60 protein-coding genes (2 of these 60 cut by a window edge) are annotated in these 56867 nt (G+C 51.0%); 39 read left to right on the top strand and 21 right to left on the bottom strand.

Translation table 11 applies throughout. From position 1 onward, the window contains the following. A protein-coding gene (locus WFK81_RS02520; RefSeq protein ID WP_336784874.1) for an AraC family transcriptional regulator crosses the window boundary here: on the bottom strand, positions 1-77 show its 5' portion. It extends 775 nt beyond the left edge of the window; the window shows 77 of its 852 coding nt (coding positions 1-77); it begins with the start codon at positions 75-77; its stop codon lies off the left edge, out of view. Positions 78-243: 166 nt separating this feature from the next. Here WFK81_RS02520 and WFK81_RS02515 point away from each other — a divergent pair, with 166 nt between their 5' ends. The 4 genes from WFK81_RS02515 to WFK81_RS02500 all read left to right on the top strand — a co-directional run bounded on the left by WFK81_RS02515 (position 244) and on the right by WFK81_RS02500 (position 4186). Further along, on the top strand, positions 244-1524 hold the full coding sequence (locus tag WFK81_RS02515) for a glucuronate isomerase (protein ID WP_336784873.1): 1281 nt from the start codon (positions 244-246) through the stop codon (positions 1522-1524). A 154-nt stretch (positions 1525-1678) separates the two neighbouring features. Next, the gene (locus WFK81_RS02510; RefSeq protein ID WP_336784872.1) at positions 1679-2020 is read left to right on the top strand and encodes a hypothetical protein; all 342 of its coding nucleotides are present in this window, start codon (positions 1679-1681) and stop codon (positions 2018-2020) included. Between the two features lie 179 nt (positions 2021-2199). Then, complete coding sequence (locus WFK81_RS02505; protein ID WP_336784871.1) at positions 2200-3408, top strand: MFS transporter; 1209 nt, start codon at positions 2200-2202, stop codon at positions 3406-3408. 106 nt (positions 3409-3514) lie between these two features. Further along, entirely contained in the window at positions 3515-4186 is a 672-nt protein-coding gene (locus WFK81_RS02500; RefSeq protein ID WP_336784870.1) for a hypothetical protein, read from the top strand. A 119-nt stretch (positions 4187-4305) separates the two neighbouring features. Here the strand turns inward: WFK81_RS02500 and WFK81_RS02495 are convergent, their stop codons facing one another. After that, a complete protein-coding gene (locus WFK81_RS02495; RefSeq protein WP_091185155.1) occupies positions 4306-4533 on the bottom strand; it encodes a 3-dehydroquinate dehydratase in 228 nt (75 codons plus the stop codon). 353 nt (positions 4534-4886) lie between these two features. On the opposite strand from WFK81_RS02495, the gene WFK81_RS02490 reads away from it, so the two are divergent. The 4 genes from WFK81_RS02490 (at position 4887) to WFK81_RS02475 (ending at position 8708) form a co-directional block, all read left to right on the top strand. After that, on the top strand, positions 4887-5657 hold the full coding sequence (locus tag WFK81_RS02490) for a sugar phosphate isomerase/epimerase family protein (protein WP_201007957.1): 771 nt from the start codon (positions 4887-4889) through the stop codon (positions 5655-5657). A gap of 38 nt (positions 5658-5695) precedes the next feature. Continuing rightward, positions 5696-6715, top strand: a complete 1020-nt coding sequence (locus WFK81_RS02485) for a Gfo/Idh/MocA family protein (RefSeq protein ID WP_336784869.1) — start codon at positions 5696-5698, stop codon at positions 6713-6715. A 390-nt stretch (positions 6716-7105) separates the two neighbouring features. Continuing rightward, complete coding sequence (locus tag WFK81_RS02480; RefSeq protein WP_336784868.1) at positions 7106-7918, top strand: CAP domain-containing protein; 813 nt, start codon at positions 7106-7108, stop codon at positions 7916-7918. A 136-nt stretch (positions 7919-8054) separates the two neighbouring features. Beyond that, positions 8055-8708 carry a 3D domain-containing protein gene (locus tag WFK81_RS02475; RefSeq protein WP_336784867.1) on the top strand — a complete coding sequence of 218 codons (654 nt, stop codon included), beginning with the start codon at positions 8055-8057 and terminating at the stop codon, positions 8706-8708. Positions 8709-8738: 30 nt separating this feature from the next. Here WFK81_RS02475 and WFK81_RS02470 read toward each other — a convergent pair whose 3' ends face one another. Then, positions 8739-9542 (bottom strand): polysaccharide deacetylase family protein, encoded by an 804-nt coding sequence (locus WFK81_RS02470; protein WP_336784866.1) that lies wholly within the window; start codon positions 9540-9542, stop codon positions 8739-8741. Between the two features lie 122 nt (positions 9543-9664). Then, positions 9665-10930, bottom strand: coding sequence for a methyl-accepting chemotaxis protein (locus tag WFK81_RS02465; protein ID WP_336784865.1), 1266 nt, complete (start codon positions 10928-10930; stop codon positions 9665-9667). 239 nt (positions 10931-11169) lie between these two features. On the opposite strand from WFK81_RS02465, the gene WFK81_RS02460 reads away from it, so the two are divergent. Further along, positions 11170-11604: an O-methyltransferase gene (locus tag WFK81_RS02460; protein WP_336784864.1), complete on the top strand. Its 435-nt coding sequence runs from the start codon at positions 11170-11172 to the stop codon at positions 11602-11604. A gap of 62 nt (positions 11605-11666) precedes the next feature. Here WFK81_RS02460 and WFK81_RS02455 read toward each other — a convergent pair whose 3' ends face one another. Continuing rightward, entirely contained in the window at positions 11667-12071 is a 405-nt protein-coding gene (locus WFK81_RS02455; protein ID WP_336784863.1) for a DUF1980 domain-containing protein, read from the bottom strand. Then, entirely contained in the window at positions 12068-13117 is a 1050-nt protein-coding gene (locus WFK81_RS02450) for a permease (protein ID WP_336784862.1), read from the bottom strand. Before WFK81_RS02450 ends, WFK81_RS02455 begins: the two co-directional genes overlap by 4 nt. A gap of 466 nt (positions 13118-13583) precedes the next feature. Here WFK81_RS02450 and trpS point away from each other — a divergent pair, with 466 nt between their 5' ends. Next, on the top strand, positions 13584-14573 hold the full coding sequence (gene trpS / locus WFK81_RS02445) for a tryptophan--tRNA ligase (protein ID WP_336784861.1): 990 nt from the start codon (positions 13584-13586) through the stop codon (positions 14571-14573). A gap of 30 nt (positions 14574-14603) precedes the next feature. Here the strand turns inward: trpS and WFK81_RS02440 are convergent, their stop codons facing one another. Next, on the bottom strand, positions 14604-14786 hold the full coding sequence (locus WFK81_RS02440; protein WP_336784860.1) for a DUF5325 family protein: 183 nt from the start codon (positions 14784-14786) through the stop codon (positions 14604-14606). Between the two features lie 128 nt (positions 14787-14914). On the opposite strand from WFK81_RS02440, the gene WFK81_RS02435 reads away from it, so the two are divergent. Next, positions 14915-15136 (top strand): alpha/beta-type small acid-soluble spore protein, encoded by a 222-nt coding sequence (locus WFK81_RS02435; protein WP_336784859.1) that lies wholly within the window; start codon positions 14915-14917, stop codon positions 15134-15136. Between the two features lie 152 nt (positions 15137-15288). Here WFK81_RS02435 and WFK81_RS02430 read toward each other — a convergent pair whose 3' ends face one another. Then, positions 15289-16275, bottom strand: a complete 987-nt coding sequence (locus WFK81_RS02430) for a metal-dependent hydrolase (protein WP_336784858.1) — start codon at positions 16273-16275, stop codon at positions 15289-15291. Positions 16276-16378: 103 nt separating this feature from the next. On the opposite strand from WFK81_RS02430, the gene WFK81_RS02425 reads away from it, so the two are divergent. Further along, complete coding sequence (locus WFK81_RS02425) at positions 16379-16681, top strand: hypothetical protein (protein WP_336784857.1); 303 nt, start codon at positions 16379-16381, stop codon at positions 16679-16681. A 3-nt stretch (positions 16682-16684) separates the two neighbouring features. Here the strand turns inward: WFK81_RS02425 and gerQ are convergent, their stop codons facing one another. Further along, positions 16685-17242, bottom strand: coding sequence for a spore coat protein GerQ (gene gerQ, locus WFK81_RS02420; RefSeq protein WP_336784856.1), 558 nt, complete (start codon positions 17240-17242; stop codon positions 16685-16687). A 326-nt stretch (positions 17243-17568) separates the two neighbouring features. On the opposite strand from gerQ, the gene cyoE reads away from it, so the two are divergent. Genes cyoE through WFK81_RS02405 form a run of 3 tightly spaced genes read left to right on the top strand, consistent with a single transcriptional unit; the run spans position 17569 to position 20068 of the window. Beyond that, positions 17569-18444, top strand: coding sequence for a heme o synthase (gene cyoE / locus WFK81_RS02415; protein ID WP_336785466.1), 876 nt, complete (start codon positions 17569-17571; stop codon positions 18442-18444). Positions 18445-18496: 52 nt separating this feature from the next. Continuing rightward, complete coding sequence (locus tag WFK81_RS02410) at positions 18497-19126, top strand: SCO family protein (protein ID WP_336784855.1); 630 nt, start codon at positions 18497-18499, stop codon at positions 19124-19126. Between the two features lie 3 nt (positions 19127-19129). Then, entirely contained in the window at positions 19130-20068 is a 939-nt protein-coding gene (locus WFK81_RS02405) for an AEC family transporter (RefSeq protein ID WP_336784854.1), read from the top strand. Here WFK81_RS02405 and WFK81_RS02400 read toward each other — a convergent pair. From WFK81_RS02400 to WFK81_RS02390, 3 genes are all read right to left on the bottom strand, one after another. After that, the gene (locus WFK81_RS02400; protein WP_336784853.1) at positions 20046-20399 is read right to left on the bottom strand and encodes a toprim domain-containing protein; all 354 of its coding nucleotides are present in this window, start codon (positions 20397-20399) and stop codon (positions 20046-20048) included. The two genes, WFK81_RS02405 and WFK81_RS02400, sit on opposite strands and share 23 nt — an antisense overlap. Before the next feature lie 147 nt (positions 20400-20546). Then, positions 20547-20681, bottom strand: a complete 135-nt coding sequence (locus WFK81_RS02395) for a sporulation protein YjcZ (RefSeq protein WP_336784852.1) — start codon at positions 20679-20681, stop codon at positions 20547-20549. Between the two features lie 129 nt (positions 20682-20810). Then, complete coding sequence (locus tag WFK81_RS02390) at positions 20811-21971, bottom strand: MFS transporter (protein ID WP_336784851.1); 1161 nt, start codon at positions 21969-21971, stop codon at positions 20811-20813. Between the two features lie 238 nt (positions 21972-22209). On the opposite strand from WFK81_RS02390, the gene WFK81_RS02385 reads away from it, so the two are divergent. The 17 genes from WFK81_RS02385 (at position 22210) to WFK81_RS02305 (ending at position 40348) form a co-directional block, all read left to right on the top strand. Beyond that, the gene (locus WFK81_RS02385; protein ID WP_336784850.1) at positions 22210-22668 is read left to right on the top strand and encodes a hypothetical protein; all 459 of its coding nucleotides are present in this window, start codon (positions 22210-22212) and stop codon (positions 22666-22668) included. Positions 22669-22715: 47 nt separating this feature from the next. Continuing rightward, positions 22716-23873 (top strand): transglutaminase domain-containing protein, encoded by a 1158-nt coding sequence (locus tag WFK81_RS02380; protein WP_336784849.1) that lies wholly within the window; start codon positions 22716-22718, stop codon positions 23871-23873. Positions 23874-23899: 26 nt separating this feature from the next. Then, the gene (locus WFK81_RS02375) at positions 23900-25963 is read left to right on the top strand and encodes a peptidoglycan D,D-transpeptidase FtsI family protein (protein WP_336785465.1); all 2064 of its coding nucleotides are present in this window, start codon (positions 23900-23902) and stop codon (positions 25961-25963) included. 200 nt (positions 25964-26163) lie between these two features. After that, positions 26164-27129, top strand: coding sequence for a metal ABC transporter solute-binding protein, Zn/Mn family (locus WFK81_RS02370; RefSeq protein WP_336784848.1), 966 nt, complete (start codon positions 26164-26166; stop codon positions 27127-27129). A 24-nt stretch (positions 27130-27153) separates the two neighbouring features. After that, complete coding sequence (locus WFK81_RS02365; RefSeq protein ID WP_336784847.1) at positions 27154-27984, top strand: metal ABC transporter ATP-binding protein; 831 nt, start codon at positions 27154-27156, stop codon at positions 27982-27984. Next, complete coding sequence (locus WFK81_RS02360) at positions 27981-28937, top strand: metal ABC transporter permease (RefSeq protein WP_336784846.1); 957 nt, start codon at positions 27981-27983, stop codon at positions 28935-28937. Before WFK81_RS02365 ends, WFK81_RS02360 begins: the two co-directional genes overlap by 4 nt. Next, entirely contained in the window at positions 28934-29806 is an 873-nt protein-coding gene (locus WFK81_RS02355) for a metal ABC transporter permease (protein ID WP_336784845.1), read from the top strand. The genes WFK81_RS02360 and WFK81_RS02355 overlap by 4 nt, the downstream gene beginning before the upstream one ends. Positions 29807-30206: 400 nt before the next feature. Next, positions 30207-30959, top strand: a complete 753-nt coding sequence (locus WFK81_RS02350) for a Cof-type HAD-IIB family hydrolase (protein ID WP_336784844.1) — start codon at positions 30207-30209, stop codon at positions 30957-30959. A 7-nt stretch (positions 30960-30966) separates the two neighbouring features. Further along, positions 30967-31452, top strand: a complete 486-nt coding sequence (locus WFK81_RS02345; RefSeq protein ID WP_127495576.1) for a DUF456 domain-containing protein — start codon at positions 30967-30969, stop codon at positions 31450-31452. 13 nt (positions 31453-31465) lie between these two features. Beyond that, on the top strand, positions 31466-32191 hold the full coding sequence (locus WFK81_RS02340; protein ID WP_336784843.1) for a ThuA domain-containing protein: 726 nt from the start codon (positions 31466-31468) through the stop codon (positions 32189-32191). A 40-nt stretch (positions 32192-32231) separates the two neighbouring features. Further along, positions 32232-33869 carry a putative polysaccharide biosynthesis protein gene (locus WFK81_RS02335; protein ID WP_336784842.1) on the top strand — a complete coding sequence of 546 codons (1638 nt, stop codon included), beginning with the start codon at positions 32232-32234 and terminating at the stop codon, positions 33867-33869. A gap of 115 nt (positions 33870-33984) precedes the next feature. Further along, positions 33985-35562 carry a copper amine oxidase N-terminal domain-containing protein gene (locus WFK81_RS02330; RefSeq protein WP_336784841.1) on the top strand — a complete coding sequence of 526 codons (1578 nt, stop codon included), beginning with the start codon at positions 33985-33987 and terminating at the stop codon, positions 35560-35562. A gap of 31 nt (positions 35563-35593) precedes the next feature. Next, the gene (locus WFK81_RS02325; RefSeq protein ID WP_336784840.1) at positions 35594-35941 is read left to right on the top strand and encodes a thioredoxin family protein; all 348 of its coding nucleotides are present in this window, start codon (positions 35594-35596) and stop codon (positions 35939-35941) included. Between the two features lie 174 nt (positions 35942-36115). Further along, on the top strand, positions 36116-37048 hold the full coding sequence (locus WFK81_RS02320) for a COX15/CtaA family protein (RefSeq protein WP_336784839.1): 933 nt from the start codon (positions 36116-36118) through the stop codon (positions 37046-37048). Continuing rightward, entirely contained in the window at positions 37045-38811 is a 1767-nt protein-coding gene (locus tag WFK81_RS02315; protein WP_336784838.1) for a UbiD family decarboxylase, read from the top strand. The genes WFK81_RS02320 and WFK81_RS02315 overlap by 4 nt, the downstream gene beginning before the upstream one ends. 26 nt (positions 38812-38837) lie before the next feature. Further along, the gene (locus WFK81_RS02310; RefSeq protein ID WP_336784837.1) at positions 38838-39545 is read left to right on the top strand and encodes a Cthe_2314 family HEPN domain-containing protein; all 708 of its coding nucleotides are present in this window, start codon (positions 38838-38840) and stop codon (positions 39543-39545) included. Positions 39546-39571: 26 nt separating this feature from the next. Beyond that, positions 39572-40348, top strand: a complete 777-nt coding sequence (locus WFK81_RS02305; RefSeq protein WP_336784836.1) for an SDR family oxidoreductase — start codon at positions 39572-39574, stop codon at positions 40346-40348. A 54-nt stretch (positions 40349-40402) separates the two neighbouring features. Here WFK81_RS02305 and WFK81_RS02300 read toward each other — a convergent pair whose 3' ends face one another. Continuing rightward, complete coding sequence (locus WFK81_RS02300) at positions 40403-40645, bottom strand: NifU family protein (RefSeq protein WP_015846404.1); 243 nt, start codon at positions 40643-40645, stop codon at positions 40403-40405. Positions 40646-40732: 87 nt separating this feature from the next. Here WFK81_RS02300 and WFK81_RS02295 point away from each other — a divergent pair, with 87 nt between their 5' ends. Then, the gene (locus WFK81_RS02295; RefSeq protein ID WP_336784835.1) at positions 40733-40969 is read left to right on the top strand and encodes a YuzB family protein; all 237 of its coding nucleotides are present in this window, start codon (positions 40733-40735) and stop codon (positions 40967-40969) included. Here the strand turns inward: WFK81_RS02295 and WFK81_RS02290 are convergent. Next, positions 40966-42033: an NAD(P)/FAD-dependent oxidoreductase gene (locus WFK81_RS02290; RefSeq protein WP_336784834.1), complete on the bottom strand. Its 1068-nt coding sequence runs from the start codon at positions 42031-42033 to the stop codon at positions 40966-40968. The genes WFK81_RS02295 and WFK81_RS02290 overlap by 4 nt on opposite strands. Before the next feature lie 72 nt (positions 42034-42105). Continuing rightward, positions 42106-43209, bottom strand: coding sequence for an aminofutalosine synthase MqnE (gene mqnE / locus WFK81_RS02285; RefSeq protein WP_167200400.1), 1104 nt, complete (start codon positions 43207-43209; stop codon positions 42106-42108). Between the two features lie 297 nt (positions 43210-43506). Here mqnE and erpA point away from each other — a divergent pair, with 297 nt between their 5' ends. Further along, positions 43507-43863 carry an iron-sulfur cluster insertion protein ErpA gene (gene erpA / locus WFK81_RS02280; RefSeq protein WP_127495565.1) on the top strand — a complete coding sequence of 119 codons (357 nt, stop codon included), beginning with the start codon at positions 43507-43509 and terminating at the stop codon, positions 43861-43863. 502 nt (positions 43864-44365) lie between these two features. On the opposite strand, the gene pstA is transcribed toward erpA, so the two are convergent. The 4 genes from pstA to WFK81_RS02260 all read right to left on the bottom strand — a co-directional run bounded on the left by pstA (position 44366) and on the right by WFK81_RS02260 (position 48544). Then, positions 44366-45271 carry a phosphate ABC transporter permease PstA gene (gene pstA / locus WFK81_RS02275; RefSeq protein WP_336784833.1) on the bottom strand — a complete coding sequence of 302 codons (906 nt, stop codon included), beginning with the start codon at positions 45269-45271 and terminating at the stop codon, positions 44366-44368. After that, entirely contained in the window at positions 45268-46221 is a 954-nt protein-coding gene (gene pstC / locus WFK81_RS02270; protein WP_336784832.1) for a phosphate ABC transporter permease subunit PstC, read from the bottom strand. Before pstC ends, pstA begins: the two co-directional genes overlap by 4 nt. A gap of 86 nt (positions 46222-46307) precedes the next feature. Then, the gene (locus WFK81_RS02265) at positions 46308-47174 is read right to left on the bottom strand and encodes a phosphate ABC transporter substrate-binding protein (RefSeq protein WP_336784831.1); all 867 of its coding nucleotides are present in this window, start codon (positions 47172-47174) and stop codon (positions 46308-46310) included. Between the two features lie 38 nt (positions 47175-47212). Next, positions 47213-48544, bottom strand: coding sequence for a hypothetical protein (locus tag WFK81_RS02260; protein ID WP_336784830.1), 1332 nt, complete (start codon positions 48542-48544; stop codon positions 47213-47215). A 248-nt stretch (positions 48545-48792) separates the two neighbouring features. On the opposite strand from WFK81_RS02260, the gene WFK81_RS02255 reads away from it, so the two are divergent. The 4 genes from WFK81_RS02255 (at position 48793) to WFK81_RS02240 (ending at position 53394) form a co-directional block, all read left to right on the top strand. After that, on the top strand, positions 48793-49515 hold the full coding sequence (locus WFK81_RS02255) for a response regulator transcription factor (RefSeq protein WP_336784829.1): 723 nt from the start codon (positions 48793-48795) through the stop codon (positions 49513-49515). Further along, a complete protein-coding gene (locus WFK81_RS02250; RefSeq protein ID WP_336784828.1) occupies positions 49512-50570 on the top strand; it encodes a sensor histidine kinase in 1059 nt (352 codons plus the stop codon). The genes WFK81_RS02255 and WFK81_RS02250 overlap by 4 nt, the downstream gene beginning before the upstream one ends. Positions 50571-50714: 144 nt before the next feature. Next, entirely contained in the window at positions 50715-51491 is a 777-nt protein-coding gene (locus WFK81_RS02245; RefSeq protein WP_336784827.1) for an ABC transporter ATP-binding protein, read from the top strand. Next, on the top strand, positions 51466-53394 hold the full coding sequence (locus tag WFK81_RS02240) for an ABC transporter permease (protein WP_336784826.1): 1929 nt from the start codon (positions 51466-51468) through the stop codon (positions 53392-53394). Before WFK81_RS02245 ends, WFK81_RS02240 begins: the two co-directional genes overlap by 26 nt. A gap of 17 nt (positions 53395-53411) precedes the next feature. Here the strand turns inward: WFK81_RS02240 and WFK81_RS02235 are convergent, their stop codons facing one another. Both WFK81_RS02235 and WFK81_RS02230 read right to left on the bottom strand, forming a co-directional pair. Further along, positions 53412-54359 carry a hypothetical protein gene (locus tag WFK81_RS02235; RefSeq protein WP_336784825.1) on the bottom strand — a complete coding sequence of 316 codons (948 nt, stop codon included), beginning with the start codon at positions 54357-54359 and terminating at the stop codon, positions 53412-53414. 87 nt (positions 54360-54446) lie between these two features. Next, positions 54447-55604, bottom strand: a complete 1158-nt coding sequence (locus tag WFK81_RS02230; protein ID WP_336784824.1) for a metallophosphoesterase — start codon at positions 55602-55604, stop codon at positions 54447-54449. 170 nt (positions 55605-55774) lie between these two features. Between WFK81_RS02230 and WFK81_RS02225 the strand changes: the two genes are divergently transcribed. After that, positions 55775-56867, top strand: partial view of a DNA topoisomerase III gene (locus WFK81_RS02225; RefSeq protein ID WP_336784823.1) — the 5' portion only. 1067 nt of this gene lie beyond the right edge of the window; only the first 1093 of its 2160 coding nucleotides appear in the window; its start codon is at positions 55775-55777; the stop codon falls past the right edge of the window.

Genomic DNA, 56867 nt, shown 5'->3' with positions numbered 1-56867 from the left:
GAATGAAAGTCGGTCGGAATCTGGGATGTATTGTACATCGCTTCAATGGGAAGCGGATATCGCTCTTGAACGCTCATGAAATTCCTCCATGGGTGAAATAGCTGTTGTTTTATTATACTGCTCGGCCTTCAAATACACCAACCACATATAAATGGGCCTGCAATGAACGATAACCGGATAGAAGCGGTTCGCCCCCCGGCGGTGGTACGATGTGATTAGGACAAGTTGAGGAGGATAATCGATATGATTAAGGAACAACTGGCCATAGAATCCGTCAGTACGATGAAAGAAACCGTTGGACGTCTTGCGATGATGATGCCGGTAACGGATATGCATACCCATTTATTTTCCGCCGATTTCGGCAATTTGCTGCTGTGGGGCATCGATGAGCTGCTTATATATCATTATCTCATTTCGGAGTCGTTCCGCTGGGCGGATGACCAAGAGACGTATGACGCCTTCTGGGCCATGTCGAAGCGGGAGCAGGCGGATTGGATCTGGAACAAGCTCTTTATCGAACATTCGCCGATCAGCGAAGCGGCAAACGGCTTTATTACGATCTTGCACCGTCTTGGTCTTGATGTTTCCTCGCGTAATCTGAATGATTACCGTGAGGCGCTTGCCAGTCGTACGACCGCTGAGCAGGTGGACGAGGTTCTCCGGATCTCGAACGTGAAGCATGTTCTTATGACCAACGATCCGTTTGATCCGGAAGAGCGCGAAGTATGGCTGAACCGCGGCGGCAACACGGATTCCCGGTTCTCCGCTGCCCTTCGGGTCGACACCCTGCTGAATGACTGGCCTAATGCGGTCGTGCAGCTTCGTTCCCTTGGCTACGACGCTTCCGAGGAGTGGACGGAGAAGACGAAGGAAGAAGTGCGCCGCTTCCTGTCCGAGTGGATTGTCCGCATGGATGCGTTATATCTCGCTGTATCGATGCCGGGCGACTTCGTCTATCCGGCCGAAGATCACCGTACCCGCATGATTGACGAAGCGATGGTGCCGGTCTGCCAGAAGCATGGCATTCCGTTTGCCCTCATGATCGGCGTTCGCCGCCGCGTGAATCCGGAGCTTCGCCTTGCGGGCGATATGAGCATGGATTCGGACGTATCCGCGGTTGAAGCTTTATGCCGCAATTATCCGAAGCAAAAATTCCTTATCACGATGCTGGCTCGCAGCAATCAGCATGAGCTGACCGTGCTTGCGCGGAAGTTCCGCAATCTGATGGTATTTGGCTGCTGGTGGTTCCTTCACATCGAATCGATGGTAGAGGAGATGACGAAGTTCCGTCTTGAGCTGCTGGGCACCTCCGTCATTCCGCAGCATTCGGACTGCCGCGTGTTTGAGCAGCTGATTTACAAGTGGGAGCACTCGCGCCGCATCATCGGTCAAGTGCTGGCCTCGAAATACGAGCGTTTGTACAATAACGGCTGGAAGGTAACGGAGGAGGAGATCAAGCGCGATCTTGACGATTTGTTCAACCGGAACTTCTGGCGTTTCCTCGGCAAGGAACAGCCGGAATAGCTGTGCGGAGAAGCAGGCGATGCCTGCTTTTTTTTTTGTGAACGCAAAGCGTTTCACCTAGCCAGTGCCGCATCATTGCTCATGAAAAAATCGAATGAATGAGGGGAAGCGCCATATACTGTTGTAACGCAACAGGAATGGAGGCGACTATAGCGTGACCGATAAACGTTTGCCGCGCAGCTCCCTTCTTTCAATAGGCGGCATGTTATTTCCAATCGTTGTGCACGGCATTCATTTGCTTCTTCCGCTGCTCCTTACGGGCGGCATAAGCGCCATGGAATGGTCCAACATGCAGCATCACGGCGGCGGGATGAAAGGCATGATGAACGATCCTTTTATGGACGGCATTATGATGGGAATTATGATTGTCTCCGTTCTGTTTACAATCGGATATCTTGTGCGGATTTGGCGGCTCCGGGATTGCAGCCGGGCGGCGACCTGGTGTTATACCGGCGTATCCGCCGCCTGTTTTGGTTTGCTGTTAATACTGGTGTAACGATGTTTTTTCGGTCCGATACGGGCCGTTTTTTTGGAATGACAAGCTCCGGTAAAAATGTTTGTTGCGCTTTCCGGAAATCTCTGCTCTAATGGGTATGACTTGCAAAATAGAAACGGATAGTGGAGCGAAAGGATTGCAGCGAGATGGAAACAAAGGGCAGTGTTTATAGGCTCGGCATGCAGATGTTGCCTCGGGTCTGGTTTAATGCGCGTATCGACTTCAGCGCGACTTTATTATTCAGTATTTTTAACGTTGTCTTGAATCAATTTTTTATGCCGTTCGCGATTCGGGAAGGGGCAAACAACCTGCAGGTGGGGTTATTGTCCGCAGCGCCGGCCGTTGGCCTCTTGTTCTCGCCGATTTGGGCTGCATGGATTGAGAAGACGGGCAATCCCAAACCGTTTGTTGTTGTTCCAAACGTCATCGGCCGATTGCTTATTATTTTTCCGGCCTTATTTGCTTATCCGTCCGTTTATGTTGCAACCGCTCTTGCCTTCCAGATTCTAATGGGAATACAGGCTCCGGCTTATGCGTCTCTTGTTGCGCGGATGTATCCGGCAGATGTAAGAGGCAGGCTGATGGGGTATGTACGGGTAGCAAGCGGAGCGTTAATGATTCCTCTTGCGTACGTCGTGGGCTCTTGGGCTGACGCGGCGGGACCGTCGGGCCCGCTTGTTACGGCTTCTATATTCGGAGTAGCTTCCGTTATCTTGTTTAATTCGCTGCGGCTGCCAAAGCAGCCTTTGCCGGCATCGTCCAGAACAAGGGCCAAGTTTTCGCTGCGCGATCAGTGGGCACTGGTATCGGGTAACCGCAAGCTGGCTGTATTTCTGGCTGCGACTACCTTTTCGGGCTTCGGCAATATGCTGTCCAATCCGCTGTACCAGATCATTCAGGTGCAGGTGCTGGAGCTGAGCAACGTTCAGATCGGTTTTGCCCGAATATCCTATTACGCGGGGCTCCTGCTTACGTACCTGATCGCGGGCCGATTGATTGACCGGATTGATATTAAACATGTCTTGTTATGCGGGATTAGCGCGTATGCGATAGTGCCGATGTTATATGGAGTATGGGGAACCTATACGGCTGTTATTGTAGGCAACGGCATTCAAGGCGTAGGCGAGGCTATTTGGGATATCGGCATCTTGGCCTTCGTATCCAAGCTTGCCCCGGGAAGGGAAGCAGCCGTGTTTGGCGTGCATCTCATGCTGTTTGGCGTACGCGGCACGCTGGGACCGCTGCTTGGAGCGGGCTTGTCGGATAGCGTATCGTTAACGATGCTGCTTGTGATTGCTTCGATATGCGGCTGGATCGGTACGGCGCTGTTCCTTCTTGGCAACCGGAAGGCTTTGCATCAGGAAGGAGACTCCGTCTCCCTTCGATGATAAGAATGAGGGATTTTATTTAGAAATTTAGAAGAGGGCTGTTCATTTCTCGTTCATATTGGTCTGCTACAATGCAAACAAAAGGCCATAAAGGGGAATACGAGAGATGAACAACCTGAAAATTGTACTAAGCGCCGTCGCAATCTCGGTTGCTTTGGCCGGCTGCGGTTCTAAGTCGGATGAATCGGGCACATCTGCCAATGGAACAACCGGACAAGCCCAGCAGCAAAACCAGGGGCAGCAAGGCGGCTTCCAAGGCAGAGCAATGATGGGTACGATCGGCAAAATCAAATCGATTAACGGCCAGACCATCACGATTTATAAATCGTCGTTCCAAAGACCGGAAGGAGCCGGACAACCTCCTCAAGGCGATGCACCGCAAGGGGATGCGCCAAACGGCAACCCTCCATCAGGCGATCCTACTCAAGGCGATGCCGGATCCGCGCCTCAAGCAGGCGATGGCCAGAACTCCGGGGGCGGACGCCAGCGCAATATGGAGAATATGTTCTCCGATGAGACGATGGACATCACGGTAACGGATGCAACCAAGATTGTGTCTGTATCCTTTACGGACGGTAAGATGACGGAAACCGACAAGACGATTGCCGATCTCAAGGCCGATGATATTATCACGGTGCAGCTGAAAGAAGATACGCAGGAAGCGGAGTCCATTCGTCTCGGCGGTTTCGGCGGCGGCGGACGCGGCGGCCAATTCCGGAATGGCGGCGGAACGCAGAACGGGCAGCAGCAGGCCGATCAGCAGACATCAACCAAATAAAGCAAAAAAGAAGCCCCGAAGGGCTTCTTTTTTGCTCCTCTAAACAACAAAAAACCAGCTGCTTCGCATGATAACAGCCGGCTTTTGGGACATGCTATTGTAATATTTCCTAAGTAGGCTTAATACAATGAAATCGTTAACGTATCTTTCTCGTACAGGGAGTGGAGCGTAGCTTCACTGCCGTTGATTTCAACGCTGATCAGCGATTTGATACAATTTTTCAAGGCATTTTTACCCGTTGTAAGCTTGCGGTTCAGGACATCGGACAATTTTTCGATTGCTTTTTTATTCGTATCGGTTAAATAAACGGGAATTGTGCGGTTATTAAATAAAATCATTGTTTTCATGGGGAATGCCTCCATTCCATTAATAGACTTTGATATAACATATACGGAAAAAACCCGCAGAAGGTTTCGCCGAATATTAATTAGCTTACTTATTTATCTTATTCTAAGCGATAAAGATTAAGATAAACTTAAAAAATGGTTATGATTTCTTTACAATTCAAGGAATCTGCTGCCGGGCAGGCGAAATAGAGGACAAGCTGAGCGGCTCAATCGGAAGAAATGACAAAATCGCATAAAAAAAGAGTAATAAGACAACTGTTTTTTTGTTCGCCGCAACCCGTATAATGAGAATCGTAAAGACTATGAAAAATAGACGGTTACAAGGAATTGAATGATAAAGGAGTGCTTGTCAGATGACACGTCCGGGTATCGGTTTACAAATGTATACGCTTCGTGAAGAAACAGCTCAAGATTTTGAAGGTACATTGCGCAAAGTTGCGGCAATGGGTTATGAAGGCGTTGAATTTGCCGGTTACGGAGATATTCCTGCCGAACAAATGAAAGCGCTGCTAGATGAGCTTAATCTGGTTGCAATCGGCAATCACGTACCTCTCGTGAACCTTGAAACAAAGATCGATGAGGAAATTGCTTATTTGACTACAATCGGCGCGAAATATGCGATCTGCCCATGGCTTCCCGTTGAAGTCCGCGATGCGGATGCCTGGAAGAAGCATCTTGTAAACTTCGCGGAATACGGTAAGCGATTCCAAGAAGCAGGCATTGTTTTCTGCTACCATAACCATGAATTCGAATTCGAAGTTGAGATCGATGGACAAGTCGTGTTCGACAAGCTGTACGAAACAGTAGGCGCTGACCTGCTGCAAGTCGAGATGGATCTTGGCTGGGTTCAATACGCAGGCCGCGACGTGCTTGAATATATCTCGAAATATGCCGGCAGACTGCCGCTTGTTCACTTGAAGGACTTCGTTAAAAATACGGAAAAAGCTGAAATCGACACGGTTGAACTTGGCCGCGGCGATCTGGATCTGCTTCCGCTTATCAAGCAATCGGAGCAGGCAGACGTAAAATGGCTGATCGTTGAACAGGACCGTTGCGCGAATCCGCCGCTTCAATCCGTTGAAGAAAGCATCAACTGGCTGAAAACAAACTATTTGAACCAATAATATTCGACTTTTGATTATAGAAGAGGCAGGGGAAAATAATGAGCAAAGTAAGAGTAGCAGTAATCGGTTGCGGTTCCATCTCCAAACATCGTCATATTCCTGAGTATGCAAGCAACGACAATGTAGAATTGGTTGCATTCGTTGATCCGGTAATCGAGCGCGCGGAAGAGTATGCCGCAACACATGGCGGCAAAGCCTTTGCCGACTATGAGACTATGCTGGCTGAAGTAAAGCCGGATGCAGTAAGCGTATGTACGCCTAACTACCTGCATGCATCGATGTCGATTGCAGCAGCCAATGCCGGCGCGCATGTCCTGGTTGAGAAGCCGATGGCTGTAACGGACGAAGAAGCGGCTTCCATGATCGAAGCGGCTGCGAAAAACGGCGTGAAGCTGATGGTAGGACATAACCAACGTCTGATGCCTCCGCACGTAAAAGCAAAACAAATTCTTGAATCCGGCGTTCTTGGCCGCGTTCTCACTTTCCGCACATCGTTTGGCCATCCTGGTCCGGACGGCTGGAGCGTCGACGGCGCGGGAAGCTGGTTCTTCCGCAAGCCTGAAGCAATCATGGGCGCGATGGGCGACCTTGGCGTGCACAAATCCGACTTGATCCGTTACCTGCTTAACGATGAAGTAACGGAAGTTGCCGCATTTATCGGTACGCTCGACAAAGCTGGCGATGTTGACGACAACGCTAACGTAGTTGTGCGTATGCAGAGCGGCGCAATCGGTTCCCTCGTTGCTAGCTGGACGTACTACAAAGGCGAAGACAACAGCACCGTTCTGTGGTGCGAAAAGGGCGTTATGAAGATCGGTACGCATCCTGAAGATCAAGTTATCGTTGAGCTTCGCGACGGTTCCGTTGAAAAACATAAAGTCGGCGAAATCTCCACGAACACGAAACAGCTCTCCAGCGGCGTAGTGGACGCATTCATCGATTCGATCGTTAATGACACCGTACCGGCTATCCCGGGCGAAGAAGGCCGCAAATCGCTCAAAGTGATTCTGAGCGCTTTTGAATCTCAAGCAACGGGCCAATTCATCAAAGTGAACTAATCGCTATATATTGAAGAAACTCCTCAAGAGCTTGCCTGAAAGGGCGGTTTCTTGGGGAGTTTTTTTAGTTTGCCGCAAATTAATTTGGAAACGCTTTCTTAAAGGATTCTAATGTTTCGCTCCTCTAGAGTTGAAATATTCTGACGTTTAACCGGAATAGCCAACAGCCGCCTGAATTTGCGGTTTTAGCGAGAAATGAGCACATTCTCATAAAGACGCTCAACCGCCTGTTTTAACAGTGAAAACGCGTAACTTACCAGTTTTTGTGCCATGAAACAAGTTAGAAACACATGTTACGATAAGTGGCGTCAGAGGGCAAGTGATTAACGAGCTGACAAGCAAACAAGACAACAACTTTTATACCACATACAATTTTAGGAGGATGAAATCATGAAGATGCAAACATTACGAGTGGGTGTCACTAGCTTAGCAGCTGCGGCTTTGATCAGCATAGGTGTAACGACTCCAACTGCAGGTGCAGCACCAGCTGTGAAGACGTACTCCACGAATTGCAATAATGTTTCGATGGATACAATTAATCAAATTGCTCAGCAATACGGTATCGATTTGAGCAAGATTACTTTTGGCGGCATGACAATTAAGTTCCCTACAGAAGTAACAACACCAAGCACAGGTACTGGCAACACTGGCAACACTGGCAACACTGGCAACACTGGCAACACTACAAAGCCTACTACACCAACAACACCAGCTAAGCCAACAACACCAGCTAAGCCAACAACGCCAAGCACGGGTACTGGCAACACAGGCAGCACGACAAAGCCAACAACACCAAGCACAGGTACGGGCAACACTGGCAGCGGTACAGTATCGCAAAGCGAGTTCGCATCCCAAGTTGTAACGCTTGTTAACCAAGAGCGTGCAAAAGCGGGTCTGAAAGCTCTGTCGGTTGACGCGCTACTGACTAAAGTGGCTACCGCAAAAGCGCAAGACATGTACCAAAACAACTACTTTGACCATAACTCTCCAACTTACGGTTCGCCGTTTGACATGATGAAATCGTTTGGCGTGACTTATAACTACGCTGGCGAGAACATCGCTATGGGTCAAAAATCGCCAACCGAAGTTATGAACGCATGGATGAACAGTGCCGGTCACCGCGCTAACATTCTGAACGCAAACTACTCGAAAATCGGCGTAGCTTACGTGAATGGCGAGTGGGTACAAGAGTTTACAGGCTAATGCTTCAATATTAGTATGGAAGTTATTTCATCCGGAAGAACCAAGCGTCAGGCGGTTCAGCCTGACGCTTTTCTTTTCTTCACATAAGCAAGGAATCCGTACTTACAATACGCAGACAACCAGGGGGACAACACAAATGAAGAAAGCATCGATGATGACGACGGCGGTACTCGGCTTATCTCTTATTTTTGCCACAGGATCGGTTCATGCGGCCAGCAAAACACATACGGCTGTTGAGGGCGATACATTCTGGAAGCTCTCGCAGAAATATAGCGTGTCGGTTGATAAATTAATGAAAGCGAATGCAAAGATTGATCCGCTCAATATTTACGCCGGTCTTTCGATTGTTATCCCGACAACAACTACGGCTACGACAGCAAAAACGGCAACGGCTGCCAAGGCCGCAACTGCAAAAGCGACTAAGGTTACCGCGCAAAGCGTTACAGACCAAGCAGGCACCATCCATACGTTCAGCAAGCAGCTGTCTATTCAAGCGACGGCTTACAGCGGCGATGCTTCCGAGAATGGCGGCTGGGCAGGCCTGGACTACTTCGGCAATAAGCTGAAGGTAGGCACGGTAGCGGTTGACCCTAAAGTTATTCCGCTTGGCACAAAGCTTTACATTACGGGCTATAACTCCGATGGCCTTCCAACAGGCGGAATGGTAGCGACAGCATCCGATGTTGGCGGCGCGATTAAAGGCAATCGTATCGATATCTATTTGCCGGGCACACCTGCAGAGGTAAGCAATTTCGGCATTCAAAACGTAAAAGTATATGTTCTGAAGTAATGAGGTAACCGGCAGCCAAGAGGCTGCCGGTTATTTCGTTTTATCGGCGGATTTGTTTAACAGTTCAGGGAGCGTGACAAACTTGTAGCCCTTACTCCTTAGCTGCGTGATAAGAATAGGCAGAGCCTCGATTGTTCCCGACAAGTCCTGTCCGTACCCGCCGCCTGCATGCTGCAGGACAATCGAGCCAGGCTGCAGGGTTTTCTTAATGTTGTGCAAAACGATACTGCTGTTTGGATTGTTGCGCCAATCGACGGAATCTACATCCCAATTGACGACGGTATATCCGCTTTTTCCGGACCATGCCACTTGATCAGGGCGCATCTCTCCGTACGGAGGCCGTATAAAACGGGGGTGATACCCGATAAGGTTGCTTACGATCGCATCCGTCCGCCAGATCTGGGTATGGAATTCCCGGGAATTAAGCTTTGACAAGACGGCATGATTGTAAGAATGATTTCCTATGGTATGCCCCTCGCGATGGATGCGCCGGACCAGAGCCGGATGCTTTACGGCGCGGGAACCAACAACAAAAAAAGTCGCGCAGACATCATAACTGGCGAGTACATCCAGAATTTGAGGCGTGAATCTCGGGTCAGGCGCATCATCAAAAGTAAGGGCTATTCGTTTGGCGTTTCTTGGACCGCTCAGGATAAACGTATTGGGAAACTGCTTATGCATTCTTACCCAGGATGTACCCGCCGTTTTTTTCTTTTTTTGCTTTGTGGGTGCAGCGGCGTAGGCTTGCTCTACGGAAGCAAGCAGCATAACGATGGTAAGCATAAGTGCAAGCCATCGTTTGATTCTGCCGGACTGAGTCGGCATTCCTTTCATTCGTTGATAGCCTCCGTTTCTTATGTAGTCGCGAAGCTATTTTTCCCCGTTAAAAGCGAGATCATGCGCATAATAAAAACAGCCGCATCCGGTAAGCGGACGCGGCTGTTCGTTATAAGGTCTTATTTCATCTTGAATACTTGAATCGTGCGTTGAAGCTGGGTAGCCATATTTAGCATTCGTTCCGTCTCTTGAACAACACCTTGGACGGATGAAATCTGCTCGTTCATGGAGGCGGATACCTGTTCGGTACCGGCTGCGGATTCCTCCGTAATGGCGGAAATATTCTGAATGGCGTCGGAGATTTTGCGCGCGCTCTCCAGCATTTGATCGCTTTCGCTTGCGAATGCCGCAATCTGCTGCGTAATAAACTGAACGCTTTGAACGATCTCGGCAAAGACCATCTCGGATTCGCGGATCCGTTCCGTCTGAATCTTCACGACCTCTTCGTTTTCCTTCATATGATTGATCGTTTGTTTGATGCCTTGATCGATACTTTTGACAAGGTTAAATACTTCCTTGGTGGAAGCCGTAGCTTCTTCGGCAAGCTTGCGTACCTCCTGGGCAACAACGGCAAAGCCGCGGCCATGCTCTCCTGCGCGCGCAGCCTCGATGGAGGCATTAAGCGAGAGCAGGTTGGTCTGCTCGGCAATATCGGAGATCGCGTTAGTCATTGCGGTAATCCCTTGCGCCTTCCGGGCCAGATCGGTAATCGTCTCGGATACCTTCTCCGTTGCCTCCACGTTGCGGCGCATCCCTTCGGATTGCGCTTCCAGCGCTCCGCGTCCTTTGTCTACGAGACTCAAGGTGAATTCGGAGCGTTCGTTCATCTCTTTAGTCGCATGGGCATAATTTGCGACCTTCTTCTCGATCTCCGCGATGGACTCGCTCATGTCCGCAACGTCCTCGGATATTTCGTTAGCGCCCGTAGCCAGCTCGTTGGAGGAGGCGGCAACCTGCTCCATCGCAATTTGGATATGATTGTTTTTATCAAAAATATTGCGGCTTGTTTCGGATACATGCCTTGTAATATTTGAAGTTTCGGTCAAAATTTCGCGAAGCTTGTCCACCATGCTGTTGAAGGCATGGCCTACTTCGCCGAGAGACGCATTTGAAGCGGTATCGATTCGTTGCGTGAAGTCCCCTTTGGAGATTCGGAACGCCGCATTCGACATCTCTTCAAAGGAGGAGTTCAAAGCTTTCTCGATAAAGCCGACAGTCGGGTAAGCAAGAATCGCCAGTACCGCCGTTACAATAATGCCAGCCAAGAAGGAACCGCCGCTGAATAAAATAACTACGTTCAGTGCAATTGCGACCAGTGCCAAATTGAAGTAAATGGAGGTCATTAGCTTACTTCTAACGGATAAGGAATAGTACCATTGGCTCATTATGTAAGCGCTCCTTTTTATAGAATAACCATATTATAGCATCAGCGGTGAAATTGGTCTATAAATGTCGAATAAGATCGAGAAATTGATTGTCAAGAATAGATGAAATTGCGCGATAATTGTAAAAATTATAATTTACTATATTGTAAATTTATTGAAAAGATTCTATAATCAGACCTGAGAACTAGTTGGAAACAACTATTTTCAACATTTTAAGGGTAGAAAGGAGGAGAAATTATATGAGTATAGATGCTATGCCATTGGCACGGCAAGTTGATTTTGTTTTTCGCCAATTAGAAGAGGAACTTACAAATGCGGTTGGAGGAACGGTTCACATTCACATTCGGAATAATGCGGTGGGCAAATTCGGCCTTCGCCACAATCCGATTGAGACTAAGAACGGCAAGCTGGAGCAAGACGGAGAAAGTGGAATGACACCAACTCAGGTCCAGGCGTTCCGCAAACTGGCGATTGATGCTTTGAAATTGAGAAGGAATTGGACTCATGGCGAAATTATGTACGATTTCGCTGTCCGGCAGAACGCTGGCACCTGGTCGGCTAGCATCTGTTATGAATCAAATTATAATACAGCCAACTGGAATTATCGTTACCAGCAGCCCAAGCATCAAATGCTGCGGGAAAAGAACAACGATCATTCCGGCTTTGATTTTTAGGCTATAGCCATTATCCATTCGAACAGCCGTGCAGCATTTCCTGCACGGCTGATTTTTTTTCTTTATTTAACCTCGTGGCTTCCCGAATGGAGATGGGGAATTCCGCCGCTGTTGACTTCGTGCTCCTGCGCAGCCGCGGGGAGAAGGAAGCCGAGCAATAACGGGAGAAGGAACAAACCATAGACAAATAGGCTTTTTAGGGGGGACATGGAATGATCGTGATCATGGTCATGGTCATGATGGTGATGATCATGGCCGCATTCCTCGCAATCAGCCGCATGAGGCTTACGCTGCATGGCCAGCATGGCTTGGTGGATGGCGGCGGCGTTCAGGACGATGGCCGACAGCTTGACATAAAGCTCCATCCGGGGGGCTATATACAGGGGCAACTGACCTAAACGGTCAAGATAAATAATGAGAAAGGCAAACCCCGCAAGAAAGCCTGCCCGTATCCAGTTATGATTCATCGCAGCACCTCCAGCAGCCATACGCTGGCCAGCACAAGAACAAAGGTCATCAGCGTAATCGAAAGAACGATCCGCGCGCGGAACGCGGACAGCATCATCAGCGTATTTTTCAAATCAATCATAGGGCCGAACACAAGAAAGGCAAGGAGCGGGCCATGATCGAACATTCCTCCAAACGATGCGGCGATAAAGGCGTCAGAGGTCGAGCAGATCGACAGCAGAAAGGCAAGCCCCATCATAAAGAAATAGGAGAGAACGGGCTGGTCCGCAACGGCTTCAAATGCCTGACGGTCAATAAAGGACTGGATAACCGCCGTGAGCAGCGCGCCAAAGATCAAATATTTTCCCATGTCAAAAAACTCGTCGGAAGCATGGCCAAGCGTTGCGGAAAGCCTAAGTTTTTTGCGGGCCGAATCATGATGCTCAAGCGAGTGGTGGTTATGATGGTCGTGGTCACCGTTATGTGCATGCTCATGGCGATGCGCGGAAATGCCGGCGGTTGATCCTTTCAAAGGGCTGCCCTTCATAAACCGGTGGAGGAGAAGGCCGATGATAACCGTAACGATAAAGGCGATGATAAGGCGGTCGTAGGCCATTTGCGGCTCCGAGCGGAAAGCGGCGTAAGTAGAAGCAAAGACAATCGGGTTAATAATGGGTCCTGCAAGCAAATACACGATTCCGATATAAGCGGGCATGCCTTTCCGGATCAAGCGCCGCACAACGGGAATCATTCCGCATTCGCATAACGGGAACACAAGGCCAAGCAGCGCGCCGAAAAGAATGCCGACCATGTGGTGCTTGGGCGTAAGCTTCCGGATCATCTCGTCGGTCACGAATACCTGGAGCAAGGCAGAGAAAATAACGCCAAGCAGGATGAATGGAAAAGCTTCTAATATAATGCTTAAAAATACAATTTTAAACTCCTGCGCGCCATCGGACTCCAGCAGTGCAAGGGACCAAGGTTGTCCTGCCAGTATTAGGCAAATCATCACCAGGCATCCGATGCCCAGAAGCGGTGTCCCAAATCGGAATAACATGTTCAGCATAAGCCAACCTCTCTTTGGTTACCAAGAAATGTTCACGTTAATAACCAGCTTATGCGGGGCTTGGCCGGGATAGGACAACTTTTTGGGCCGGGCTTGACATGGCGGTAGAGACTTGCGCTATAATCAGGGTAAGAAACGCGATGAAGGGAACAAGTAAGCACAGGGGTTAATGCGTACAGAGAGCTGGCGGACGGTGCAAGCCAGTGCAAGCCTGATGCCGAATGGATCCCGGAGCCGAGAGCGGAACACAGACTCTTGAAGTGCTGTCTATGCTTATCCGGCCGTTCCCCGTTACGGAACAATGAAGGCTTGTTGCCCTAACCCGGCCACGATGAGTGGCGGATAAAGCGGGAGGCAATAAGTAAATTAGGGTGGCACCACGGTCCCTCGTCCCTTGCGGCGGGGGTTTTTTTGCGTTCAAATACGCATTCGAGACTGGTCAACAATAGAAAAGGGGACGAATTTTATGAAAAAAGTACTTTCAGGCATTCAGCCGAGCGGACAGCTTACGCTTGGCAACTATATCGGCGCCATGCAAAACTTTGTGAAGCTGCAGGAAACGGAAGAATGCTTCTTTATGGTTGTGGATCTTCATGCGATTACCGTGCCGCAAGAGCCGGCTATGTTCCGTGAGCAGATCGAATCGGTTGCGGCATTGTTTATCGCTGCGGGCCTTGACCCGGCTAAATCAAACATTTTCGTACAATCGCATGTACGCGCGCATGCCGAGCTGGGCTGGATCATGACGACTCTTACGGGTATGGGCGAGCTCGAGCGCATGACGCAATTCAAAGACAAATCGGCTGGTAAGGAGTCGGTAGGAGCGGGCTTATTCGTATATCCTTCGCTGATGGCCGCGGACATTCTAGTGTACAATGCGGACCTTGTACCGGTCGGCGATGATCAAAAGCAGCATCTGGAGCTTACCCGCGATCTGGCAAACCGTTTCAATTCCAGATTCGGAGAATACTTCACGGTTCCGGAGCCTTATATCCCGGAGGTTGGCGCAAGAATCATGTCGCTTGACGATGCAAGCAAGAAGATGAGCAAGAGCAACCCGAATGCCGGCAGTTATATTGCCCTTCTTGACGAGCCAAGCGTCATCCGCAAAAAAATCAGCCGCGCCACAACGGACTCCGGCCGCGAGGTGAAATACGATCCGGCGAACAAGCCGGAGATCAGCAACCTGATCAGCATCTACTCGCATTGCGCGAATATGTCTATTGCAGAGGTAGAAGCGCGTTATGAAGGCCAAGGCTACGGACCGTTCAAGAAGGATCTGGCCGAGCAGGTCGTAAACGTCCTGGAGCCGCTGCAGCAGAAATATAAGGAGATCCGCGAATCGGGCGAAATTCATGCCATCCTGAAGCAAGGCGCGGCGCGCGCATCGGAGCTTGCGGACCGCACGCTTGCCGGTGTCAAAGAAAAAATGGGCTTCCTTGCCCCGCGAGGATAAAACAAACAAAAAGGCTGGCGCTATGAAGCGTCAGCCTTTATTTTCGTTACGGCGCCGGATTCTTGCTTTTACGACAAAGCCTCCGCCAATCATGCAGAGAGTGAGAATGCCGAACAATATGGCCAGCCAGGCGTTAAAAGACATTGAAATCGCGGTAGCGCTCATAAGCAGAACAGAGACGATTGCGAAGAACAAAGATAGTGGTTTAGACAAGGTTTTGACTCTCCTTTAAATACTTCAATATATTTTTTGGTGGTTAGCATAAATCGCGTGAACATGCTCATAATAAGCTTGCAAGCTTGCAAAACATCACAGTGCTTAACTGAAGGGAGATTATCAGCATGGCTAGCAACAGATCGAGCAATCAATTGGTGGTACCACAAGCACAGCAAGCTCTTAACCAAATGAAATTGGAAGCAGCTTCGGAGCTTGGCGTACAAATTCCAGCGGACGGTTACTACGGTAACGTTACATCTCGCGATGCAGGTTCCCTGGGCGGATATATTACAAAGAAACTTGTCCAAATCGCTGAACAACAATTGTCCGGCGGCAGCTTCCGCTAAACGTTTATTTATACACAACGCTTCAGAGGAAGCCACGAAGCTCAAGGGTAAAACCTTGAGCTTTTTCCATGTATGCCAAGCCATCACATGATCACAAAAAAAAAGCCCCTTCTTATTGTGCGTCAGGGGCTTTCCTTCGTCAAGTCGAGCCGTTAATAAGAGTTCATGCGCAGCCGTTTCGTTAAGCGGTCATCGCTTAACCAACCGACATACGAGCCAACCGTTTCGTATTCTTTGTTCATAAGCAGCACGGCAACAAACGGATATTGCTTGCGGTGCCGGTACCGGACATCCGACCAGCGCACTTCATATCCCCAAGGATGCTCCTTCACTTCGGCGCAAGCAAACTTGGTGAAATACAAAAAGCTGCGGATCGCATTGTCGTTTCTGGATTTGGCAACGGCAGGATGATCGGAGCAGCGGACATTGTCCAGCCATCTAAGCTTATTGCCGCGAAGATCCCCGATAACAAAGCTGCCGTCCTCTGCGCGCTTAACGATATTCCAATGCGACTGCGAGATCGTTGGAATGGCTATATAGGCCTCAGTCCCGTCCGGTTCAGGGTCCAGGGAAGGAAGCCTTCGAAGCGTACTTCTGTGAGCCAGCGTCCGCCATGTATAATAGATGATGGTGAACAGATACAAAACCGGAAAGATGGCAACGGGACTAGCCAGACCAAACGCCCACATCAATATCGCAATGACATGGGTAGAGAAGATGACGGGATCAAAGATATGGATAATGTTCCATGAGATCCATTTCTCCGTAAATGGCCGCATAGCCTGTGTTCCGTAAGCATTAAACAAATCGGTGAATACATGTAGGCAGACGGCTAACAGCACCCATGAGCCGACGTGCAGCCAAGGGAGGCTGCCCTGGTAAACAAGCTGAAGCAGTCCGGTTATAAGAATCGTCCAGATGGCAATAGCCGGCAAAGAATGCGAGATGCCGCGGTGATTCCGGATATAGCTGGCGTTTCCTTTCAGCCTCAGGAAAGTGTCAAAGTCCGGAGCCTGCGAACCGATTACGGTTCCGACAAAGACAGCGGTGAAGATGGATGAGTTGTTGGCGACAACGGGATCGACGCAAGCCAGTCCGGCGAGTCCGATCCCCATAACAAGATGCGTTCCTGTGTCCATGGCTAGACCTCCTACATTGCATGGGCTGTGATTCAATTAGATGTAGTATCAACGGAGAAGCTTTACTTTATCAGTGGTAAAAAGAAAGGGGTTAACAATAACCATGTATATCTGTTTTGCGGAATATAAAATCGCGGCGGGCGAGAGGGATGCTTATTTAGCCTATGTGAATGCATTAATGAAGGAATCGGGAAAGAAGGTCCAATTATATGAAGGAACGGATCAATTCAACTTATTTGTGGAGATATGGACGGCTGCAACCGAAGAGGAGGCCGAAGCCATAAAAAAAGAACGCTGCGATGAGCGTTCTTCTTGGTATCGGGTTGCCGAATGGATTCCCGGCGGTGCGGACAAAATGCATGTATGGACATTCAAGCCGGCGGGGGTTGGCTTAAATGCAGGATAGTCCTTAGTCTTCGCGGTTTGTCAGCGGTGTCGCATTTGTAATCGTACCGCCTTGGAACGGGTACTCATACGCAATTTCGCCTTCAAACGTTACATAATCCAAGTTCAAAGTGAGCAGCAGGTAACGCATGCCTGTAGATGGATCGCTGATAATAATATGGTCGCGGCCAGCTGCTTCGATAATGCCGCGGAATACTTTGGCGTTCCATTCGCGGTTGTTCTCGTAAGTCATGTAGAAGGTAGCCATTTTACCGCGGTTAAGACGCAAGATGTTCTCTACATAAGATTCTTCAATAACCGGAACGGCAACAACGTTTCCGCCTGAAGGGGTAACAACTGAACCGTTTGGCACCATCGGAAGCGATTGCGCCCCCATTGTTCCGGTTTGCGGCATAACTGGCATCGGCATAGGCATTGGCATTGCCATGTTAGGCATTGTTGCGGCAGGAGACACGGCATTAGGGAAGCCGCCGAAACCGCCACCTGCAAAAGGGCTGACGCCACCATAACCGCCTGTGCTTGCCGGACTTACTGCATTTTTGTAACCATAACCATAAGACATGCTGTTGATCCTCGCTTTCAATCTTTGAAATTTGGTGATTGATCAGTACGCTTGTGGACAATTTTCTTATTGCGGGATATTCCTTGTCGCGTGCGCTCCGATAGATGAAACCTTTTTGAGTTTGATTAGCCTCAGAGCTGGGCACTTGACTACATACCTATAGTATTGAAGGGCGGTCAAAAGGGTTACACATTTATTGTCACAATTTGAATGGCGAATTGATGAACAATGATTCCGAACGTTGTCATGGCATCTATTTTTCTGTATGATTAAGAACGATTCATCAATGAAAATGTATAGGCGCGCAGGATTGCGTGCTTTGTTGCATAACTCGGGAGGCTCGCTTCGTGTTGAAAGATTTAATTGCACTAACCAAACCACGGCTGCTCCGGCTTAATGTATTTGCCGCAATTGGCGGTTTCTGGGTCGCTTCCAAATGGGATATTGATTGGCTGACTTTGCTGTGGGTCGTCATTGGCTCAGCGGTTACGATAGGCTCGGCTTGTGTCATCAATAACTATTGGGATAGAGAGCTCGATCAGAAGATGGAGCGCACGAAAGACCGCGCATTGCCTATGGGCCGTCTGCAGCCTAGCTTTGTGCTGGGATACGGCATCGTTCTTGGCATAATTGGTCTTGCGATATTGTTTGTTCTTGTTAATCCGGTTACCGGCTGGCTTGGATTTCTGGGCTGGTTTGTTTATATTTTCATCTATACCATCTGGTTAAAACGCACGTCCACCTGGAGTACGTCGATTGGCGGTATTTCCGGGGCAATGCCTCCGGTGCTTGGCTATTGCGCGGTGACGAATGAAGTGGATATGGGGGCATGGCTTCTGTTTGCCTTCTTATTCCTGTGGCAGCCGGCGCATTTCTGGTCGCTTGCCATCCGCCGGGTAGAGGAATACCGTACAGCCGGTTTCCCGCTGCTGCCGGTAGTGAAAGGGATTAAACGGACAAAGCTGCAAATGATTCCTTACGTTGTTCTTCTGATTCCAACCTGCGTGCTGCTGTACACCTACGGATACACGGGTATCGTATTCCTGACCCTGTCCGTGATCGCCGGGGTTGTTTGGGCTGTTCATACCGTTTCGGGCATAAAAGCGGAAAATACCGAGAAATGGGCGAAGGTCAACTTCCTTATTTCCGTTAACTATTTAATGGTTGTCTTTATTGTAATGATGGCAAATACCGTGAAGTAATCTGCTTGGCTATTGCTTTCGATAATTCCTTTCAGGGAGGACGAGAACGGAAATGGCATTTCTCAAAAAGCACAGCTTCAAATTAGCCGTACTGGCGCTTTGCTTGGCAATGGGCATTTATTTATTCATTACGAATTACTCTCAGAGCAGCGGGGGCAGTAAAATGCCCGTCCAAATGGCTGCTCCTTCATTTGCATTGAAAGATATTAACGGCAATGAGGTTTCGCTGGATTCCACAAACGGCAAAGCGAGGCTGGTCTACTTCTATTGGGCAAGCTGTCCGGATGTATGCCCTCCAACAACGTTTATGATCTCCGAGGCAGAGGACCAACTCCGTGAAGCAGGGCTTCTCGGCACGAAAGCTGAGCTGATCTCGATTACTTTCGATCCGGCTCATGATACGCCTGATGTCATTCGGGACTTCGCAACCCGCAACTTTGCGCAGCTGGATAAAGGGGGCTGGGACTTTCTGCGCGGCGATGACGAGGAAGCCGCGATCAAGCTGGCAAGAGATTTTGGCGTCAGCGTGAAGAAGGATGAGGCAACCAAGTCATTCATACATATGAATGTCATAACGCTCGTTGACAAGAAAGGCCAAATACGCAAATGGATTAACGGCAGCGATGAATCACTTACGCCCGAGAGCTTGGTGTCGGATTTGAAGCAGCTCGCGAAGGAATAAGCGATGGATATATTTTGGCATATATTATGGAGCAATGTCCTGCCGCTCACATTGATGATAGCTGTTGGCTTCACAATGCAGCGGCTTTTTTCTTTGGATATCAAAACCTTGTCGAAGCTGAACTTTTATGTATTTTCTCCATCGGTCATTTTTAATCTGCTCTATACGACGGACATCTCCGCAGCCCTAATCGGTCAGGTCTTATTGTTTATTGTTCTGTTTATGGCCCTGCAGGCTTCCGTTGTAGAGACAGCCGTCCGGCTTCGAGGGCTTGAAGGAGGCATGCGCGGCGCGATGCGCAACAGCGTTCTGTTCTACAACAGCGCCAATTACGGGATCCCGCTTAATCAGCTTGCTTTTTCGGCGAATCCTTATACGTTATCGATTCAGATTATTGTTATGGTTACGCAATCTTTGCTTCCGAATACGTATGGCATCTATAGCGTCAATGCGCACAGGATGAGCTTCCGCTCTACGCTTCGCACCATTTTGTCGCAGCCCATTATTTATGTGATTCCGATTGCCTTCCTGCTTCACGGCTTTCGGGTGCAGCTGCCGCAATCCATTGAGACGCCTATTACGTATTTATCCAATGCCTTTATCGGGACGGCACTTGTTACGCTTGGGGTTCAGCTGGGCAATATGAAGTGGGAGTTTAACCCGGTTCTTATCAAAAATGTACTGCTTGCGAACGGGCTGCGTCTGATAGGCGGTCCCGCGCTGGCCGCGTTGGTCGTTTGGGTTCTTGGATTCTTCACGACCATCGATCACATGATGGCGGCGGCGTTAATCGTATCGTCATCCGTGCCTACCTCGCTGAGCAGCGTGCTGCTCGCCGTCGAGTTCGACAACGAGCCGGAATTCGCCTCGCAGGCCGTATTCCTATCGACCGTTATCAGTATTATTACAGTGGCGGTCGTTATCTTCCTTCTTCATATTTAACGGGGTATTGGATGTATGGCTCCAGGCCGGCCTTCTCCAATTGCTCGATCAGATAGTCCTCCGGGGTATGCTCTACTCCAGGATAGCCGCGGCGGGTATAGATATGCTCGGCGTCCGGGAACAAATCGCGGAGTATGCCGCGGATCCGCTTGCCCGATGAATCATTGTCGGTGAAGATATAGACATCCTTGTCCCCAACCTGCTTGCGCAGCTTCTCCAGCTGGACGGAACCGGGCGTGCCAAAGGTGCAGAAGATCGGGACGGATTCATCAAGTACGCGGCGAATACGGCTTTTGTCGTTTTTGCCTTCTACAATAATGGCGATATCCATTGCAGTCACCAGCCTTTTATTTGTAGCATCTTACATGTAGTGTAGCGATATTCACCTTCCTCGGGCAAGAAAAAGATGCCTAATGGAAAAAGGGGACGGAGCCATTTGCGCTCCGTCCCCTTTTTTACTTTTATTCGAAAGTGAATCTTAATAGCCGAAGCCGCCGCCGCAAATTGTGCAGACGATGATAACGAGCAGGATGAACAATACGAGGATGGCCCCCACATTGTTAAAGCCGCCACCGCGATGATCGCTTACAGGTGAAACATGAATATCAGACATCTAAGTCACCCCTCTCTAGCAAGCTTCAACGTCATTTCGGCCGGGCGATGCTCCTTGCCGAGCATCTTTCCATCGTGGCCACCTGACATAGTGCATTATATGCCCGGGTGAGCGGATGGCCTTGTGCATTCACCTAGACTTCGGAAAAATGGGTGTTAGCGTAGGTTTCCTGCGATGGAAAGGCAATACGCTGACACCGATCATTAAGCCAAGAAAAGCTAAATAGTATGGGGACAAATCGTCCCGCAGTTGGCCGGCAAGCATTGGACCAAGGAAGGCCCCAACCGAGTAGGCAATAGACAGAACCGAGAAGGTACGTCCGTATTTAGCACCCCCGCTAAGTTCGATAAGCAGGGTTGAGATAGCGGGAAGCACGATGCCCTTGGCCATCCCGACGAATAGCAGAAGCAGGAAGAACGGCAGCGTGGATTGGGCAGCGATCGTAAAATAAACGAGAGCAAGTCCAAGCGCCCCCCACAAGGTCCGGTAATAAGATGAAAGCTTGTTAAGGAAAAGCATGCTGAGCGTAATCAAAGCGCCAATGCTGACGACGGAGAACAATATACCCGTTTCCATCATGCCCTCCGTGGACGTTGCCATCAGCGGCAGTTCAAACGACAGGATACCTTGCGCGCAGCTCATGGCAATCGGCAGCAGGTACACCAGCCAAGGGATGGGGGCCCCCAAGGCTATCGCAGGTTTCGGACTGCTTGGCGAAGGCTCAACCGCTTCGGCCGGCCCTGCCTTTATGTCCCGGATAAAGAACAAGGCGCAGACTGCGGTAACAATGAGCACCCAGCCCAATAAATAAAAAGCGGTAGTGAACCCGATCCTCGCAACCAGATACGCGCCAGCCGCGGGAGATACAACCGTAGCCAGCGTATGCACCAGTCCGTTGCCCGCCATAAACTTGCCTTGTTTCGTCACGTCGCTCGAAATCCGGGCAAGCAGCGCAAGACAGGCAGGGGATAGAAAGGCCAGTACGAATCCGCTGATCGAGCGGAGCACCAGCAGCTGCCATGGATCGGTTACTTTGGATTGAAACAGCAGGACAACGCCCGCGCCCATCAAACTGAACACAATGAAGAGTCTGCTTCCGTACCGGTCAACCCCGTATCCGGCCATAATATTGCCCGGAAGGTGAGTGATGGAGTACATGCCCATCATCAGCCCGATGAAGGAGGGAGCCGCACCGAGGGAGATGGCGAAAGGCGTAAGGATCGGGTACTGCGCATGCAGATCGAAAAAAGCGACGAACAGAAATAGATAAAGCCAGATTGCGGTTTTCAACGGCTATGTTCCTCCTTGCATATCCTCTTAATTTACTTGTACGTTAAAGATGGACAGGATATGTCTTCCGGAGCGGATATGCCGCCTTACGTTTACGGCATATTCTGGGTGGGTTATAATGTTTGATAATAGGACATTACACGAGGTATAATAGGGCTAATGCTTACGAAGTAAGAATTACTGCGGTAGGCAAAATCCCACCTGCTTGTGTGATCATTTTTTTTAGGGGGATTGTTGGTTGAAAAATTACTTTGATTTTTCCGGTTACGATTGGGATGCGTGGAGTACTTTCTTGCAGGATCATTGGCTGGTGCTTGTCATTGCGCTAGTTGCTCTGCTCTTTATTATCAGAGTCGTCAAGACATTCGTGAAATGGGCACTGGTGCTCGTCATTGTTGTCGGCATTGTCGCTTACAGCGGTTATACGCTGGATGACGTGAAGTCCATTGGCACGCAGGCGATTGACAGCCTGAAGCAGGAAGCCGTATCGGCCATGGCGGGAGAAGTGGATAAAGCAACGTTTACCTCGAATTCCGACGGAACCTTCACGGTGAAGACCGAGAATCTGGAATTGACAGGTGTTCCCGGCTCCGGTGAAGTGAGCGTAAAATTCCGCGGCAAATCGATCGGTACGATGAAGATAGATTCGACCATTCAGGCGCTTATCGATCAAGCGAAGACGAATGGCAAAGTATAGATAGAGAATTAACAACGTAATGCGGGTAGAGGCAAGGAGGGGTATTTATGATGGAATGGATTCGCGCAGGGACGGCATGGGAACCGGTCTCGCTTATCGTTCTTCTCCTTCTGCTTGTTTCGCTGCTGCAAGGAATGAGAAGAGGCGCGTCGGGTTCAGCGAGGCGCCTTTTCTTTTTTGTATGGGACGGCATTCTGTTAATTGTCTGTCTTGTGCTTGCCGGGAAAATTGCGGGCAGTTTATCCCCGATGGCAGCGGACTGGCTGAGCGAACATGTAAAAATGCCGCAGAAGGAAATTGGCGCAACCTCTCAGGCTTGGTATACGTTTATAACAAGTCTGCGTGATTTTGCCCTGCTCCGGTACGGCATCCTGTTTCTGCTCTCGTATTTGCTGCTTCGGCTGGCTGCGTCCTTTCTTGCGCCGCTGCTGGAGACGCTGTTTGCCAGCAGACAGCAGCGCGGCAGACATGAGAGCATGGAGCGCCTTCCGGGAGGAGGAGCGGCAAGCCGCGCTGCCGGAGCGGTTTTTGGAACGGTTCACGGTGCGGGGCGGGCATTTGTATTTGTAGCCGCTTTGTTTATCTATGTCTCGCTGGCGCCAAGCGGCCTTTGGTCTGGATTGATTCAGCAATCGCCATTATACATGAAGGCATCGGCGGTTCTTGAACCGGTTGCCGGAGATATGCTTGCCGGACGCGGACCTGTCCTGGCGGAAGCCGTGCAGGAAGAGTTCCAGAATGTGCTGCAGCGCAAATACGAGATTATCGATTACAATATTCCGTCGGATATTGAGCAGGCAGCCCTGCAGATTACGAAGGATAAGAAAAGCGATGAAGATAAGGCAAGGGCTTTGTATGAATGGCTCGGAAGCCGGATTGCATATGATTGGGACAAGGCTAATAATTATGTAGACAACGGAGTTTGGAAGGAACAGACCCCGCAGGAGACGTTTGATACCCGCAAAGGGGTATGTATCGACGTAGCCAGGCTGTACGCCGTGATGGCGCGCGCGTCGGGTCTGGAAGTGAAGGTTGTGACCGGCACGGGGCTTGACGGACGCGGAGGCTCCGGGCCGCACGCCTGGAACGAGGTGAAGGTAGGCGGAGACCGCGGAACCTGGATTCCGCTCGATGCGACATGGGCATCCTCCGGCGATTGGTTCAACCCGGTTGATTTCGACAAGACTCATATCCGGGCAGTATAACTTAGATTGGACAAGAGGTGAACAGGTTGCATGATGATCCGCAGAAACGGGAAATAACGAATCGTCGTCATTTCTCGTTTCGTTTGAACTTTTTCTTCTTTATCGTATTTGGACTATTTAGCGTTCTTATTATTCAGCTTGCTATCTTGCAGTTCGTCGAAGGTCCGAAGCTGAGCGCGCAAGGCAGCCAGAAGAGCACCAGAAGCGTGAAAATCGCGCCGATTCGCGGCAATATTTACGATTCGTCAGGCAGTCCGATTGCCTACTCGACATCGACGCAATCGCTCTATTTCACGATCTCGCCCGATTTCAAGAACGGCGATTCGGAAGCGATTGCGGCAAAGCTGGCTGAAGTATTTAATAAGTACGGTGATAAAAGCCCTGAAAAAGCAATGACGACCGAAGATATTATCCGCCAGATGGACCTGGATTTCCGTCGCAATACAATTTCAACTCCACGTAGGATTAAAACCGGTCTGACAAATGATGAGATTGCCTACTTTAGTGAGCACAAAGCGGAATTTAAAGGGATCGATATCGTAGAAGAAAGCGTCCGCAACTACACGAAGGACACGGTAGCCGTGCAATTGGTCGGCTATTTGAAGAAGTTCAGAGGCGTTCGCGATACGCTTGATTTCTACAAGGATAAAGGGAATGAAGACGATCCGCAGCTTCAATATCTGGACGATGAGGACGTTGGATTTGACGGTCTGGAATATATGTATCAGGATATTTTGCGCGGCAAAAACGGCCTGAAGACTTATCCGGTTAATAACGCGGAGCGGATTATCGGTCCCGTACAGATTACCAACCCGCAAAAGGGTGATGACCTGTACCTGACCATCAACCGCAACGTGCAATTAACGACGGAGCAGGCGATTGTGGACCAGATCAAAAAAATCAGCACTTCGTCCAGTAAAGCGGAGCGTGCCGAATACGCGAAGATCGGTTTTGCCGTCGCTATGGAAGTGAATACCGGTAAGGTCGTTGCGATGGCGAGCATGCCGGATTACGACCCGAATATTTGGGCGGGCGGCAAGATCAGCAACGAAGACTACAAGAACTTCTCGTCTGTTCTGAACAACGGGACGATCAGAGAGGTATTCCCTCACTACGAAACCGACAAAGAGCGGAACCAGCATCCGTCGTCCTTGGTACCTCCCGGCTCGACAATGAAGCCGCTCTCTGTTCTGATCGGTTTGAACGAGAAGCTGTTTACGACTACAAGCACGTATTTCGATAACGGAGCCTTTTTCTTCGGGTCCAAAGGACATGAAGTACGGATTGGTAACGCCTCGAACCATGTTTACGGCTTGCTGGATCCGGCATCGGCGATTGCCCACTCCTCCAACCCGTTTATGGCGAAGATGGTGGGCAACAATCTGTATGAGAAATACGGCAAAAAAGGCGTCGACGTGTGGGATAACTACATGAAGCAATTTGGTCTTGGCGTCTTGACCGGCAGCGGTCTGAGGGGCGAGTCCAAGGGCACCATCGACTACTACCACGAGCAGCAAACGGCCAGTACCCAATCCGCATTGGTGCGGGCATCGTTCGGCCAGCAAGCGCGTTATACGCCGCTGCAGCTCGTGCAATACGCGTCCATGCTCGCGAACCACGGCAAACGGATGAAGCCGCAGTTCGTGAATGAGATTAAAGACGCGGACGGCAAAGTCGTTCAGACGTTTAAACCGGAAGTTCTGAACACGGTCGATTTCCCGGATGCCTATTGGAAGGAAATCGAGGACGGCATGTCCCGGGTTAACGTTCAAGGCTTTGACGGCGTAACGTACACCTACGAGAGAAAAACCGGTACGGCCCAATCCGACGTAGCCGGCCGCCGTGCGGATAACGCGGTGTTCATTGCGTATGCGCCAAGAGAAAATCCGAAGCTGGCGGTTGCGGTAATTATACCGGACGGCGGGTTTGGCGGCTGGGGCGCAGCTCCAATCGCGCGGAAAATTTTCGATGCTTACGATTACGAGGTTGGCTTGAACGGTACGCCGGGCAAGCTGAAGGATCAAGCGAATAATACGGCTAACGCGGGTACTGACGGTACAACGGGTACGGCCGGTACAACTCAACAATAAGAAGCGCTGTAAAGCTGTTTCCGAGGATTCGAAAAAGAATCTTCGGGAGCAGCTTTTTTTTTGAAACTTTTTATAGACAAAATTCGTAAGAAATGTTGCATCAGAGAAACATTTTTGAATAGTATAAACAAAGAGGCGTTCAGCTAACTAATGTTCGTCCAGGCAACACGCGGGTGAAACTCAAGGATGGGGGAAAGGATATGCGGTTTCCGAAAAAGCCAAATTCCGCGATTAAGCGGTTTATTATGACCCTTTTATTTTTGGCGGTAAGTGCTTTGCTGGCGACGTCCTGCGGAACCGGGCAGAGCGATGGAAATGCGGTCAGAGGCAAACTGAAAGTAACGGCTACTACCGGCATGATTGCCGACGCGGCTCAGGAGATAGGCGGAGAGGATGTCGTCGTTACCGGCCTAATGGGCTCGGGCGTTGATCCGCATTTGTATAAGGCGTCCTATGGGGATGTGAAAAAGCTGGACCGGGCGGACATTATTTTTTATAACGGGCTTCATTTGGAAGGGAAAATGGCGGAGATGTTCGAGAAGCTGGAGAAGCGCAAGCCTACCGTTGCGATCTCGTCGCGCATACCGGAATCTGAGCTGCGGTCGTTCCCGGGCGGAGGGAGCCAGTCGCATGACCCTCATATCTGGTTCAACGTGAAGATGTGGATATCGGCCGCTGAGGTGATCCGGGACTCCCTGATCGAGAAGGATCCTGTTCATGCGGAGGGCTACCAAGCACGGGCTGCGGCATATATCGGGAAGTTGGAGGAGCTGGACCGTTACGTTGCCGGGCAGATTGCGACGATACCCGAAGAAAGAAGAATTCTTGTTACCGCCCATGACGCGTTTGGTTATTTCGGCGACGAGTACGGGCTTGAGGTAACGGGACTGCAGGGGATGAACACGATGTCGGAATACGGATCGAAGGATGTGAGCTCCTTGCGTAATTTTTTGGTCGAAAATAAGATCAAAGCGGTCTTTATCGAGTCCAGCGTGCCGAAGAAAGCGATTGAGTCGGTTATTCAAGGCGCGCGCTCGATGGGGCATGAGGTAACGATTGGCGGCGAGCTTTTCTCCGATGCGATGGGAGAAGCCGGCACGGTGGAAGGAACGTATATCGGGATGGTCAGACATAATGTGGATACCGTTGTTCAGGCGTTGAGATAAACGAGGAGAAAGGGAGTGCTGGTCATGTCAGAAGCAAAGGTACAGTCTGCGTCATCCGTAAGGGAGCGGGAGGGTGCTGCTGCGCCCCCGTTAACGATCAGAGGGCTTAGCGCAGCCTATCAGAAAAAGCCGGTATTGCGAGGCGTCTCCTTCACCGTGACGGAAGGGGAGCTGATTGGGGTTATCGGCCCTAACGGCGCCGGCAAATCAACGATGATGAAGGCTGCTCTTGGCCTTATTCCCCGCCTTGGCGGCGAAGTGCTCGTATACGGCAAGCCTTATAAACAGCAGCGCAAGCTGGTTGGTTATGTGCCGCAGCGCGAATCCGTCGATTGGGATTTTCCGACGAATGCGCTGGATGTCGTTATGATGGGGCGATACGGACATCTAGGCTTGTTCGGGCGTCCGGGGGCGAAGGAGCGTGCGATTGCGATGGAATGTCTGGCCAAGGTTGGCATGGCGGACTTTGCCTCCCGCCAGATCAGCCAGCTGTCCGGCGGGCAGCAGCAACGGGTATTTCTAGCCCGCGCGCTTGCGCAGGACGCAAGCCTGTACTTTATGGATGAACCGTTCGCCGGTGTGGATGCCGCTACGGAGAAGGCCATTATTACGCTGCTTCAGGAGCTGAAGCAGCAAGGAAAGACCGTTATTGTCGTTCATCATGACCTTGCGACGGTGGAGGAATATTTCGATTCCGTGCTGCTGTTAAACGTAGAACTGGTTGCGTACGGCAAGACAAAAGAGGTGTTTAATCAAAAAATGCTGCAGCGTACGTATGGCGGCCGTTTGGCGTTCCTTGACCGGAATTTACCTGGCGATGACGGAAATCGCGAAAAGGTGAGTGAATGGGTATGAATACGTTATGGAAGCTCCTTCAGGACCCGAACATGCAGTGGATTCTGCTCAGCTGCACGCTTCTTGGACTGAGTAGCGGCATTATCGGATGCTTCTCCTACCTGCGGAAGCAAAGCCTGATGGGCGATACGCTTGCGCATGCCGCCCTGCCGGGCATTTGCATTGCTTTTATGCTTACCGGTACCAAGTCTATTCTGTATTTCCTCATTGGTGCGGGCCTTGCCGGCGTGGCGGCAACCTTCGGGATCGGCTGGATTACGCGGCATTCACGCATTAAGCATGATGCCGCGATGGGCATCGTATTGTCCTCTTTCTTTGGCCTTGGCATTGTTTTGCTGACTCTTGTCCAGCATGGGGGCTACGGCAATCAGGCGGGGCTTGATAAATTTTTGTTCGGCCAGGCGGCTTCGATGGTGGGGACGGATGTTCTGACTCTGTCGATCGTCAGCCTGCTGCTGGTAACGGTCTGTTACTCCCTCTTTAAGCAGTTCAAGCTGGTATCCTTCGACCCCGGCTTTGCCAAAGGAATCGGGTATCCGGTTGCGCTGCTCGAACAACTGCTTATGTGCCTTATGGTTGTGGCCGTAGTCGTAGGAATTCAGGCGGTTGGGGTCATCCTGGTTGCTTCCTTGATCATAACGCCGGCGGTATCCGCAAGGTATTGGACGGACCGGCTTGGCGCGATGGTGGTCGTATCCAGCCTGTTCGGCGCAATTAGCGGAGCTTCGGGAGCGATTGTCAGCTCGACGGGAGACAGTCTCCCGACCGGTCCGCTTACGGTGCTGGCCGCAACCCTGTTGTTTGGACTGTCGCTATTGTTTGGCACCAGACGGGGAATTCTTGTCCAGAGAATGGCTCAGCAAAGAATGAAGCGGTCGCTTGGCTTTGGCTATGAAGAGCAAGCCGCAACGGCTTCCGTGGATGATCGCTTGAACAAGGAGGCATCGTTATGAGCGACTTCTGGATTCTATTAACCGGGATGCTGGTGGCAAGCTGCAGCGGCATACTCGGAGCCTTCCTTGTTCTGCGCAAAATGGCCATGATCGGCGATGCCATCAGCCACTCCGTCATGCCGGGTATCGTGATTGCTTTCCTGCTAAGCGGCTCGCGGGATTCGCTTCTTATGATGGTAGCCGCAATGGCCTGCGGATTATTCGCCGTCTTCCTTATTCAGCTCTTTCAGAATAAAGGCGTGCAGGCAGACGCCTCGATTGGGGTTGTCTTTACCGCCTTGTTTGCGATTGGCGTTCTTCTGGTCAGCCTGTTCGCGAGACAGGTCCATCTGGACCAGGATGCTATTTTGTACGGCGAAATCGCTTATGTACACTGGAACACCTGGGTCGTAAACGGTGTGGATCTTGGACCGAAAGCGGTGTGGCTGCTTGGCGTGACGCTGATCATTATAGTAACGGTAATCAGCTTGTTCTATAAGCAGTTCAAGCTTTGCTCCTTCGATCCCGCTCTGGCTGCCGCTTGCGGCATTCCGGTAGCGCTGTTCCATTACCTCTTGATGGGCATGGTATCGATGGCAACCGTCAGCTCCTTCGAAAGCGTAGGCGCCATTCTCGTTGTCGGGATGCTGATTATTCCTGCGGCAACCGCCTATCTGCTGACCGATCGGCTGGGTCGCATGATCATGCTCAGCGTTGGCGTTGGCATTCTAAGCGTCTTTGGAGGTTACGGCGCCGCCGTTATGCTTGATGCCTCCATTGCAGGCTGCATCGTATGCGCGGCAGCCGTACTGTTCGCGCTGGCTTTTCTGTTCTCGCCCTCGCACGGCATCGTCGCCAAGAAGCTCCGCCTTCGAAAGCTCGCGGCTTAGCCGATTGGAGTCCCGCCTTATGAGAGGCGGGATTTTTTTTGAAGCCCTGCTGGTACACGCCTTGCCTTCGGTCATTAATTTCCTTATATCCTGCAATGATTTCCTGCATATGCTCTTACCTGACCATTTACAGCCGCGGCCTTTTCATATTTGGTACTTTTTTACCTTATACGGAAAAGCAATTCCGCTATTCATGCAAAAAGTAAACAAGATCGAACCAGCGACCTGTCAGCGGTTACGTTAAGGAAATTATTTTCCTAGTTAGCGAAATGACTGGACTCAGAATGTTGAACCCTTCGAGCATGTCCCAACGTTTAGAACAATATCATTCGCTTCGTTTGGAATCTTCTTAATCTGTGCTAAAATATTGCATAGTAGAAACAGGCAGGAGGATACGAGCATGGGCAATTACAAATTAGTAGCACTCGACATGGATGGCACGCTGCTGGATGACCAGAGCGAGATCAGCGAGGAGAACGCGGAATGGATCCAGCGGGCGCTGGATGCCGGCATTACCGTCAGCTTCTCCACGGGCAGGGGCTTCCGCGGGGCGCTTCCGTTCGCGGAGCAGCTGAAGCTGGAGACTCCGATGATAACGGCGAACGGCAGCGAGATTTGGCAAAAGCCTCATGTGCTGCATAAACGCACTTTGCTGAGCCCGGTCTACGTCAAGCAGCTGCACGAGCTGGCGTTAAGGCATGCGGGTACTTGGTTCTGGGCGTACTCGACAACCGGCATTTACAACCTTGAGAAGTGGATAGACCCGTCAACGACATATGAAGACCATCATTGGCTGAAGTTTGGTTATTATACGGAGGATGACGTTGTCCGTAACCGAATTCTTGAAGAAATAACCGAATGGGACGCGCTTGAGATTACGAATTCCTCCACCCAGAACCTGGAGCTTAATCCAAAAGGGATAACGAAGGCCAGCGCCCTCCGCGAATTATGCGTCATGCTTGGCATCGAGATGTCGCAGGTTGTTGCGGCTGGAGACAGCTTGAACGATATCGCGGCGATCCGCGAGGCGGGACTTGGCGTAGCGATGGGCAACGCGCAGCAGGCGGTCAAAGACGCGGCTGACGTGGTGACGCTCACCAACAACGAGAACGGCGTCGCCGAGATCATCAAACAATATGTATTGAAAGGTTGATGCCTAAGTGGATATTTTAGGCTGGTCGCTGGTTGTCATTTTATTCGTTGTCGGGATGGCCGGGGCGGTCTGGCCGATTCTGCCGGGGGTCTTTGCGATATACGGCGCTTTCTTCGTATATGGCTTTTTCTTCTCGTTCAAGCCGTTTGGCTGGGTGTTCTGGACGGTGCAGACCTTGATCCTCATCGTACTGGTCATAGCCGACCATGCGGTCAGCGCGTGGGGGGTTCACCGGTTCGGGGGTTCCAAGGCCTCTATCATCGGCAGTACGATAGGGCTTATACTAGGTCCATTCGTTATTCCTGCCTTTGGCCTTATTATTGGTCCATTTGCCGGCGCCGTGATCGGGGAACTTGCGGTGGGCTCCAATATCGAGAAATCGTTTAAGGTCGGCATCGGCTCATTGGTTGGGTTATTAACCAGTGTCGTTGTCAAAATCATTCTTCAGGCAGCAATGATCGCGTTATTTATTATTTGGTTAATGGCCAACTAAGGAGATGGAGCAAATGGTAAAAGTAACGGTATGGAACGAGTTTCTGCACGAGAAAGAGCATGAAGAGGTAAAAGCGGTGTATCCGAACGGCATTCATAACGCGCTTGCCGAGGGGATCCGCTCGGAGGGCATCGAGGTTCAAACCGCAACGCTCGAGGAGCCGGAGCACGGCCTTACGGAAGAAAAGCTGAACAACACCGACGTTCTGATCTGGTGGGGACATATGGGTCATGACCGCGTAGACGATGCGATCGTGGAGCGGGTACATCAACGCGTAATGGACGGCATGGGGCTTATCGTTCTTCACTCCGGCCATTTCTCGAAAATTTTCAAAAAGCTGATGGGTACGGGCTGCGACCTGAAATGGCGCGAGGCTAACGAAAAAGAACGGATTTGGACCGTTAATCCGGCCCATCCGATTGCCGCGGGCATTCCGGAATACGTGACGATCGACCATGAGGAAATGTACGGCGAGCATTTCGATATTCCGGCTCCAGACGAGCTGGTATTCGTAAGCTGGTTCGAAGGCGGGGAAGTATTCCGCAGCGGCTGCACCTTCTTCCGCGGTCAAGGCAAGATTTTCTACTTCCGTCCGGGTCACGAGACGCATCCGACTTATTATCATCCGCATGTGCTGCAGATTATCCGGAACGGCGTGAAGTGGGCGGCTCCTTCCCAGGCAGGCAAGCCGGTCCGCGGCAACCATCAGCCTCTGGAGCCAATCAAAGGCCAAGCTTAATCTGCACTCCGGCAAGTAATTATAGAAAGAGAAGGACAACATGAAAAAAGATTCTCTTATAAAAGGTACGTTAATTCTGGCGGCAGCCGCGCTGATTGCCCGTTTTCTGGGGATCTTTCAGCGGGTTCCGCTTGATCATATCCTGACCGAGAACGGCGGGCTTTATTTCGCGGTCGCGAACAACGTGTATTTGACGCTGCTTGTCGTGGCAACGGGCGGTCTTCCGAGCGCCATCAGCAAGATGGTGTCGGAGCGTTACGCGCTGGGCCGCGAGCATGAAGCGAAGCGGGTTTATCAGGCCGCGCTGCTCTTTGGCGTCGTAACCGGCGTCATCCTGACGATTGCTCTTTACGCGGCGGCTCCGTATTATGCCGTGCATATCGCCAAGACGCCAGGCGCGGAGGTGGCGATCCGCGCGGTTGCGCCAACGCTGCTTATTTTCCCGATTATCGCGATGATGCGGGGTTACTTCCAAGGCCGTCAGTTCATGATGGCGGGCGGCATGTCGCAGATCGTGGAGCAGATTTTGCGCGTTATCGTAGGCGTTGCGCTCGCTTATTATGTCGTTTCGATTGACTGGGGCGAAAAATGGGGCGCGGCCGCAGCATCGTTCGGCAACGTGATTGGCGGCGTGGGTGCTTTGCTGGTCATGCTGTATTATGCGGCAAAGCTGCGCCGGGGCGATCTGGCGGATCGGCCGGCGGTGGATATCGAAGCGGTAAAGGCCGCAGCGAAGATTCCTTTCCGGTCCATTTACCGCGAAATCTTCACGATGTCCATTCCGATTGTCATTACGGCGATGACCGTGCAAATTATTTATACGTTTGACTCGTCCTTATTCGTCCGTCTAACGGAATCGTATTACGGCTATCATGACGCGCTGCTGGTATTAAGGGATCTTAGCTTCAAGGCGCAGACGGTTGCGGGCATTCCGCCGATTCTGGCCATCGCGCTCAGCACGTCGATCATTCCGGTTATCTCATCGGCTTATTCCTTGCGGAATATGGCCGAGGTGGAGCGCCAGACCTCCCTCGTTATGCGAATCGTCTTGTTCACCGGCGTGCCGGCAGCCTTAACGCTTGCCGCCGCATCGTATTCGGTTACGGGACTAATTTTCACGGGACCTAGAGGTTACGGCATCGTTGCTGCCTTGACGGCGGGTACCATCTTCCAGATTACAATGATGACAAGCAACTCGATTTTGTTCGGGCTTGGGAAAGCCCGTATCCCGATGATGAATACTTTCGTAGGCATCGGGCTGAAAATCCTGTGCAGCTACGCGCTTGCCCCGACATATGGCGTATATGGCGTTATTGTGGCGACAAGCGTCTGCTTTGTCGTGATGACATGGATGAACATCGAGGCGATCCGCAGGGAAGTGAAGTTCACGGTGCTTGGCAGCCGCTGGCCTTCTTACCTGGTGACCATCGTAGTATCCGTTGCGGCAGGCTGGGGAACCGAGGCGGGAATCCGCCATCTGCTTGGCAGCTGGCCGGACAAGCTGACGTACCTGGTCTCCGCAGTCGCGGCCGGCGCGGTTATCGGGGTTCTATATCTGGTTCTGCTTGTGCTGCTCCGCGTCGTTACTATGGAGGATGCGAAGTCCTTCCCGGGGCCGCTGCGTAAACTGTTTGTTCTGCTTCTGAAGGCGCTTGGACGCACGCAAGCTCAGAAATAACGACAGAAATCACTGATTTCCATACATTTACAACCTCCCTGAACCTCAAGTACAATAGATAGAGTTATAGCTCTATTAATCTATCTATTACTGGCTGTGAAGGGAGATTTGTAAATTGAGAAGTCTGAAAAGATTCAAGAGGGGGATCATCCTGATTTTGGCGCTTGCGCTTGTCATCGTTGCAGGCTGTCAGGCGATTCAGGGCGTGGATTTTAACACCGTATTGAAAAACACGCTTAAAGTGACCTCCGCGGAAAGCAAGCAGTCGGTAGAGCTGAAGCTTCTTATGAACGAAGAAGCGTATGAAGGAATGCCTGAAGAAGATATTGCTCTCATGAAATTACTCTCGAACATGAAGCTTCAGTTAGATAGCGTGAAGGTTCAGGATGCAAGCCACGCGTCCTACGCGGGCAAACTGATTTTCGGCGATAACGTCGGCATCGGCTTCTCGATCAAGCAGTCGGATACAACTGCGGTTATCGAGGTGGAAGGCGCGAAGCTCCCTATCGTGCTTGACGTAACGGGAGCCGGCATTGGCTCAATGCTGGGTACTGCAGGGCTTGGCGAGACGGCCGCAGGTTCGGATGACGAATCGGTAACGGCAATCGGCAAAGAGGTATTGGACAGCGCAACGTCCTTCTTTATCGATAATCTGCCTAATCCGGACAAAATTTCGGTAAACGCGGTTCAGGAGCCTATCAATGGCGTTAACACATCCTTGTTCCATGTGAAAGCTGAGATGAGCGGTACCGATATCTGGGTATGGATAAAGAAATATGTGGATGTTCTTGCAAGCGACCGCCAAGGTCTCGAAACATTCGTGAAAGAAATCGTAGCGATTATGAGCAGTCATCCGGAGTTCTGGGAAGAAATCGGCATGAACCCGTTAGAGCAAACCGGACTGGATATGCCAACAACCGATGATATGGTTAAGGAAATGACGGACGAGCTGGAAGCTGCGTTTGCATCGCTTCAGGAAGAGCTGAAGGCGATGGAGGAAGAAGGCGGAGATGATCTTAAAGCGATCTTCAACGATGACTCTTCGATTAAAGCGGAGCTCTACGTAGACAGCAAGATGGATATCCGCAAGCAGGTTGTCGACGTAACGTTTAAACCAAGCGATGAAGCTTTGTTCCCGCTTGATGGTCTGTCGCTGCATATGGAGAGCGAACTGTGGAACGTTAACGGTAAGGTACAAGCCGATGCGCCGGTAATTCCTAATAAAGCTATCCATTCCGATCAGTTCGGTTCCATGCAGGGCTATCAGTTCCTTCGCATGTTCGACAAGCAATCGGCTGCCTACTCTTTGCTCGATCAGATGGGCATCGGAGAGCAGACGGTTGAGCTGCCCGTTGATTCGCGCCTTTACCCGGCCATTGTTACTCCTAAATACGTAACGATCGTTCCGCTGCGCAAAGTGGCTGAAGAGCTTGGCGCTTCGGTGAAATATGATAAAAAGACGAAGAAGGTAACCGTCTATGACGAAGCGACCAATACGACGATCGTTCTGAAGGAAGGCTCTGACCGCGTAACGGTTAATGGCAAAGCAGCGACATGGTCGTTTGTAGCCAAAACCGTTGACGGCACATTGTATGTAGCAGGACGCGATTTCGCAAAAGCGCTTGGAGCAAAGGTTCATTGGGATGACAGCTGGGGCAGCGATACCTTTGTCATCGAGCGTGTAGTACATTAATTTATCTGCAAGAGCAGGGAGGATAACAACGATGAACAAACTGACAACGGACGCAGCCTTCCGGGAAGCCGTTCAAGGCGATGGGATTACGGTGGTCGTATTCAAAACGACATGGTGCGCGGACTGTCATTACATCGATCCGTTTATGCCGGATGTAGAGCAGCAATACAGCGGCAAAATCTCGTTCCATGAGATCGACCGGGATGAATTGCCCGATCTTTGCTCCGAGCTGAACATTCTTGGCATTCCGAGCTTTATTGCCTTCCGTAACGGCAAAGAGCTGATCCGGTATGTCAACAAGCTGCGCAAGACGCGCGAAGAAATCGAACAGTTTCTGGACCGCGCGGTACAGGTGGCAGACGCTTTACCTCAAGATTAATAAACGGCAATTATGCGGCTTAAGGAGCTCCTCCTAAGCCGCACTTTTTATGTCGGCGCATCATTGCCACGGAACTGTCACACCCTAGGAAGTGTCACATTTTCAACATGGCTTTTGACCCCTATAATGGCTATAATGAGGTGACAACAAAACCCGAAATAAGGTGATTTTATTATGGTTACCGGCCGTTTTCGCGCGCTTGCTCTCGCATCGTGCATCGGAATGCTTTTTGTTCTTCTTGCCGGAGCATTAGTTACAAATACCGGATCCGGACGCGGATGCGGTGATGATTGGCCGCTTTGCAACGGTAAATTTATTCCTGCGTATACAATGGAAACCGCAATCGAATTTTCTCACCGTCTAATTACCGGATTTGAAGGTTTGCTCGTTGTGGCAGCCTTTATTGCCATATACCTGTTGTTCCGTAAAAACAATGCGGATTACAAAGAGCCGGTTATCTACGCGAGCGGAGCCCTGCTATTTACGATCATTCAAGCTCTTATGGGCGCCGCAGCTGTCGTATGGTATCAGTCTGACGCGGTAATGGCTATTCATTTTGGTATTTCTTTAATTGCATTTGCATTTACATTGCTGCTCGTTGTTTGGTCATACCGCGTGAAGGACGGCAAGCCCGTGGAGTTTACCGTGCCTCGCGCTATTTATCCCCGAATGTTGGCTGTGACGATCTTCTGCTACATTGTTGTTTATCTTGGCGCCTATATCCGCCATACCGAGTCGGCAGGCGGCTGTCTGGGCTGGCCGTTATGCAACGGCGAGGTTGTGCCAGAGCTTCAAGGCGCGACGGCAGCTGTTTTTATCCATCGTTTAGGTGCACTTATTTTTGGTCTTGCTCTAGTTGGTCTATATATCCACGTCCGCAAAATCAGCGGAAAAGGCAAAGGTCTTACGAAATCTGCCGGCTGGGCTTTGATCCTGGTTATCGCTCAAATCCTGAGCGGTGCGTTTCTGACGGAGACAATCGGCAACGATGACTGGTTCCTGTTTACGAACCTGCTTCATAATTTAATTATAACGGGCTTGTTTGGGATATTGTGTGATATGCTGATACGTTCCTGGCGGCTGCGGGAAGGACGGGAGAACGCTTGAGTTTTCAGAACCTGCGTGAATTTGTTGAGGTATTAAAAAAGGAGAATGATCTGCTCGTTATCGACGCGCAAGTAGATCCTTATCTGGAGCTGGCGGAAATTCACCGCCGCGTTATCGAAGAGGAAGGACCGGCACTGCTTTTCACCAACGTGAAGGGCAGTCCTTTTCCCGTTCTGACGAATATGTTCGGGACAAGCCGCCGGGTTGACCTTGCGTTTGGTACACGCCCGGAAGAGATCATGAAGCAGATTGTTGGCGCTGCGGATCGTATCATGCCGCCAACGCCAAAAGCTTTATGGGGTGAGAAAAAGCTGATCTGGGACATGCTGAAGGTAGGCATGAAGGAAGTGCCAAGCGGTACGGCGCCTATTCTGCAAGTGTTGAAGCGTCAGAATCCGCTGGCCGGTCTGCCGCGCGTAACAAGCTGGCAGGAAGATGGCGGTCCGTTTATTACTTTGCCTCTTGTCTATACGGAGAGCTTAAAATCCCGCAAAGCGCATAATCTAGGGATGTACCGCATGCAAATCTTTGACGATTCAACGACCGGCATGCATTGGCAAATACATAAAGGCGGCGGCTTCCACTATCATGAAGCCGAGCAGCGGAACGAAGCGCTGCCGGTATCCGTCTTCCTCGGCGGGCCGCCGGCTTTGATCGCTTCCGCGATTGCGCCGCTACCGGAGCATCTGCCGGAGCTTTTAATGGCTTCGCTTATCCTGGGCGGCAAGCTGCCGGTTGTATCCGACCCGCACAGCAAGCACCGCATTCCGGCGGAAGCGGAGTTTGTCATCAGCGGGCAAGTGCCGCCGCATCTCCGCCGTCCGGAAGGCCCGTTTGGCGATCATTTCGGTTATTACTCGCTTATCCATGATTTCCCGGTCTTTAATGTCAACCACGTCTGGCACCGCAAGGATGCGATCTATCCCGCAACGATTGTGGGCAAGCCGCGTCAGGAAGATTATTATCTGGGGGAATACTTGCAGCGCCTTCTGGCCCCGGCCTTCCCGATGGTTATGCCGGGCGTGCATGAGCTGTGGGCTTATGCGGAAGCCGGCGTACACGCGCTTGCCGCAGCCGTTGTCCGGGAATCCTATTCCCGCGAGGCGCTGTCGACAGCCTTCAGCATTCTGGGCCAAGGCCAGCTGACCTTGACCAAGTTCCTGATGCTGACGGATCAGCCTATTGACCTGTCGAGGTTCGACGTATTGCTCGAGACCGTGCTTGAGCGGTTCCAGCCGCAGACGGATCTGTTTGTATTCGATGAAACCTCCCACGATACGCTGGATTATACGAGCGGCAAGTTTAATCACGGAAGCAAAGCGGTTATGCTTGGCGTCGGAAAGCCTGTCAGAGAGCTGCCTTCAAGCTATGAGGAAGGCGTGATCGAGGAAATTACGAACGCTCAGGTGTATTGCCGCGGATGCCTCGTCGTATCCGGCGCATCCTATGAAGCAGAGCCGCAGCTTGCGGAGCGTCTCTTGTCAAGGCTGTCGGAACGCGGTACGGAATGGCCTCTTGTTATTCTTGTAGACGACGCAAACGTTGCCCATGGGCAAACGTCCTTCTTATGGACGGTGTTCACGCGGTTTAATCCGGCCGATGATATTTACGCGAATGCCGAAATTCGCCGCCATCATTTTGGCTACAAGCTGCCAATCGTGATCGATGCGAGAATGAAGCCGGGTTATCCGGCAGAGCTGTTCACGCGCGAGGATATTACCAAGCTGGTTGACAGCAGATGGAACGAGTACTTCAAATCCTAAGTTGCGAAGAGAGGCGGGGACGGCCTATGCTGCGTTTTCTATTTGACGAACCGGAAAGGGAGCCGCAAGGCCGCCTTGCGGAAACGTTACAGCTGATGAATCAGTTTATCGCCATTCTGCATGAGAAGATCGAAGCGGGCAAGGACAACGATCATAAGCTCCGTACGTATGAGGTGTGGACGAAAGGGCTGATCGCTTCCTTGAACGAAATCGAGCAAAGCTGCTATGCGGCTAGCCGCTTTAAGGAGAAGATCGTATCGTCTTCCGTGAGCCAAATGTCGGAGGAGGAGGAGCTTAATTATCAGCGTTACGTTTATTTTGACAAAAACGCGTTTATCCGCATTTTTGCCCTGCTGGATAAGCTGAGCATCCTTCTTAATGACATGCTTGATATGAAGACGGAGAGGATCAAGCCTCATTTTTCCTACTTCACGGTTCTGCGCAACATGCGCGACAAGAAGGCTCATCCGGATTTGACTTGGAAGCTGAACGACATCAAGGAAAGCCTGAAGGAACCGATGGGACGGCTGCGGAAGCGACGCAATACCGAGATTCATTACATGAATACGGAAATGCAGGATGATCTTGCGCAGGCACATAAAATGTACGGACAGGAAGTACAGCTTGAAAATATTGATGCACAATCGGACGATCTCCAGCATGGACTGCAAATGGTGACAGGATCATTACGCCTAACCTTTGACTATGCTTGCAGACTGATACGAACCAGGTAGGCTTAAAATCGCGAGGAGGAATGCTCGTGGAGCTGATGGGCAGAACGGCGCTTGTAACCGGAAGCGCCAAGGGGCTTGGCAAACGGACTGCATTGCAGCTCGCAAGTCTTGGCTGCAGCATCGTGTTAAACTATCTGGGGAGCAGGCAGGAGGCGCTGGAGCTTCAGCGCGAGATCGAGCGGCTGGGCGTAAAAGCAACCGCCATGCAAGGCGATATATCCGTTCCGGCAGGGGTAGCGCAGCTGGCGGCTGAAGCGGAAGCCTGGAATGGCGGCATCGATATTCTGGTGAACAACGCGGGCCCGTTCATACGCGAGCGTCGCTTGTTCGCGGATTATAGTGAAGACGTTATCATTCAACTGTTAAATGGCAATTTGCTTGGCGTTATGCTGCTGGACCATAAGCTGCTGCCAGGCATGCGCAAGCGGGGCTGGGGGCGTATTATCCATCTTGGCTTCGGACATGCGGACGAAGCCAGAGCATGGCCTCACAGGGCCGTGTACGCGGCGGCAAAAACAGGTCTCGTCTCCTTCACCAAATCGCTTGCGGTCGAAGAGGCGCCTTGTGGCATTACCGTCAACATGGTATCGCCGGGCGATATACGAGGCCTAAACAAGGAGCGGACGATCGACGAGGCGGCTTGCGAAAAGGATCTCGAGTCGCCGGTCGGCAGACCGGGAACCGGTGAAGATATCGCGAGAGTGATTGGCTTCCTCTGTCAATCAAGATCGGATTATTTGACCGGCAGCATCATAAACGTGACCGGCGGTTTCGATGCGATTCGTTCGAACATTATCGTATGATAAGGAACAAAAAAAGAGTCTTGCCTGCTTGTAGCGGGCAAGACTCTTTGCATGTTAGAATACCTGAACGACTTCCTGTACGCCTTCAACTTCCTCGAGCAGCGCGCGCTCGATGCCGGCTTTCAGCGTAATTGTCGAACTTGGGCAGCTTCCGCATGCACCCATCAGACGAAGTTTAACGATGCCGTCCTCTACGTCTACCAGTTCTACGTCGCCGCCGTCGCGTTGCAGGAACGGACGCAATTTATCCAGTACGTCCAATACTTCGTCGTACATTGTATCTTGTGCTTGACTCATTGCAATCATCTCCTTTCTCCCCTATTATAGTACAAAGTGCGAGGAATGAAAATGGATATCAACCGTTAAGGCCAGGTGATCAAAAAATTGTCAAAACCGCTTATCGAGTTCTGCAACGGCAACATGCATCACGGAACGGAAGGCATTATGAAGCAGTTCGAACAAGACGATCGGCTGAAGGTGGTGGAATACGGCTGTCTCGGCAACTGCGGAGAATGTTATTTGAAGCCATTCGCGTTAGTTGACGGCAGAATTATCGCTGCCGAATCCATAAAGGATCTGGAACGCCGTATTCGCGAATCCATCAGCTTAAAGCAAAATTAACCGAAGTGGCGTTTCGATTTCCAGAGAATACCGCTCTTGATCAAACGCGGAATTTTACCCATCATTGGCGTGCTGCCCATGAGGCCAAAGCCGCTTTTCTTGCCAAGGGAACCCATTACGCCCTTCAGCTTGATTTTGCCAAGCTTAGGCGTTTTGTTATTCCAAATGGCATGAATAACTTCAGCGATTTGCTTGCCTTGCGCGCCGGCCGCTTGCCCGCTAGGGGAGAATGGCAGAGACGCGCAGTCGCCGCAAACAAACACATCGGTATAGTCCGGCAGCTGATGATATTCATTGATGATAAGACGGCCTTGTTTGTCCTTCGGCAGATTCATGCGCTGTACGATTTCAATCGGCTGAATGCCGGCTGTCCATACCGTTACGTCGGTTAGAATCGTTTGATTCGCATTCGCGTCATGCAAAGCGCCTTGCTCAAGACGGCATAACGAAATATGGCTGAGCATCTCCACTTCATGCTCTCTGAACCAGGAAGCCACAAACTTCTGCAGCGGTCCAGGGAAGGCGGACATGACGCTTGGTCCGCGGTCAATGATACGGATGTTCAGGTCGGAACGGGCTTCGCGCAGCTCCGCAGCCACTTCTACGCCGCTAAGGCCGCCTCCGATGATCGATACTTGACCATAAGGCTTCACATCGTTCAGCAGCTGGTAAGTTTTGCGCGCATTCGAAAGGGTTTGAATACTGGTCGAGAACTCTTCCGCGCCTTCGATGCCGTGGTAATTATCCGTACAGCCAAGTCCAATCACGAGCCATTCGTAATCGATTGGATCCTGACCTTCCAGGTAAACAAGCTTTTTGTCCAGGTCGATATCTACAACTTCCCCGAAACGGGTTGTCAGACGCGGGTCCTGCGGGAATTTCACGCGGATCTCCATATCTGAAACCGTACCGGCTGCAAGTGCGTAATACTCTGTTTTAAGGCCTTGATAAGGCATGCGGTCTACAAGGATAACTTCAACGTCGATTGGCAGCTGTTTGTCGATCACGTCTGCCGCGATAGCCTGACCGCCGTAACCTCCGCCCAAAATTACAAATTTTCTCATATGATTCCCTACCCAACTCCAAAAATGATGAATGACTTGTTGTGTGCCTAATATGTGCGTCTAGCCGCGTGATTACTCATATACTTTAATTTCGTTATAGAACGTATCTCTCTCCACTGGGATACGTCCGGCTCCTTTAATGAGCCATAAGAGATCCTCACGCGTGATGCCTTCAGGCGTAAGCGCGCCTGCGGCATGGCTGATTTTTTCTTTTACAATGGTGCCGTGAGCGTCGGATGCGCCCATCGTCAGCGCGACCTGGGTCAGCTGCGTTCCGATGTTGATGAAGTAAGCTTTAATATGCTGAATGTTGTCCAGCATCAAGCGGCTGATCGCGATCGTCTTCAAATCCTCGAACGCCGAGTTGCGGCGACGGATGCCGGCTTTCGGATTAATCGGCTGCATAGACAATGGAATAAATACCTGGAACCCGTTGGTTTCGTCTTGAAGCTCGCGGATCTGAATCATGTGGCGGATGCGATCCTCATGCGATTCAATCGACCCGTACAGCATGGTCGTATGCGTGCGCATGCCAAGATTATGAGCGGTGCGGTGCACCTCTAAATATTGGCTGACGTCGGCTTTATCGACGCGCATTTTTTTGCGGTAATGATCGGATAATATTTCTGCGCCTCCGCCGGTCAGCGATTTCAGGCCGACCTTCATAAGCTCTTCCAATACTTCCTTGTAGCTTAAGCCGCTGATACGCGAGAAAAAGTCGATTTCCGCAGCTGTGTAGGCTTTAAGCGTTACTTCAGGGAAGCGCTCGTTTAATGCCTTCAGGGAATCGACGTAATATTGGAACGGAACATGTGGGTTATGCCCGCCTACAATATGAAATTCTCTTACACCGGGGTGGAAGTGCTGCTCAACGTACTCAATCATTTCTTGACCGGATAAGGTATAGGCGCCTGGTGCGCCTTCGTCTTTGCGGAAGTTACAGAATGCGCAATGCGCTTCGCAGACGTTCGTAAAGTACAAGCTCATGTTTTCGATAAAATAAACTTTTTTACCGTTCTTGCGAAGGTTAACTTCATTAGCTAGTTGCCCAATCGTAAGCAGATCATCCGATTGATACAGGAATACCCCGTCTTCCAATGTGAGGCGTTCCCCGTTACGGACTTTGTCGATAATCGACTGCATTTGCTTGTTATCAGATGGAATGGCGATGTTCATCTTGGCAACCTCCTTTTTCTCAAAAGTTAGTTATGTGTAGTGCTGCGGCATGCTGCCATTTACCGTTCTAGGAAGAGTGGAATAAATCTAGGCTATGCCTTTGTGAAAAAAATAACTTGCTCATCCGATTAAGAAAGCTTCCATTATTATAAACCCGTACGCAAAAGGCGGCAACACCTAAAGTCTTCAACTCGTTCCAATAGGAAGGCTCTCATCTCTTGAGGAAGCGGAGGAAGAGGAGTATACTGTAACTACAACGATACATTTATTCTTATTTATATAGAGGAGGGAAGAAGCATGATCACGATTAGTGAATCGGCATCTGACAAAATTAAAGAAATGCTCGAGGAGGAAGGTACTCCCGGGCTGTTCCTGCGCATTGGCGTGAAGGAAGGCGGCTGTACGGGCTTCTCCTACGGCATGGGCTTCGACGACGAAGAGAACGAGAACGACAAGTCGATGGAGGTCGCTGACCTGAAGGTAGTCGTAGACGACGAAAGCTTGAAATACCTATACGGTCTTATCATCGATTGGAAAGAGTCGGCTATGGGCGGCGGCTTTACGATCGAAAATCCGAACGCAACCGCAACATGCGGATGCGGCTCGAGCTTCCGCACCGCTGCGGCGGCTGGCAAGCCGGATAGCGACTGCTGATGGATGGCTGAGCACGCCTGTGCTCAGCTTTTTTATTGGGGATTCGCCAGTATGCAGGCTGCGCAATAGAATGTTCTTCCAATCGCCATTGTTCCCGGAATCTATGAATTTATCGTACAAGGTACGATTCCGGGAACAAAAGCGAGCACTCCGTTTCTCCAGAACATTCTTTTGCTCCGCCTGTTTGGCGAAGCCAAACAAAAGCGTTCGCAAAAGGCCAGGCTCAGCCAGCCTTTTTTGACCAAATTTGACAGGTTGCTAACACAACCTGTCCCGTTCATACCAAAACCAAAACGGCGTCACGAGGTACACTTACCTGTGACGCCGTTTTTCTGTCAAAAAAGAAGTCGAAGGCGGAACGGAGTAAGTGAATGCTCTTGAGGAACGAAGTGCCCGCCTTTGTATTCGGATTGTAACCTTGAAACCTTGTTCAAACAATCCGAATGCAACAGCGGTCGAAGGAGCGTTCACTTTCGCAGTGGTCACCAACCGACTATCAGCGCTACCTCGTCATCTTACGAGAATTCAGCCAAAGAGGAATACGGAACACCAGGTTGATGAGCAGAACGAAGAACACGAGTACCGCCGCAGACTTCTGTGCGATATCCTGGGCGTCCGGAACGATAGCCTCCGACTGGACATACCACAGGTGCACGGCAAGCGTCTCGCCCGGCGAGAAGAGGCTGAAATCCCACATTTCTCCGGAGGTCGTAACGCCGGCAGTTAGAATAATAACGGCGCTTTCGCCAAAGGCGCGGCCCGCGACAAGACAGATCCCCGTAATAATTCCGTTCATGGCTGCAGGGATCAGGACGCGAACGATCGTCTGTAAATGCGTAGCCCCCAGCGCGAAGGAGGCATTTTTCAGTTCCTTCGGCACGGCACGGATCGATTCTTCGGTTACGCGCGTCAGGACCGGCAGGTTCAAGAACGCCAAGCTGACAGCGCCGCCGAGAATCGTCAGGCCAAGCTGGAACATCTCAACGAACAACGCGATGCCAAACAAACCAAAGATGATCGAAGGTACGGAAGCGAGCCCCTCTACGCAAATCCGCACAAAGGAGATCAGCTTGTTGTCCGGCGCAAACTCGGCAAGATAAATGCCTGCCGCCATTCCAAGCGGAATAGAGATGATAAGCGACAGGAACAGGATGTAGAAGGAGTTCAGCAGGGCTGGCCCTATGCCGCCGCCTTCTTCGATTTCGCTAGGCAGGCCAAACAGGAAGCTCCAGGAGAGCTTCGGAAGGCCATCCTTAAGAATGAGGAACAAAAGCCCGAGAATAAAGAGAACGATAGCGATGCCAACGGTCCAGACCAGAATCGTAAACAGACGGTTGTTAAAGCTGTTGATTCCTCTTTTGCCGCGGAAAGGATTGCTTGCATTTACTGCGGTGTTTACATGGCTCATTGTTGTTGAACTCCTCTCCGTTGCAGCCAGCGTACGCCTACGATCATCAGAAGCGAAATGGCAAGCAGCAGGAAGCCCATCAGGTACAGCGCATAGTTCCAGGTTGAATCGAACGGAACGTTAGCGATCTGCATAACGATGTTGCTTGTCAATACCGACGTAGGCTTAAGCAGGCTGTCCGCGATTTGCGGGGTATTGCCGATAACCATAACAACCGCCATCGTTTCGCCGATTGCGCGGGCCATGCCAAGAATAACGGCATACATAATCCCGCTGCGGGCGGAAGGGATAAGCACCTTCCAGACGGTCTGGAAGCGGGTAGCGCCAAGGGCATAGGACGCATCGCTGAATTTCTTCGGTACGGCAGTGATCGAGTCATCGCTGATCCGGCTGATTGTCGGCAGAACCATGATGGTCAATACAAGAGACGCGGCAAGCAGGCCGTCGCCCATACCCGTACCGGTAACGTCCCGGATGAGGGGAATAAGAACAGTTAAGCCCAGGTAGCCGTAGACAACGGACGGTATGCCGACGAGCAGGTCCATGACGGGACGAAGCGTATTTTTCAGCCATGGCGGAACAAAGGTCGACAGAAAGACCGCGATCAGGAGCGAGAGCGGAACTGATATGATCAAAGTTAGCAAAGTAAGGGCAAACGTGCCGAAAATGAATAACAATCCGCCGTATTGCTCGGTCTCCGGACTCCATTCCGTAGACAGGAAAAATTCGGAGAAGGACACATCGCCAAACGTCAGCACGCCTGTGCGGAACATGAGGGCAAGGATAAGGAAAAGGATCAGACATACAAAACCGGCGCAAGCAATACAAACGTAACGGAACAGGCGGTTCATCACAAACAACCGTTTCCTGCGGTCAAACGGCTTGCCGCTTCCCGTCAAAAGACTGCCGCCCAGATCAATCTGGCCCGCAGTGGATGAAGTATCTAACATGTTATTGATCGGCTCCTTCGGTAGCAAGCAGCCGCCTGTCGCTTCGCGAAAGACGGCCGCCGTTACCTATTTTCGATTAACTAGGATTATTTCATTGCGGAAAGCGGGATGAACTTGAGCTTTTTCAGCGAACCGTTTTGGAACTTAGCGCTTTGCACGTATTTGATGAATTCTTTAACAACGCCTGTAGGCTGGCCTTTAGTCATGTAGTAGCCATAGCCCCAAACTTTGTATTTGCCGTTGATTACGTTGTCTACGGTTGGAGCAACGCCGTTGATGCTTACGCCAGTCATTTTGGAAGTGATGTAAGCGAAGTCGAGGTAGCCGATAGCGCCCGGAGTCGATTCAACGGCTGTTTTCATGTCGCCGCTTGTTTTAACTTCTTTATAGTTGGAGCCCTTTGTCATGAAGTCCGTACCGTTCAGAGCTTTTTGTTGGAAGTTAACGCGGGTACCGGAACCAAATGCGCGGTTAACGACGATGATATCAGCATCTTTGCCGCCTACTTCTTTCCAGTTCGTTACTTTGCCGGAGAAAATGTCTTGCAGCTGTTTCGTAGTCAGGTTTGTTGCGGTAACGTCCTTATTTACAACAGCAGCGAAAGGAGTAACCGCTACTTTGTTAGCGACTTGGCCTGTGAAAGCTTCGAAGCCGGGAACGGCTTGCGTAGCATCCCAGTCAACCGCGCCGATATCGGCGATACCTTTGCGCACGGATTGAGGACCCGTGATGGAACCGGCTGCCGAAGCGGAGATTTTAACCTTCGGATTCAGCTTTTTGAATTCGTTAGCCGCTTGAAGAGTAAGCGGAAGAAGGGCGGAAGAGCCATTGATGACGATTTTGCCGGACAGCTTGCTTGCTGCTTCTGTTTTTGTAGGAGCTTGAACGGAGCCAAAGCCGATTGTTGCGATAAGAGCGGCTACCGTAGCCACTTTAAGCCATTTCAATTTCATTTCATTTATCCTCCTAAAAAGATGTTAATTTTTGTCAATTAGCGTGTAATCGTTGTGAATTTGCCGTTAACCGGAACAGCCAGCTGGCCGTTGCTGATTGCGGCGATATTGCCTTTGCCCGATACGATCAGCTCGGATACCGCATCCGATACGCCGTACAGCTTGCTTGCGGTACCTGTTGCAGGGTCAAGCGCGTTGATGCTGTTTGCATCGCCTTTTGCCGTCAGCAGGATCAGCTTGCCGTCAGCTTGGTTCAATTGGTATACGTCTTCTGCGTTATACAGGTTTGTTGCTGCAAGAGTAGCTGTATTTACGGAAGCAACGCTGCCTGCGTTGTCGTCGCTGATGCTTACGTAGTAAACTTTCGAACCGTCAGCGGACAGTTCCAGGAACGCCTTGTCGCTTGCATCCTTCGTCAGCTGAACCGGTTTGTTGTCGCCTTTAGCCGAGTCGTAGAAGAATGCTTGCGTTTCCGTACCTGTCGGGTCGATCGTAACATCGTCCTTGCTTACGTCCGTAGCGTCGTTTTTAACAACAGGCTGTTTGATTTGGAAGTAGGCTACTTTAGTGCCGTCAGCGGAAACCGCAAGGTTTGTTTTGTAGTCGACTTTGTCTTCCAGAACTTTCGTTACGCTGCCGTCAGCCAGGCTGAGCTTGCAGATAACGGAGTTTTTGTCGCCTTGGAAGAAGAAGATCGAGCTTCCGTCAGCCGAGAACACCATCTCGTTTTTAATCGATGTATCCGTGCTTACTTTTGTCGATTGTTTCGTGCTCAGATCAATGACGTTAACCGTGCCGTCTTCTTCGGAATAAGCGGCTTTCGAACCATCCGGGGACACGATCAGCTCGGAACTATCGGACGAAGTAAGCAGCAGTTCATTTTTGCCTGTCGCAGCGTCAACCAGATAATCTTCGCGGCCGTTCTCGCCAGTGATCGATGCGATCAGCTTCGAAGCATTTACCCATGTCACTTGATCGACATTCTCGAGGAATTTGACCGAAGTGATGTTGCCGTTCGAGTAGCCTGCGCCCAGCTTGCCAAGAAAGCTTACCGGCTCAACGAATGCTGTGCCGTTAACCGTCACGGCATTGCTCAGCTTAACAACATTGTGGTTCAACTGAACGGTAATTGTGCTGCCCGAAACATTCAGGGAAGCTTCAAGAGCTTTCGCCAGATCGCGAACGGAAGCGAGTGTTACGCCTTGCGCGTCAATCGTGCGGATTGCGACAGAATTGCCGTTGATGGATACGGTAATGGAACCGACTTGAACCGCTTGTGCCGTTTGTACGGCCGATTGCGCCATTACTGGTGTAACAGCTGCTGCTCCAATTGCTGTTGCGAGCACGGAAATGACTACTGCTTTTTTCATTTGTAGTTCGTCACCTTTCTTATTTTCGAATAATTGCTAGGTCCGACGGCACTACGCCGGTATGTATGAATGGCCTTGATTTTCCCCCCCGTCAAGCCGCGTCGGAACTATTTCGATTTCAAAGCTAGTCTAACAGCGGATTATTATCCCATTATTTAGAAATTGTAATGATTTTGTGAAGAAAGGCCTAAGTTGATAGGAAATGTTGAAATTGCTATCCTAAAAATGACAAGAGGAGGAATGTCGAAATGTATCGGATATTTATCATCGAGGACGATGACAAAATAGGAGCTATCCTGAAATCAACGATGGAGAAATACGGATTTGAAGCGAAGAGGGCCGCTCAGTTCAAGGATTTGCTGGGGGAGTTTGCGTCGTATGATCCTCATCTCGTGCTGCTAGATATCAATTTGCCGTATTTCGACGGCTTTTACTGGTGCAGGCAAATCCGGACAAGGTCTAACGTGCCTATTTTGTTTATCTCAGCCCGCGAAGGAGAAATGGACCAGGTGATGGCTATCGAAAATGGCGGAGACGATTATCTCTCGAAGCCAATTCATCTGGATCTGCTGCTCGCAAAGGTAAAGGGTGCGCTGCGCCGGGCTTACGGGGAATATGCCGCGGCTTCGGCCGCTTCGGCGGCGGCATCCGCAGAGCTCGAATTGAACGGACTGCGTCTTAATCTTAGCCGCAACGAGCTGGAATGGCAGGGAGAGCGGACCGAGCTGACGAAGAACGAAAGACTGCTGGCCGAAGCTTTTATGAAGAAACCCGATGAAATCGTGGCAAGAGAGCAGCTGCTCGAGGCGTTATGGGATGATGTTCAGTTTGTGGATGACAATACGTTAACCGTCAATGTCACCCGCCTGCGCAAGAAGCTCGAAGAAATCGGCATTATAAAAGCGATTGAGACGGTTCGGGGGCAAGGCTACCGGCTGAGCGCCGAAGCGCTGCAGGAGGCCAAAGCATGATTCGTGCTTATCTTTGGGACCGTAAAGTTCTGATCGCAACCTACCTGTTAGGCTCCATTCTGGCTTGCGCGATGTTTTCTCTCGATAAGCTTCGTTATGAAAGAGCGGACGCGGGCCTTGTCTATTATTACGCCGAGCTTGCGGGCTTCCTGCTGGTTATTGGACTAGCCGTGGACTTCCTTCGTCAGCGCAGCTACTACAAGCAGCTTCGGGATGCGATTGAACACGGAACGGAGCTAAAGGCTTCGATGGTGATTACTTCCGGGATCACCAAAGAACAGATTGCCGTGCAGAGGCTGTTGGCCGCGCAATACGGCGCGTATTTGACCGAGCTCAGCCAGTACCGCAGGCAGCAGGAGCAGCATAATCATTTCGTCTTGCAGTGGGTGCATCATATGAAGACTCCGGTGTCGGTTATTGATCTGCTTGTCCAGGAAGCGCTGCAGGAACGGGATGATCCACCTGCCCATACGGAAAGACTGCAAAGCATCCGCGAAGAGACCGGCAGAATGACAAGGGGACTCGATATGATGCTGCATACGGCGAGGCTCGACAAGATCGAGTTTGATCTGCATCCCCGTTCGGTTCCCCTGCATGAAGCGGCACGCAGCGTAATAAACGCGCACAAGCAGCTCTGCATCCGGCATGCTATATTCCCTCGGGTTGACGGAGAGGCGGTTGTGGAGACCGACGAGAAATGGCTGACGTTTATCTTGAATCAGCTGATTGGCAATGCGATTAAATATTCAAAGCGCAAGCCGGGCTCGAAGAAGCTGATTGTCAGCATTGAGAAGGAGCCTGATTTAAGTGCCGTCAGGCTGTCTGTTATAGATGAAGGAATCGGGATTGAGGCGCATGACCTGCCAAGGATTTTCGATCCGTTTTTCACCGGAGAGAACGGCCGTGCGGTTGAGGAATCAACGGGGATGGGGCTTTACTTGGCCAAGCAGGTATGCTGCCGTCTGGGGCATGAGCTGTATGCCGAATCAGAGGTTGGCGCCGGTACGAAGGTTACGGTTGTGTTCCGCCCTGAAGGGATCCATTTGTTGCGTTAATACGCCAATGTGTTCGGAATATGACAAAATCGTAAGGTTCAAAGCCTCCAATTGAAAGGTAAATCGATGGGTTGATCAGGACGGATGGAGTTATACTGAGTCCATAATCAAAACAAATGAGCAAGTCTTGGGGAGGCTGTTACGATGAGTGTATTGCGTACGAAAGGGATTGGAAAGATTTATCATTCAAAAGGGAACATGTCCTATAGGGCACTTGAGGATATCGATCTGAACATTGAAGCGGGAGAATTTGTTGGCGTCATGGGACCTTCGGGCAGCGGGAAAACAACGCTTCTTAACCTGCTCGCCACGATTGACCGTCCGACATCCGGCGAGCTGGAGATTAACGGCATACAGCCCGGCAAGCTAAGCGACAAGAAGCTGGCGTTATTCCGCCGCAGAGAGCTGGGCTTTGTGTTTCAGGATTTCAACCTGCTTGATACGATGACGATTAAGGAAAACATTATTTTGCCACTGGTGCTGGAAGGCGTAGCGCCGCGCGTTATCGAAGAGAAGCTGAGGCCGCTGGCGATTATGCTTAATATCGATAAAATTCTGGACAAGCGGACGTATGAAGTGTCCGGCGGACAGAAGCAGCGTGCCGCTATTGCCCGGGCAATCATTCACCAGCCTGCGCTGGTGCTTGCCGACGAACTGACAGGCAACCTCGATTCCAAAGCGGCGAAGGATGTCATGGACGCGCTGAAGGATATGAACGAGCGCCTTGGAGCAACGGTTCTGATGGTGACGCATGATCCGTTCTCGGCTAGCTATTGCAAACGCATTGTCTTTATTAAGGACGGCAAGCTGTTCAGCGAAATCCGGAGAGGAACGAACCGTCAGGCGTTCTTCCAGCAGATTCTGGATTCTTTGAGTGTACTGGGAGGTAATTTCGATGACGTTCCGTTCGCTCGCGCTTAGCAACATGAAAGGAAATTGGCGTTCCTACAGCGCCTTTTTCCTAAGCTGCGTATTTTCCGTGTTGATCTTCTATATGTATTCGTCGTTTATTTTTCATCCGGACGTAGTAAACGGGCATATTGAGCAGGCGGCCAAGGTAAGAAGAGGGATGTTGTTCTGCCTGTACATCATCGGTATCTTCTCATTCTTGTTTGTCCTGTACTCCAACTCGGCTTTTCTTAAAACACGGAAGCAGGAGTTTGGTTTATTGTCCTTATTCGGGATGACCAAAGCGCAGCTTAGAAAGCTTGTTATCTATGAAAGCATTGCTTTGGCTATTCTGTCCATCGGGGTTGGGATCGGTCTTGGCATGCTGTTCAGCAAGCTGTTCTTTATGGCTTTATCGGTGTTCCTGAAGGTTACGGACCCGATACCGTTCGCCGCTCCGCTGAAGGCGGTTGGAATGACGGGGCTTGGCTTCTTTGTTCTGTTTGTCGCGATTGCCGTACTTACCTCTCTTCGGATCGGCAAAGCCGAGCTGATCGAGCTGTTTAAGGCTGGACGCAAGCCAAAAGGCATGCTGCTATTCTCGCCTTGGCTTGTTGCGCTGGCGCTTGTATCGCTTGGCGCAGGATACACGATGGCGGTTATGTTAGATTCGTTTAACTTCTTATATTTGTCGCTTCTCATCCTGGTGACGGTGACGGTCGGAACCTACTTTCTGTTTACGCAGTTCAGCGTGCTGCTTATTCGTTTCCTGCAGAGGCGCCATACGTTCTTCTATAACCGTACGAATATGGTAGTTCTGTCGCAGCTTGGCTACAAGCTGAAGGATAACGCTCGTATTCTGTTTATGGTCTCGATTATGAGCGCGGTTATTCTTACTGCATCCGGTACGTTTTATTTGATGCAGATCAGCGCCAAACAGCAGATTTACCAGTTCTATCCTTATGCGGTTGCCGTGATGGAGAAAGGGCTTCAAAGCCATGATGTGATTGATCCGGAGGAGCTGAAGACGCATCTTCGCGAAGCGGGACATCCCGTTACCGATGAGAAAATTGTCGCCGGAGCCAGCGTAACCCATATCAAGCTGACGCGGAGCAACGGGAACAACATCGACTATAATCCGGATACCATGGTGATCTCGGAGTCCGATTATAATCGCTTAGCGGAAGCGCAAGGGAAAAAGAGGATCCATTTGAAGCCGGGGATGGTAGCTATGCCTGGATCCTTCAACCCTCCCATTGAAAGGATTCAGGGGAAGGTAAAGGACACGACGATTGATTACCCCGTAGCGGCGGACCATTCCGACAGCGTCATGAATCAGACCGATTTTAACTGGATGACTATTATTGTAGAGGACGGCGACTATAAGAAGCTTCTTGCCAATGTCCCGGAAAGCGAGCAGCTTGTCTGGTACGGCTATGAAGTGAAGGATTGGGAGAACGCCGGTCCGGCTATTAAGAAGCTGCAAGTAAAGGAAGATCTTAAAGGGCAGATCAGCCGTAATCGGGCGGACAACTTCGCCAACATGAAAGAAACCAGCTCGCTTACGCTGTTTATCGGCCTGTTTATCAGCTTGCTCTTCTTTATCGCATCGGGCAGCTTGATTTACTTCAAGATGTTTACGGAGCTGCAGGAGGATCAGGCACAGTTCAACGCGTTGAAACGGATCGGAATGACAAGGCAGGAGATCCGGAAAATAACGGTGACCCAGATCGGCATTATTTTCTATCTGCCCTGCTTGGTTGGCACCATTCATGCGTTGTTTGCGATGAAGGCGTTGGACGGATTGATGGAATCCAGCGTGTGGCTGTATTCGTTTGTTATTATCGGCATCTTTGTTGTGATGCAGACGATCTACTTCTTGCTTGCAAGCATGAGTTATTCCAAAGGATTGAATAGAGGAACGGCCAGCGCTTAAGGCGCCGGCCGTTTTTTTTATGTGGATTGCTGTTGCTCCAGCCAAGAAATCCGCTTTGTCTTTAACCCGCTGAGGGCTGCTTCCGCGGCCGTATATTCCGCCTGCAGCTTTCTCACCACTGTTCTGACCTCATGGGCGGCTTCGCAGGTGCGGTCCTGAGTCTCCTTGATCCGCTTCTGCACGATCCAGTCCGTGATCAGACCGTCAAACCAATAGTCTCCGAACTTGAGCAGGCCGCTGATGTCGACTTGGATATCCAGGCTGCGCTTCAGATCCGCAAGCTCATCCCGGAAGCTCTTCAGCTCATGATTCGCTGCTGCGATAGATGCTTTTGCATCGTCTATATGCTCGTGTTTGATATGGGTTGAAATGAGTCCTCCGTTGCCCCAGGTATCCCAATTGCCCCAGTTGATCGCTTTTTCGAGACTATCGATAGCCGGCTCCAGTGAGGCAAGCACCCGTCTGCCTGCCGTAAAAGCTTCGTTCAGCTCGCGTACGATAACCTGCTGGGCTGCGATCTCGCTTTCCATGGCCATCAGCTCCGCCGCTTTGTCAGGCGTGCTTCTTAGGAATTGTTCCTGCTCCTTGAGCAGCCGGTCATAATCCTGTTCAGCGCCGAGATTCGCGGTAATGACCGTTCCGGCCTGCATAATCTCTTCCTTCAGCTTATCCTGTTCCTGCTTGGCTTCCGAAAGCTTGAGGGCCGCGGCAAGCGCCTGCTGGCGCTCCATTTCCAGCTGTTCATCCTTGCTGCGCAGGAGCGTATGGAAAAGATTCGTCAGGGTCATTCGCGTGAGCTTATCGACATCGGCCTGCTCTGATTCGAGATCAAGCTCCAGGCGGATGATTTGCCGTTCCAATTCGTTTAACCGGGAACGGAATTGACCCTGTCTGCGAATGGCCCTTTCAAGCTCGTATTTGCGTTCCTTTGCTTCGGTCAAACGATCAAATAAGGAATCTGTCATAAGCAGGAATTCCCTCCTGGAATAGGGTGTTGGATGCAACTCTATACGAGGTCGGGGAGCATTAAGTTTCAATCCTTGGCGACGGATTTAAGGTTGCGGTTGAAACGTCAGATCAATCTGAATAATCTCGGAACGGCTGCCCAGACGGATTGGCGGTCCCCAGGAACCAAAGCCCGAGGACACGATGGCATGCAGGCTGCCCTTCAGCTTATAACCCCAGTCCAGCTCGAAGATACGGCGGGTGATCAGATGGTTAGGCGCCATTTGCCCGCGGTGGGTATGACCGGATAAGGAAAGGTCAATGCCGTTTACGGCCGCCTGCTCCAGGTCGGAAGGCTGGTGGTCCATCATAATGAGCGGACGGGCTTTATCCAGCCCGGCAATCAGCTCGCTGATCGGGAGCCGGCCTTCCGGATCGCTCTGCCGCGCCGCCAGATCTTTGCGTCCAACGATATAGAAGCTGTCCTGAACAAGGATATTTTCGTCCAGCAGCACGCGAATGCCGATCGCATTCATTTGAGCGATGTATTCCTGAATGTGTCCGCCGATATATTCATGGTTGCCCAGCACCGCATAGACGCCAAGCGGTGCCTTCAGCTTGCTCATCGTGGCGGCCATATTCCTTCGAATAAAAGGATCGATGCTGTCGTCAATGACGTCGCCGGGCAGCAGAATCAGATCCGGCTCCATTTCCTCCATGTGGCCGATGAGGCGGCCAAGATGCTTGTTGCCGACAACCGTGCCCAGGTGGATATCGGAGGCAACCCCGATTCGGAGCTTCCGGATAGCGCCGGCCTGCTTCGGAATGGTCAACTCATAGCGGCGGACAATGGGGGTCCAAGCGTTCCAAGCCCCTCGAATTAGGATGGAGGCCATGAGGACGAAGGCAACCGTGCCAACGGAGGCAACGGCTGTTTTGTAAGGGACGGAAGCAAGGGTCAGCAGCCAGACGGCCAAATCCGCCAGAGGCAGAATAAGGAGGCCGTATTCCATGACGGCAAACCAGTAGGAGCCTATATATTTCAGGAAATAAGCGACTTGGCGGACCGGCGAAGCCGAATGCTGTCCAAACCGTCCGATAAGCCAGGCGAAGGAGAGAATACCAACAATAATGCCGTACGGCCAGGCATTTTCCAGGTCAAACAGCGTGGACAGGTATCCCCATCCATTCCAGCCGATGTACCAGTTCACCAGGCCAAATACAAGGAGGAAGACGGTAATAACGGGAATAAATCTAGCTTTCACTTGGACATCTCCTTACTCGACGCATATAGGTTTCGTTAAACTCGTGAACCTACTATATCACACCGCAATTGCCGGGTAAAATAAGGCGGGATCTGCTGCTTGCATTGGTCTCGCCGCCGTTTTTCTAGTATACTTGTACAATGATTTTACGGCAGGGAGAGGGATTCGAAATGAAGTCATTAGTGCTTGCGGAAAAGCCAAGCGTCGCAAAAGAAATCGCGCGCGTTCTCGGCTGCGGCAGCAAAAATAAAAGCTATATGGAAGGCCCGAATTACGTGGTCACATGGGCGCTTGGCCATCTGGTAACGCTTGCGGAGCCGGAGGATTATGATCCGAAATACAAGACCTGGAACCTGGAGGATCTTCCTCTTCTTCCGGGTAAAATGAACCTGAAGGTCATGCGCGAGACGTCGCATCAATACAAGGCCGTTGCGCAGCTGTGCAAACGTCCGGATATTGGCGAATTAATTATCGCCACCGATGCGGGGCGGGAAGGCGAGCTTGTAGCCCGATGGATTATGGAGCTGGTTCACTGGCGCAAGCCTTTCAAGCGGCTCTGGATTTCTTCCCAGACGGATAAAGCGATTAAAGACGGCTTTAAGGCTCTTAAGCCCGGCCAGCAATATGATAATTTGTACGCATCGGCGGTCTGCCGTGCGGAAGCGGACTGGCTGATCGGTCTTAATGTCACTCGTGCGCTAACGGTTAAATACAATGCCCAGCTTGCTGCGGGACGCGTACAGACGCCAACGCTTGGCGCGCTGATCGACCGGGAGAAGGAGATTAACCAGTTCCAGTCGCAGCCGTATTGGACGGTTTCCGCCGATCTTGGAGCTTTCCAGGCAGTATGGCGCCAGAATGACAATCATGACGGCAGAGTGTGGGACAAAAGTGAAGCTGAAGCGGTGGCAGCACGCCTGCAAGGGAAAAATGCCAAAGTTGACAGGCTTCGCACAACCCAGAAGTCCGAGCCGCATCCGCAGGCTTTCGACTTGACCGAGCTGCAGCGGGAAGCAAACAAACGGCTTGGTTTTTCGGCGAAGATGACCTCCAATGTCCTGCAGAAGCTGTACGAGCAGCATAAGCTTGTCACTTACCCGCGTACGGACTCTCGTTATTTGTCGAGCGATATCGTGCCGACGCTGAAAGGACGCCTTGAGAGCATAGCGGTAGGGCCTTATGCGCCTCTTGCCCGCAAGCTGCTTCGCGGCCAGCTAACCGTTACGAAACGATTCGTGGATGACGGCAAGGTCAGCGATCACC

Origin of the sequence: Paenibacillus sp. MMO-177 (assembly GCF_037147795.1) — a bacterium.
Lineage (GTDB): Bacteria > Bacillota > Bacilli > Paenibacillales > Paenibacillaceae > Pristimantibacillus.
This window is presented reverse-complemented; position numbering and strand designations above follow the sequence as displayed.

Excerpts from the sequence above, each read along its gene's own strand:
- WFK81_RS02485 (WP_336784869.1), top strand. The coding sequence starts at position 5,696 with ATGAGCAAAGTAAGAGTAGCAGTAATCGGTTGCGGTTCCATCTCCAAA.
- WFK81_RS02505 (WP_336784871.1), top strand. The coding sequence starts at position 2,200 with ATGCAGATGTTGCCTCGGGTCTGGTTTAATGCGCGTATCGACTTCAGC.
- WFK81_RS02250 (WP_336784828.1), top strand. The coding sequence starts at position 49,512 with ATGATTCGTGCTTATCTTTGGGACCGTAAAGTTCTGATCGCAACCTAC.
- WFK81_RS02410 (WP_336784855.1), top strand. The coding sequence starts at position 18,497 with ATGGCATTTCTCAAAAAGCACAGCTTCAAATTAGCCGTACTGGCGCTT.
- WFK81_RS02350 (WP_336784844.1), top strand. The coding sequence starts at position 30,207 with ATGGGCAATTACAAATTAGTAGCACTCGACATGGATGGCACGCTGCTG.
- WFK81_RS02480 (WP_336784868.1), top strand. The coding sequence starts at position 7,106 with ATGAAGATGCAAACATTACGAGTGGGTGTCACTAGCTTAGCAGCTGCG.
- WFK81_RS02450 (WP_336784862.1), bottom strand. The coding sequence starts at position 13,117 with ATGCTGAACATGTTATTCCGATTTGGGACACCGCTTCTGGGCATCGGA.
- gerQ (WP_336784856.1), bottom strand. The coding sequence starts at position 17,242 with ATGTCTTATGGTTATGGTTACAAAAATGCAGTAAGTCCGGCAAGCACA.
- WFK81_RS02360 (WP_336784846.1), top strand. The coding sequence starts at position 27,981 with ATGAATACGTTATGGAAGCTCCTTCAGGACCCGAACATGCAGTGGATT.
- WFK81_RS02260 (WP_336784830.1), bottom strand. The coding sequence starts at position 48,544 with ATGAAAAAAGCAGTAGTCATTTCCGTGCTCGCAACAGCAATTGGAGCA.
- WFK81_RS02455 (WP_336784863.1), bottom strand. The coding sequence starts at position 12,071 with ATGAATCATAACTGGATACGGGCAGGCTTTCTTGCGGGGTTTGCCTTT.
- WFK81_RS02325 (WP_336784840.1), top strand. The coding sequence starts at position 35,594 with ATGAACAAACTGACAACGGACGCAGCCTTCCGGGAAGCCGTTCAAGGC.
- WFK81_RS02470 (WP_336784866.1), bottom strand. The coding sequence starts at position 9,542 with ATGAAAGGAATGCCGACTCAGTCCGGCAGAATCAAACGATGGCTTGCA.
- WFK81_RS02340 (WP_336784843.1), top strand. The coding sequence starts at position 31,466 with ATGGTAAAAGTAACGGTATGGAACGAGTTTCTGCACGAGAAAGAGCAT.
- WFK81_RS02425 (WP_336784857.1), top strand. The coding sequence starts at position 16,379 with ATGTATATCTGTTTTGCGGAATATAAAATCGCGGCGGGCGAGAGGGAT.
- WFK81_RS02465 (WP_336784865.1), bottom strand. The coding sequence starts at position 10,930 with ATGAGCCAATGGTACTATTCCTTATCCGTTAGAAGTAAGCTAATGACC.
- WFK81_RS02365 (WP_336784847.1), top strand. The coding sequence starts at position 27,154 with ATGTCAGAAGCAAAGGTACAGTCTGCGTCATCCGTAAGGGAGCGGGAG.
- WFK81_RS02395 (WP_336784852.1), bottom strand. The coding sequence starts at position 20,681 with ATGTCTGATATTCATGTTTCACCTGTAAGCGATCATCGCGGTGGCGGC.
- WFK81_RS02400 (WP_336784853.1), bottom strand. The coding sequence starts at position 20,399 with ATGGATATCGCCATTATTGTAGAAGGCAAAAACGACAAAAGCCGTATT.
- WFK81_RS02405 (WP_336784854.1), top strand. The coding sequence starts at position 19,130 with ATGGATATATTTTGGCATATATTATGGAGCAATGTCCTGCCGCTCACA.
- WFK81_RS02355 (WP_336784845.1), top strand. The coding sequence starts at position 28,934 with ATGAGCGACTTCTGGATTCTATTAACCGGGATGCTGGTGGCAAGCTGC.
- WFK81_RS02335 (WP_336784842.1), top strand. The coding sequence starts at position 32,232 with ATGAAAAAAGATTCTCTTATAAAAGGTACGTTAATTCTGGCGGCAGCC.
- WFK81_RS02435 (WP_336784859.1), top strand. The coding sequence starts at position 14,915 with ATGGCTAGCAACAGATCGAGCAATCAATTGGTGGTACCACAAGCACAG.
- WFK81_RS02370 (WP_336784848.1), top strand. The coding sequence starts at position 26,164 with ATGCGGTTTCCGAAAAAGCCAAATTCCGCGATTAAGCGGTTTATTATG.
- WFK81_RS02245 (WP_336784827.1), top strand. The coding sequence starts at position 50,715 with ATGAGTGTATTGCGTACGAAAGGGATTGGAAAGATTTATCATTCAAAA.
- pstA (WP_336784833.1), bottom strand. The coding sequence starts at position 45,271 with ATGAGCCATGTAAACACCGCAGTAAATGCAAGCAATCCTTTCCGCGGC.
- WFK81_RS02380 (WP_336784849.1), top strand. The coding sequence starts at position 22,716 with ATGATGGAATGGATTCGCGCAGGGACGGCATGGGAACCGGTCTCGCTT.
- WFK81_RS02265 (WP_336784831.1), bottom strand. The coding sequence starts at position 47,174 with ATGAAATTGAAATGGCTTAAAGTGGCTACGGTAGCCGCTCTTATCGCA.
- WFK81_RS02255 (WP_336784829.1), top strand. The coding sequence starts at position 48,793 with ATGTATCGGATATTTATCATCGAGGACGATGACAAAATAGGAGCTATC.
- WFK81_RS02495 (WP_091185155.1), bottom strand. The coding sequence starts at position 4,533 with ATGAAAACAATGATTTTATTTAATAACCGCACAATTCCCGTTTATTTA.
- trpS (WP_336784861.1), top strand. The coding sequence starts at position 13,584 with ATGAAAAAAGTACTTTCAGGCATTCAGCCGAGCGGACAGCTTACGCTT.
- WFK81_RS02290 (WP_336784834.1), bottom strand. The coding sequence starts at position 42,033 with ATGAGAAAATTTGTAATTTTGGGCGGAGGTTACGGCGGTCAGGCTATC.
- WFK81_RS02320 (WP_336784839.1), top strand. The coding sequence starts at position 36,116 with ATGGTTACCGGCCGTTTTCGCGCGCTTGCTCTCGCATCGTGCATCGGA.
- WFK81_RS02310 (WP_336784837.1), top strand. The coding sequence starts at position 38,838 with ATGCTGCGTTTTCTATTTGACGAACCGGAAAGGGAGCCGCAAGGCCGC.
- WFK81_RS02460 (WP_336784864.1), top strand. The coding sequence starts at position 11,170 with ATGAGTATAGATGCTATGCCATTGGCACGGCAAGTTGATTTTGTTTTT.
- WFK81_RS02490 (WP_201007957.1), top strand. The coding sequence starts at position 4,887 with ATGACACGTCCGGGTATCGGTTTACAAATGTATACGCTTCGTGAAGAA.
- WFK81_RS02240 (WP_336784826.1), top strand. The coding sequence starts at position 51,466 with ATGACGTTCCGTTCGCTCGCGCTTAGCAACATGAAAGGAAATTGGCGT.
- erpA (WP_127495565.1), top strand. The coding sequence starts at position 43,507 with ATGATCACGATTAGTGAATCGGCATCTGACAAAATTAAAGAAATGCTC.
- WFK81_RS02430 (WP_336784858.1), bottom strand. The coding sequence starts at position 16,275 with ATGGACACAGGAACGCATCTTGTTATGGGGATCGGACTCGCCGGACTG.
- WFK81_RS02515 (WP_336784873.1), top strand. The coding sequence starts at position 244 with ATGATTAAGGAACAACTGGCCATAGAATCCGTCAGTACGATGAAAGAA.
- WFK81_RS02300 (WP_015846404.1), bottom strand. The coding sequence starts at position 40,645 with ATGAGTCAAGCACAAGATACAATGTACGACGAAGTATTGGACGTACTG.
- mqnE (WP_167200400.1), bottom strand. The coding sequence starts at position 43,209 with ATGAACATCGCCATTCCATCTGATAACAAGCAAATGCAGTCGATTATC.
- pstC (WP_336784832.1), bottom strand. The coding sequence starts at position 46,221 with ATGTTAGATACTTCATCCACTGCGGGCCAGATTGATCTGGGCGGCAGT.
- WFK81_RS02235 (WP_336784825.1), bottom strand. The coding sequence starts at position 54,359 with ATGACAGATTCCTTATTTGATCGTTTGACCGAAGCAAAGGAACGCAAA.
- WFK81_RS02475 (WP_336784867.1), top strand. The coding sequence starts at position 8,055 with ATGAAGAAAGCATCGATGATGACGACGGCGGTACTCGGCTTATCTCTT.
- WFK81_RS02500 (WP_336784870.1), top strand. The coding sequence starts at position 3,515 with ATGAACAACCTGAAAATTGTACTAAGCGCCGTCGCAATCTCGGTTGCT.